Genomic DNA, 55,398 nt, shown 5'->3' with positions numbered 1-55,398 from the left:
AGGACTGGTTCTCGATCTGCTTGATCGGGGCGCCCATTTCGCGAATGTTCGTCAGGCTCAGAGCCACGCCGCCGCCGCGCTTTGAGAGCTGCAGCGCGGAATTGATAGAACGGCCGATCGATTCCATGTTGTCTTCGACGCGCAGCAGGAAGCACGAAACGAGCTCGCCGCGCTGCTTCTTGCCGGCATTGAGGAAAGTCGGGGTCGCAGGCTGGAAACGGCCGGCAATGATCTCGTCGACAAGCTGCTTGGCGAGCACTTCATCGCCGCGCGCCAGCGCCAGAGACACCATGCAGACGCGATCTTCGTAGCGCTCGAGATAGCGCTTACCGTCAAAGGTCTTCAGCGTATAGGAGGTGTAATATTTGAACGCGCCGAGGAAGGTCGGGAAGCGGAACTTCTTGTCATAGGCGTAATCATAGAGATCGCGCACGAAGTTGAAGGAATACTGATCGAGCACGTCCTGCTCGTAATAGCCTTCCTCGACGAGATAGCTGATCTTCTCGCGCAGATTATGGAAGAAGACAGTGTTCTGGTTGACGTGCTGCAAGAAGTACTGGTGCGCAGCCTGCTTGTCCTTGTCGAACTGGATATTGCCATTGTCATCATAAAGATTGAGCATGGCATTCAGCGCGTGGAAATCCAGCGACTGATCCTGGCTTTGGCCCTTGACGGCGGGGCGTTCTTCGGTGCGGTCTAGTGTGAGCGTGTCCAAAACCGTTCGAGTCCTTGCTTGACGTTTTCAACGTCCTCCGGCGTTCCGAGCAACTCGAACCGATAGAGGAGTGGCACTGCACATTTCTGGCTGACGATATTGCCTGCCGCGCCATAGGAAGTGCCGAAATTTGTATTCCCGGCCGCGATGACGCCTCGAATGAGGCTGCGATTGGCCGGATTATTGAGAAATTTTATAACCGGCTTGGGCACTGCGCCCTTGCCGTCGTTGCCGCCATAAGTGGGCACCACGAGCACGAATGGCTCATCCACTTGAGGCGGCTCGCTGCCGGCATCTACCGGCAGCCTCACACTGTGCATCCCCAGCTTCTCGACGAAGCGATGGGTGTTTTCCGAAGTGCTGGAATAATAGACGATATTGCCCATGATCCTGCAGTCCGGCTCCGTTGGCGCGAGCAGGGCCCGCGCGCTTAAAAAATTAGGAAAGGCTACCGATCATGTCGGGACGGAAACCGGCCCAGTGCTGATCACCAGCTACTACCACTGGTACCTGACGATAGCCCATTTCTTCGACGCGCGCGTAAGCTGCAGCGTCTTCGGAGATATCCACCACCGTGTAGTCGATGCCCTTTCGGTCGAGCGCGCGCGTGGTCGCGGTGCACTGGACGCAGGCAGGCTTGGAATAAACGGTAATGGTCATCGGATCCTCACGGAAGTGGGCTAAAAATGGAGTAGTTCAACGCTGTAAATCGCTACAAACGTCTGCCGACCGACTGCTGAAAATAACCAGCTTTCGAGGGGCTCGGGTTCGTTTGGCTCTTTCGAATCGTGACGCGCCCTGAACGCTATATGTAGTATCCCGTCTAATTCTTACTGCAAGGTATATGGTTTGTGTCAGGTCTGTCATCAACGCTTGACAGGCCATTTGTGATCCTGCGGCGAATGAAATTCGTCCAAAAAATGTCCGGATTTCGGGGCGTTTCCGACCTTTCCAGATTCGCCCTTGGTGATGCATGGCTGATGTACCAAAAAGCGATCACTTTTTTCAGCCAACGGAATCCCAGGGGACAGTCTTTCCAAGCAGTGGGATTCTCCCTTTCCCTATATGGACATAGCCGGCATGGCCGCCTTATCCCCGTCAAACACACAGAACTCCACCGGGATTTTCCGCGCCTCGGCGCGTACCGGCCCATTTCCGTGACCTACTAGATGTAGTGTCCGTGCTGCCCGGTAAAATTCAGCCTTTTTGCAAACCATTCCTACTTGCAACTTTTGCGGATGCGATCCATTGTCTGGTAATGCAAATCATTCGCAACAAGGCTTGCTCAATGTTAATCGGTACGCGGCGCCAGACCCTTCGCACGATGATCGCCGCAGGTCTTGCGGTTACCCTGCCGGCTTTTCCCGTTTTTGCGCAGGATAAGTTCAAGGCCGTGACGAGTTTCACCGTCATCGCTGACATTGCGCAGAACGTTGCTGGCGATGCCGCGGTTGTTGAATCGATCACGCGACCAGGCGCCGAGATCCATAATTACCAGCCCACCCCCGGCGATATTCAGCGCGCTCAGGGCGCCGATCTCGTCTTTTACAACGGGCTCAATCTTGAAACCTGGTTTCAGCGCTTCTTTGCCAATCTGCGCGATGTGCCCAGCGTCACCGTGTCTGAAGGCGTCGAGCCTATCGGCATTGCCGAGGGGCCTTATGAGGGAAAGCCCAACCCCCATGCCTGGATGTCGCCCAGCGCTGCGCTGATCTATGTCGACAATATCCGCGACGCTTTTGTCGAACACGATCCGGCAAATGCTGAGACCTACAAGGCCAATGCCGAGGCCTATAAGGCGCGGATCACCGAGACGATCGCACCAATCCAGACCGAGCTCTCCGGCGTGCCCGAAGCGCGTCGCTGGCTCGTGACCAGTGAAGGCGCGTTCTCTTATCTCGCGCGGGATTTTGGCCTCAAGGAACTCTATCTCTGGCCGATCAATGCCGACCAACAGGGCACGCCGCAGCAGGTGCGCCATGTCATCGACATCATGCGCGAAAACGCCATTCCAGTGATCTTTTCGGAAAGCACCATTTCGCCGGCTCCGGCCGAGCAGGTGGCGCGGGAAACCGGCGCCAAATATGGCGGGGTCCTCTACGTCGACTCGCTCAGCGAGCCCGATGGGCCCGTGCCGACCTATCTCGATCTTCTCCGCGTCACCTCTGAAACCATCGCCAAAGGATTGGCGGAATGAACGCTCCCGCACGCTTCGATACCAATGGCATTGCCGTTCGGAATGCCACGGTCACCTATCGCAACGGCCACACAGCGCTGCGCGATGCCAGCTTCGAAATCCCGACCGGCACCATCGCGGCGCTTGTCGGCATCAACGGCTCGGGCAAGTCGACGCTCTTTAAATCCATCATGGGCTTTGTCCGCCTCGCACGCGGCGAAATTTCGGTGCTCGGCATGCCGGTGGCTGATGCCCTGCGAAAAAATCTCGTCGCCTATGTTCCGCAATCGGAAGAAGTCGACTGGAATTTTCCGGTGCTGGTCGAAGATGTCGTGATGATGGGGCGCTATGGCCATATGGGCATGTTGCGCATCCCCAAGAAAGCCGACCATGACGCGGTCGATGCTGCGCTCCGCCGCGTCAATATGAGCGAATTCCGCAAGCGCCAGATCGGCGAATTGTCGGGTGGGCAAAAGAAGCGCGTTTTCCTCGCCCGGGCTTTGGCGCAGGATGGCCGCGTCATTCTCCTCGATGAGCCTTTTACCGGCGTCGATGTCAAAACCGAGGACCAGATCATCACTCTCCTGCGCGAATTGCGCGACGAGGGCAGGGTGATGCTGGTTTCGACCCATAATCTCGGCTCTGTCCCGGAATTCTGCGATCGGACGATCCTGATCAAGGGCACGGTGCTGGCCTATGGCCTGACCGAAGAGACGTTCACTCAGGATAATCTTGAGCAGGCTTTTGGCGGCGTGCTCCGGCATTTCGTCATCAATCATCCTTCCGGCAATGAACACACGGGCGTTCGCGTCTTCACCGACGACGAGCGGCCGCTCCTGTTCGAGGGGGGGCGAGCCCGGCGGCATTCACCCGGCGAGGCGGAGCGCAGCTAAATGGAGGTGCTCCTCGAACCCTTCGCCTATGGCTATATGACCAATGCAATGTGGGTCTCGGCGCTGGTCGGGGCCGTCTGTGCCTTCCTTTCCTGCTATCTCATGCTCAAAGGCTGGTCGCTGATCGGCGACGCGTTGAGCCACTCCATCGTCCCCGGTGTCGCCGGTGCCTATATGCTCGGACTGCCTTTCGCGATCGGCGCTTTTTTCTCTGGTGGCTTGGCCGCTGCGGCCATGCTGTTTCTCAATCAGCGAACCAAGCTCAAGGAAGACGCCATCATCGGCCTCATCTTCTCGGCCTTCTTTGGGCTAGGGCTTTTTATGGTCTCGATCTCGCCGGTGCCGGTCAACATCCAGACCATCGTCCTCGGCAATATCCTTGCCATCACGCCCGAAGACACGCTGCAACTCGCGATCATCGGCTTCGTCTCGCTGGCCATTTTGCTCGCCAAGTGGAAGGACCTGATGGTGGTTTTCTTTGACGAAAATCATGCGCGGTCCATCGGCCTCAAGCCGACACTGCTTCGTGCCGTGTTCTTCGTGCTGCTTTCGGCCTCGACCGTTGCGGCCATGCAGACCGTCGGCGCTTTCCTCGTCATCTGCCTCGTCGTCACGCCGGGCGCGACGGCCTATCTGCTGACGGACCGCTTCCCGCGTCTGCTCGTCATCGCTGTCCTCATCGGCACCGTCACCTCGTTCGTCGGCGCCTATGTCAGCTTTTTTCTCGATGGCGCGACGGGCGGCATCATCGTCGTCATGCAAACGGCGATCTTCCTCCTCGCCTTCTTCTTTGCCCCCAAGCACGGCATGCTCGCCGCGCGCCGCCGGGCGGCCGCTGCCTTGGAGACCGTCGAATGAGCACTCTTGATCTCCTGCTGCTGCCGTTTCAGTTCGACTTCATGGTTAATGCGCTCATCATCTCGGCGCTCGTCGCCGTGCCGATGGCGCTCTTGTCCTGCTTTCTCGTGCTGAAGGGCTGGTCTCTGATGGGCGACGCCATTTCGCATGCCGTTTTTCCCGGCGTCGTCATCGCCTATATCGTCGGCATTCCGCTCGCCATCGGCGCATTTGTCGCCGGCATGTTCTCGGCCATCGCCACAGGCTTCCTCAAGGACAATAGCCGCATCAAGCAGGATACGGTGATGGGTGTCGTCTTTTCCGGCATGTTCGGCCTGGGACTGGTGCTCTACGTCAAAATCCAGTCTGACGTGCATCTCGACCATATTCTGTTCGGCGACATGCTGGGCGTCGGCGCCAATGACATCATCCAGGCTCTCGTCATCGCGGTTCTCACCGCCGGCATTATCGGTATCAAGTGGAAGGATTTTTTGCTCCACGCCTTCGATCCGGCACAGGCTCGGGCAGTTGGGTTGCGGGTCAATCTCCTCCATTATGGTCTTCTCGCCATGATCTCGCTGACCATTGTAGGGGCGCTACAGGCAGTGGGGATTATTCTATCGATCGCCATGCTGATCGCGCCGGGCGCGATCGCCTTCCTCCTGACCCGCCGCTTTGCCACCATGCTGATGCTCGCCACCGCCATTGCACTGGTGGGCTCGTTGCTTGGCGTCTACCTGTCCTTCTTCATCGACAGCGCCCCGGCGCCCACCATCGTACTGCTCCTGACCGTGGCTTTCCTCGGCGCCTTTGCCTATTCGACGGTCAGGACCGCGCGGATCGAAAGCCGGGAAATGGTACAGCCCTAGTCGATCGCTTCGATCCCCATCCGCCGTGCCCGCTCGACCCCGTCTTTCATTTTCTGCAGTTGCTCCGGCGGATGGCCAACCCAGCCCTCGACTTCTCCGAGGATCCGCAGCGGCTGCTGGCTCCGGAAGGATTTCGTCGGATTGCCGGGGAATTTCTTGTCGGTGAGATTGGGGTCATCGATGAAATCGCCCGTGGGTTCGACGATATAGATGCGCTGGCGGCTTTCGCCTTCGGCCAATTCCGCGCCCCAGATGGCGGCTTCCAGTGTGGCGGCGAAGTAGATCCACGAAGCGCGATTGCGCTTGCCGAAATTGGAATTGAAGCCGGCGGTGAGCAGGTCGTCGGTTTTGAGGTCGGCGCGCGTGCCGTGATAGTAGATCATTCAACGCTCCTCTGAATGGGGAGCGTTGTTATAGTGGATGGTGGCGGGCTTGAAGCAAGAGCCTTGCGCCCCACATATTAGAGGTGCGGGGGATGGTCGGCATGAAACCGGCATTTGCCGTGATCGGCCAGAATATCGATGACCTTGCATGTCTCGACCCGGCCATGCGAGCACCCCTCAACCATTCTTTCCAGTTCGTGCTGCAGCGCCGTTAGGCTTGCGATCTTCTGCTTGACGTCGACGAGATGCTTGCTGGCGATCTGGTCTGCCTCTTCGCAGGAGACGTTCGGCTGGTCCTGTAGCGACAGAAGTGTGCGAATCTCGTCGATCTCGAAGCCGAGTTCGCGCGAATGGCGGATGAAAGTCAGGCGTTCGAGATCCGTCGCGTCATAGCTCCGGCGATTGCCCTCCGTGCGCGGAGGGGAGGGCAGGAGGCCGATCTGCTCATAGTAGCGGATGGTTGGCACCTTGACGCCGCTCGCGCTGGAGACGTTTCCGATTGTGATGCCTTGGCTCATTTTCCGCTTGCTCCTCTAGTCACTAGAGGATGTACGCCGGTTTCAATGATTTGCAAGGAGCCGGCGAAATGAGCGCAGAGGAAACCACCACACGCTTCCGTGTCGAGGGCATGGATTGCGCCAGTTGTGCCAGCAAGATCGACACCGCCGTGCGCCGCCTGCCGGGTGTGGATGATGTCTCCGTCTCCGTTGTCGCAGGCACCATGACGATTGGGCATAAGGGCGCTGATCTCGATCAGGTGCAGAAGAAAGTCAGCGATCTTGGCTATCGCGTTTCGCCACTGATACCCGGCCGTCAGGCTCCGCAGCCAACCCATGACCACGCGCACGATCACGACCATGATCATGACCACAGCGAAAAAGCCCCTGATGCCTTGGCCGGCATGCACGGTCACGACCATGGCGCCGAGACCAGTCCTTGGTGGCAAACCGGCAAGGCGCGGTTGACGCTGTTCAGCGCCGTGGCGGTCGTTGCTGCCTTCGCGCTCGAAATTTTTATGCCGGGGTGGCACACGCCGCTTTTCATTCTTGCCATGCTGGTCGGCCTGATCCCGATCGCCCGCCGGGCCTTCCAAGGTGCTATCAATGGCAGCCCGTTTTCCATCGAAACGCTGATGACGGTCGCTGCCGTCGGCGCGGTTTTTATCGATGCAGCGGAAGAAGCGGCGATTGTCGTTCTGCTTTTCCTCGTCGGCGAATTGCTCGAAGGCATTGCGACCGGCCGGGCGCGCGCCAGTATAAAGGCCTTGGCCGATCTCGTGCCGCGCCGCGCGCAGCGCGAGGTGGATGGCCGCGTCAGCGAGGTCGATGCGGCAGAGCTGGCAATGGGTGACATTGTTCTCGTGCGTCCCGGCGATCGTATTCCGGCCGACGGCGTCGTGCTGTCGGGCGAAGGTTCGGTAGACGAGGCGCCTGTCACCGGAGAGAGCGTGCCGAAGAACAAAGGCCCGGACGATTCCGTCTTTGCTGGCACCGTCAACCAGGATGGCGCCTTGCGCATCAAGGTCACCGCGGCGGCGGCAGACAATACCATTGCTCGCATCGTGTCGCTGGTCGAAGAAGCCCAGGAATCCAAGGCCCCGACGGAGCGGTTCATCGATCGCTTCTCCCGGTATTATACGCCGGGCGTGCTGCTCGCCGGTGCGCTGATTGCCGTTCTGCCGCCGCTTGTCACCGGCGCATCCTGGGATGAGTGGATCTATAAGGGCCTCGCCATTCTCCTCATCGGTTGCCCCTGTGCGCTGGTGATCTCCACCCCCGCTGCGATTGCCGCAGCGCTGTCGGCCGGCGCGCGGCAGGGCCTGCTCATGAAGGGCGGCGTGGTGCTCGAACAATTGGGCAAGATCAACATGGTCGCGCTCGACAAGACCGGTACACTGACCGAAGGCCGGCCGCAGGTGACGGATGTCTTGGCGGTGGGCCGTTCCGAGCCTGAGCTTCTGCGCCTTGCCGCAGCGCTGGAAGTCGGCTCCAGCCATCCATTGGCGACAGCGATCCTTGCCAAGGCAAAGGCTGACGGTGTCGAGCCGATCGCCGCCAGCAATGCAAGTGCGCAGGGCGGCAAGGGTGTGATCGGCACGCTCGATGGCGTGGAGGTCTTCCTCGGTTCACCCAAGGCGGCGGCCGATCGGGCGTCGCTACCCGACGATTTCCTCACGCGGATCGGCCAGCTCAATGATGAGGGCAAGACGGTTTCCGTCCTTGTTGCGCGCGGCGCGTTGGCCGGTCTCATCGCCATGCGGGACGAACCCCGCGATGACGCACGGGCGGGGCTTGCTGCGCTCAAGACGCTGGGCGCCGATGTGGTCATGCTGACAGGGGACAATGCGCGTACCGCTCGGGCTGTCGGAGCTGATCTTGGGATCGATGTTAAGGCCGAACTGCTGCCCGAGGATAAGCAACGTATCGTTTCGGGTCTTAAGGCCGAAGGGAAGATCGTTGCCAAGGTGGGCGATGGCATCAACGACGCGCCGGCGCTTGCTGCTGCCGATATCGGCATTGCCATGGGCGGCGGGACGGATGTTGCGCTCGAAACGGCCGATGCGGCGGTGCTGCATGGCCGCGTGATCGACGTCGCCAACCTGATCCGGATTTCGCGGGCGACAATGGCCAATATCGGCCAGAATATCACCATCGCGCTGGGGCTGAAGGCGGTCTTTCTAATGACGACGATTATCGGCGTTACCGGGTTGTGGCCGGCGATCCTGGCCGATACCGGGGCGACGCTGCTGGTGACGGCCAATGCGTTGCGGCTCTTGGCTTGGAAGGGGGAGCGGGTTTAGGTCTGATTAGGGCTTAGAAATGGTGGCGCACGACACCCCCTCCCAACCTCCCCCATCGAGGGGGAGGTGCTGCGCTGGTGAGTTTGGCTTAGACCGTGCCAGGCACTGGATGCGATACCTCCCCCTTGATGGGGGAGGTTAGGAGGGGGTGACCTCTACCGGGTTTGCGGCCCGATAACTTACCTTGCCCTCACCCGCGGGCGCCTCGACCAGCGCATAGCCATTCGGCCCCAGCGTCAGGGCCTTACCATCGAACACCGCATTGTGGCTCACCGCCTCGAGCTCAACCGCTGTACCAGCCATGGTGATGACCCGCTCTTCGGCCGAGAGATTGAACACGCAGATGATGTCCTTGTTGCCGGCCGAGCGGCGATAGGCAAGGACGGGTTCGTCGGTCTCGAAAAACTCGATCGAGCCGGTGAGGAGCGCCGGCTGGCCTTTGCGCCAGGCAATGATCTCGCGATAAAATTGCAGCGTCGAATTGGGATCGGCATTCTGTGTTTCGACACTGAGCGCTGCGGCGGCGTGTTTGACGGGCAGCCAGGGTGTGCCGGTCGTGAAGCCGGCATGGTTCATGGCGTGCTGCCAGGGCATCGGCGTGCGGCAACCATCGCGGCCCTTGTCCTCGGGCCAGAAGCGGATGCCGCGTGGATCGGTCAGCTCCTCATAGAGAATGTCGGCTTCCTGGAGGCCAAGCTCTTCGCCCTGATAGAGGCCGACCGAGCCCTTGAGTGTCATGATCAGCGCCACCGCCTGGCGCGACAGGTCAGCCGGCGAGACGCTATGTGGCGCCCAGCGGGTCATGTGGCGAATGACGTCGTGGTTGGAAAAGCTCCAGCAGGGCCAGCCGGTGCTGTTATCGGCAAAGAAGGCCTCGATCTTCGAGCGGAAATGGGCGGCGCTGAATTTCACACCGAGGAAATCGAAGGAATAGCACATGTGCAGCAGGTCGCTGCCGGACGTATATTGGCGCATCAATTCGAGACCGCGCTCGTCGTCGCCCACCTCGCCGACCGTGGTCGCATTGGGATAGTCATTAAGCAGATCGCGCACGCGCTTGAGCCAGGCGACGTTTTCCGGCTGGCTCTTGGAATATTGGTGGCTCTGCATGTCATAGGGGTTTACCGCCGGCTTGCCATTGAGCGATTTGAGCGGCGGGTTCGAGCGCAATTGCGCATCGTGGAAATAGTAATTGACCGTGTCGAGACGGAAGCCATCGAGGCCGCGATCGAGCCAGAAGCGCATGACGTCGAGCACGGCGTCTTGAACCTTGGGATTGTGGTAGTTGAGGTCTGGCTGGGAGGTGAGGAAGTTGTGCAGGTAATATTGCTTGCGCGCCGTATGCCATTCCCAGGCCGAGCCACCGAAGACCGAGAGCCAGTTGTTGGGCGGGGTCCCATCGGGATTGGCATCGGCCCAGACATACCAGTCGGCGCGCGCATTATCCCTTGAGAAGCAGGATTCGCGGAACCACGGGTGCTGGTCCGAAGTGTGGCTGACGACCTGGTCCATGATGACCTTGATGCCAAGGGCATGGGCGCGATCAATCAGGACGTCGAAATCCTGCAAGGAGCCGAACAGGGGATCGACCTGCATATAGTCCGAGACGTCATAGCCCATATCGGCCTGGGGCGAGGAATTGATCGGCGAGAGCCAGATGCAATCGACGCCCAGGCTGGCGATATGGTCGAGCCGGTCGATGATGCCGGGCAAGTCGCCGATGCCGTCGCCATTGCTGTCCTGAAACGAACGCGGATAGACCTGATAGATCACTCCGCCGCGCCACCATTCCGTCATTGTCAAAGCTCCATGTCGGCCCGAGGCCAAATCACCCGAAGGCTAGCGGGTTCGCGTGACGCTGTTAATGGCCGTCTGTGGCAGGATGGTGCAATTGGGGCATGCTTTTTTGCCGGATAGCGCCAAGGCTTCCGGTTTTGCGATGGACGGATCCCGGAGCGGCATTCGCTTCTGAGATTTTCTTAAGAGGTGAAGCGGAAACCGCTCCGGGATGCCCTTTTTCGGACAGGAGTCACAGCGCCTTTTTGATCGCTCGTCGCAAGGCGGCCAATCCCGAACGGGCGCTGGAGACGATCCAGTGCCAAGGCCCCCTCGCTACTGTCGTCTGCAGACCGTCCGTGCGAGGTTGGGTGGCAAGAGCATAAAGCCGTTCGAGGACGCGGGGATAAAGTGAATAAACCAGAGGTCGGACCCATGATCATCACCACCGGATTGCTGATCGACCATGCGGAGACGATGAGCCCGCTTGTCGATCTCTATGAGAGCGAATGGTCTGATTGGTACAATCCGCGCGGCGCTTCGGCGCGGGCGGATCTGACCGAGCGGCTGGAGCGCAATCGCCTTCCCCTGGGGATCGTCGCCTTTGCGGACGGGCAATTGGCCGGCACATGTGCGCTGACTGTCATGTCTGGCGGGTTGACCGAACGCTCGCCCTGGCTCGGGGGCCTCCTCGTCGAGCCGGCCTTGCGGCGGTATGGCGTCGGATTGGCTTTGCTGGACCGCGCCAAGGTCGAGGCCAAGCGGCTCGGTTTTTCGCGGCTGCATGCGCTGACGGCGGAAGCGCGGCAACTGTTCGAGCGGGCCGGGTGGCGGCTCGCCGAGAATGTCGAGGTCGGCGGCAAGCTGCATGGGATTTATGTCGCCGTTCTCTAACGGATTACCGCGCGGCGAGAATGATCGGGTCCATATCGACGAGGCGTAGCGCTGTGACCATGTCGGCCGTGCCCTCCTTGTATTTGCGGAAATGCGGCGTCTCGATATGGGCTTCATAGGCCGCGCGCGAAGCATAGACTTCGAGGATGCGGATGCTGTGCGGCGCGGTTTTGTCCGCGACCGCATGGAGCATGAGCACGCCCGGCTCGCGCTCGACCGAGGCGGCGATTTCCTCGGTCAGAAACGCGAGATAAGCATCGAGCTGCGCGGGATCGACCTCGATCTCGGCGACGCGCACCATCCTTTCGTCTGCCATCAGACGACTGCCGAAATCAGTGGTTCGCCGGCAAAGTGCCGTTCGAGATTGGCGACGAGAAGCGCGCCCATGGCGTCGCGGGTTTGGTTTGTGGCGCTGCCCTGATGGGGCGAGAGCACGACGTTTTCGAGACCAAGCAGGGCCTCGGGCACCTTTGGCTCATCGACGAAGACATCGAGCGCCGCGCCGCCGAGGCCGCCATTTTGCAGCAGTTCGACCATGGCCGGCTCATCGATCAGCGTGCCGCGGGCGACATTGACCAGCATGCCTTTCGGCCCGAGCGCTTCGAGGACCTTTCGCGAGACGATGCCATCGGTGCTTTTGCCGCCGGGGGCGATGACCACGAGCCAATCGCTGTCGCGGGCCATGTCTTCGAGATTGTCATAATAGATGTGCGGCACGCCGGGCTGCTGCTTGCGGCCATAATAGACGACGCGCATCTTCATGGCCTGGGCGCGGTTGGCGATTTCCTTGCCGATGCGGCCGAGGCCGAGAATGCCGACGGTCTTCCCGGTCAGTTCGGAAAAAAGGCCGAAGCTGCCGGAGGGCCATTTGCCCTGGCGAACGAACTGGTCGCTGTGCGGAATGCGGCGCGCCAGCGAGATCATGAGGCCAATGGTCAATTCGGCGACGGCGTCGTTGAGCACGTCGGGCGTATTGGTGACGCGGATATTCTTGGCCTTGGCGGTGGCGGTGTCGATGTTGTCATAACCGACGCCGAAGCTGGCGATGATTTCGAGATTGGGCAATTGCTCCATCAGCGGTTTCTGCACGCCGGACCCGGCATGGGCACGAATGCGGGCGCCGTTTTCCTTGAGCCAGGCGTCCTTGTCGGACACCTCATGAAGCTTGTGGACGGTGTAGCGCTCGGCCAGCGCCTTCTCGCAAGAGGCAAGCAATGGGCCGGTCTGCAGAATCTCGATGGTCATGAAAAATATCCTCTCGTCATATGAGACTAGCGGCTCAGCCGCGAGAGGCAAGGCAGGTGGGCGATAAATCAGCCGCGCGCATCAGAGCATCTTGCCCTCCATTTGCGCAAGCCAGTCCTGCATTAAAAAGCGGCATGTGCACCAGATGACTGTCTGGACGGCAGGCGACAATCGTGTAGCAATGGTTGGCGCGATGGGAACGCCGTATCAAACTTGCGAAGTATAATGGGCGAAACGACGCCGTTCGACGAAATGTACAATCCGGACGGCACCGTCCGCGAACCTTATCGAGCCCTCAGCGAATGGCTCGCCGAACAGCCCGACAGGGGCTTGGCGCTGATGCAGACGGATGCGGAAGCGATCTTCCGCAAGCTCGGCATCACCTTTGCCGTCTATGGCTCCGAGGAGGGGACCGAGAAGGTCATTCCTTTCGATGTCATCCCGCGCATCATCGCCGCCAATGAATGGCGCAAGCTCAGCAAGGGCATCGAGCAGCGCGTCAAGGCGCTCAATGCCTTTCTCTATGACGTCTATCACCGCCAGGAGATTTTAAAGGCCGGGCGCATCCCGGAAAAGCTGATCCTCAACAACGCAGCTTTCTGTCCGCAGATGATGGGGCTGGAGCCCGCGCGCGGGGTTTATGCCCACATTATCGGCGTCGATATCGTTCGCGTCGGTGTCGACGAATTCTACGTGCTTGAGGACAATCTGCGCACGCCATCGGGCGTCTCCTATATGCTCGAAGACCGCGAAGCCATGATGCTCCTGGCGCCGGACCTGTTCCAGCGCTCCAAGGTCGCCCCAGTCGAGAACTATCCCGAAAACCTGCGCCGGACGCTGCAGAGCGTTGCGCCGGAAGGGGCCGGTAGCAATCCGGTGATCGCCGTCCTTACGCCCGGCATCTACAATTCCGCCTATTTCGAGCATTCGTTCCTCGCCGACCAGATGGGGGCGGCGCTCTGCGAAGGGCACGATATCTTCGTCGATGGCGGCAAAGTCTATATGCGGACGACCACCGGCCCCGAACGCGTCGACGTCATCTATCGCCGCATCGACGACGATTATCTCGATCCGCTGACCTTCAAGCCCGATTCCATGCTGGGCGTGCCGGGTGTGTTCGACGCCTATCGCGCGGGCAATGTGACGCTGGTCAATGCGCCGGGCACCGGGATCGCCGACGATAAGGCCGTCTATACCTATGTGCCCGAAATCATCGAATTCTATCTCGGGGAAAAGGCGCTGCTCAATAACGTGCCAACCTATAATTGCACCGATGCTGACCAGCGCGCCTGGGTGCTCGACAATATCGGCGATCTCGTCGTCAAGGAGGTCCACGGCTCGGGCGGCTATGGGATGATGGTGGGACCGACCTCCACCAAGGCCCAGCACGCCGAATTCAAAAAGAAAATCCTCGCGCGGCCGGATAATTACATCGTGCAGCCAACCCTGGCTCTCTCCACTTGCCCCACGCATATCAGCGGCGATGTGGCCCCACGCCACGTCGATTTGCGGCCCTATGTGCTCGTGGGCGACGAGGTGCGGATCACGCCCGGTGGCCTGACGCGTGTGGCGCTCAAGAAAGGGTCCCTCGTGGTCAATTCCTCCCAGGGCGGGGGCACCAAGGACACCTGGGTTTTGGAAGACTGACGCCATGACCATGCTTGGACGCACCGCCCAAAATCTCTTCTGGATGTCGCGCTATGTCGAGCGCGCCGAAAACATGGCCCGCCTCCTCGAAGTGGGTTACCGCATGTCGCTGACGAGCCGCCGCGAAGGGGGAGCCAGCGAACATCTGGTGTCCATGCTGCAAGCCGCTGAGATGGACGAGGCCTTTGCCGCGCAGCACGAGGTGGCCGATGTCGACACCGTCGCCCATTTCATGATGTTCGACCCCGCCAATCCTTCATCGGTCTATTCGTGCCTACAAGCCGCCCGCACCAATGCGCGCTCGGTGCGCACGGCGCTGACGACAGACATGTGGGAAAGCATGAACGGCGCCTGGCTCGAATTTTCGCAGATCAAGCCGCGTGACGTGCGCGGCGCCAAGCTTCTCGGGCTTTTGCAATGGGTGCGCCAGCGCAGCCACGAATTCCGCGGCGCCCTGCTCGGCACCATCCTCCGCGATGATGGCTTCGCCTTCCTCCAGGCCGGCAATTTCGTCGAGCGCGCCGACAATACGGCCCGCATTCTCGATATGAAATATTATGTGCTGCTGCCGCGTTCGAGCCTGGTCGGAGGCGAGATCGACATCCAGCAATGGACGCTGATCCTCCGCGCTGCTTCGGCTCATCGCGCCTATGGTCACGTCTATCATGACCGCTACAAGGCCCATAACATCGCCGATTTCCTGATCCTCAGGCCGGAAATGCCGAGATCCCTGGTCTATTGCGCCCGTTTCGTGCAGCAGAACCTCGATTTGCTTGCCAAGCTCTATGGGCGGCGCGAGGCGTGCCAGGATGCGATCGACGATCTCCTCTCGATGGTCGAGGATTCAAGCATGGACAAGATCTTTGCCCATGGCCTCCACGAATTTCTCGATGAGTTCATCGCCCGGAACAATCGTGTCACCGACACGCTCTCGGCCAGCTACAACTTCTATTGAGGCCAAGTCATGCGCCTTGCCATTGACCATAGGCTGACCCTCACCGCGCCCACGGGGCCGTTCCAATCGGTTTTTCACCTGCTGCTGACGCCACCCGGCGGACCAACACAGAGCGTCGAACGCTGGGACATCGATATGGCGGGCTTTGAAACTGCCGGCCGCTTTGTCGATGGCTTTGGCAATGTCGCTCATCTCGTCAATCAGCCCCGGTCCGAAGACGAGGTCACGATCCATGTCCGCGGCACGGTCTCGACGCGAGACACGCATGGCGTGATCGGGCGCCCGGCGGGCGAACCCGTGCCAGCGCTCTATCGACGGCTGACGACGGCGACCAAGGCGCCGCCAGCGCTCGTCGCGAAATTTCGTGGAACCAAGGAAAGCCGTGTCGACGTGCTTCACAGTCTGATGGCGCGCGTCGGTGACATGCTCGGCCTTCCGGATGAGACCCCGGCGCAGACGCAGATGCAGGCCGATGGCGGGCAGTCCCAGTCACAGACCACCGAGCAAAAGACTTTGCCTGCCGCGGCAGACTACGCGCACCTTTTTATCGGCGCTGCGCGTGCTCTCGATATTCCAGCGCGTTTTGTCACCGGCTATCGCCTCAACGAGACGAACGAGCCGGCAGTGCTCCACGCCTGGGCCGAGGCCTTCGACGATCGTCTGGGGTGGATTGGTTTTGATCCGCAGCGGCAGATGTGCCCCACGGACGCCTATGTCAGGCTGACCGTGGGACTGGACGCGGAAACGGCAACCGTGTTGCGCACCGTTCCCGCGGCTGAACCGGCGCAACAGCTCACCGTCTCAAGGGCTGAGTAAGTCCGGCTAAAATTAGTAGACGCGCTGATAGCTGCCGGGCTGGAAGAACTGCATCTCTTCGCCGACGCCGCTTTCCTTTTTCACAAAGGCGCGGATGCAACCGTTCCAACGCTCGACGCGGGTAGCATCGACGCCCAATTGGCGAAGCTGCATGAGGTCGAAATTGTTGAGATCGTCCTCGTCGAAATCGTCGCCGATCGTAAAGCCCTGCGCGACTTCGATGCCCCGGGTGCTATCGATGCAGAAGGGCGCAGCATAGGCCCCTGCGGTCATCAGGGCAGTAAAGCCGAAGGCAATGGCAATTGGGCGCATCATGGTAATCTCCGTTGGACTATGAAATGCCGGTCAATTGTGGCGCTGCTGTGCCAGTGCGCGCTCATGGCGTCGAATAAACACGACGACCACAGGAATGGCGACGCTCAGCATTAACAGACGAATAACGTGGTGGGCAGCGATGAAGGCCGTATCATAGCCGAGCGCAATGCCAAGGGCGCCCATGCCTTCGATCGCTCCGGGCGATAGCCCCAACCAAAGTTGGCCGAACGGCATATCGACAAGCTGGGACACGATGAATGCAACCAGGGTCACGATCCCGACGGTCATGGCGGTGGCGATCACGCCGCCTTTCGCCGCGGCCAGGAACTCGCTGCGGGTGATGCCGACAAAGCGTGAGCCGATCATTGCCCCGGTCAGCACGAAGGTGAGAACGACGAGAGGCAGAGGAATGGCGTCGGTATAAAGTCCGCCAAGCTTGGCTGCGGTGGCTGCCGCCATGGCGCCGAGCACCATGCCCGCGGGCACTTTGAGCCGCATGAACACTAGGCCCACGGCAGCGCAGCCCAGCGCCAACAGGCCTAGTTGCAAGGGGCCGAGGAAAGCCGTTGCTTGCTTGATCTCGAAATGATCGATCGGCAGAAACGTCGCCCCGATCGGCACGGCGATGGTCAGCATCAGGATGCGGATGACCTGGATGATCACGATCTGTCGCGCATCGCCGACGCCTGTTGCGGCTATCCCCATCACGAAAGACAGATGGCCGGGGAAGGAGCTGAGATAGGCCGTTCCTGGATCGAGCTTGAAAAAGCGCGTCAGCATCCAGCCCGTCGTTGCGATGATGACAGCGAGCTCCAGCGCGAGGGCCGCAAGACTAATGGGCCAACTGGCGAGGAGAGACAGACTGTCCGGCGAAACCGTTGCGCCCATCGACATGCCGATGAGAATGAAGATGACATTGCGAAGCCCATCGGGGAGGCGAACCGGCAATCCCGCCATTGCAGCAATGGTGACGGCGAGCGCCGAACCCATCAACCAGCCCGCCGGCAAGCCGACCGCGCTTGCCAATCCGCCACCTGCCGCTGCAAGGACGAGGGTCAGAAGAAAGGATAGAAAACCGCGGAGGGTGAGGTGGGGCATCAGCATGGCGGCAGGAAAGGGAGTGCGCTCCCTAAACCCTTCGCACGCGAATGTCACGGCTGGGGCGCCGGCCAGTCCATACAAATTGCAGACAATTGCAACGATCGGTGACAGCGACCGTTAAATCTCTAAGCGTCTTATGAAGTGGTAGCCCAAACTTCCAATTTCGGAAGGACCATATGATGTCGCAGCGCAGTGCAGGAATTGAAGGTAATTTAGGACATGCAAATGTCCCGCGCCTCTGGATTATCCTTGGCTTCGGCATCGCAAGCTGGCTGCTTGTCATCGCCCTTGTCGCTGCCGCAACGACCGCTTTCCAGGCCGTCGCCAGTGTTCTCGGCTGACTGGTCCTTTTAGTGGGCCGTTGAACTCAGCAGCTCGGACGCTACGGTTTTCACCAAAATCTTCGCATCAAGCCAGAGCGAGAAATTCTGCACATAAGCGAAGTCGTGGCCAACGCGCTGTAGCGCCTTGGAGCGATCAACCGTTGGGCCTCGCAGGCCTTGGCACTGCGCCCAGCCGGTCAGACCTGGACGGACGTGGTGGCGGAAGCCATAGTGAGGGACCAGGTCCTCGTAGGCCATGCCGCCAGCGAGCATCCCAGCGACGTGCGGACGCGGCCCGACAAGCGACATGTCACCACGCAGGACATTGATCAGCTGCGGCAGCTCGTCAATGCTGGTCTTTCGGATCAGGGCGCCAATTGGGGTAACGCGCTTGTCGTCCGCAACCGTCTGCGAGATTCCCGAGACATCGCACCGATCCGCATACATGGAGCGGAACTTCATGATCTGAAAAACGCGGCCATCAAGACCGACGCGGGACTGACGGAAAAAGACCGGACCCTTGTCGGTATTCTTGATCAGCAGCGCCACGATGATCAGAAGGGGGGCCAGGAACAGAAGACCTGCGCCAGCACCCGCAATGTCCACCAAGCGCTTAACAATGAGCGAAACGCTGCGCGAAAAGCTCGATGCAGGCGCTGCGGGAGCGCTATCGACCCACTGCACCGGAAGCCCATTTTGCGTACGCGTCAGTTCACGCGGAACCGACGGGCTCCAATTCAACTCAACTGCACTCTCGCGTTGCGTCACGACACTTGAAGAGATGTCGTCGCGCAAGGCCATTGCTTCGCGATCTACCAAGTTGGCTGTCCCGTCCATCTTAGCCCCCAGCGTTATACGCTACTTAACTCTTTACTAACTATCACAGAGATCGCACGGAATGTCTCGTGCGTTCAAGACATGGCTGCCATCAAGATTAACGCGGCGCGATACTTGCCGCTTGATTATGGCAATTTTCGTAAAATTTGAAGTGATTTTGAGAGAAGGCAGCAAAAGCGAACCTGCAAATTGTTCCCATCGGATCAGTCCAAGGATGGGCAAAATGAAGAAGGTCGTATTTGCAGCTATCGTCAGCGCGGTAGCTATGTTCGGTTCAGTCGATATGGCCTTTGCCAATCGCCCGACCCAAATTGTGGTGCAGGAGCGTGTGAGTTCTCGCGGGCCGGAGAGTTTCCAGGTATTTTGTGCAATCAATCCACGTGAGTGTCAGCCCGGCGGCGATGCCAAGATCGCGCTTGATGACGATGTGATGCGTCTGCTCACCCGTGTCAATTCGCGCGTCAATCGCGCTATTCGCCCCCGCCTCGACAGTCCTCTCGCCCAGGTGTGGCGCGTCAATCCCAGCGTTGGCGATTGCAAAAGCTATGTGGTCAGCAAGCGCCACGAGTTGATCCGTGCCGGCCTTTCGCCGAGCGCACTACGCATCGCTTACGTTAAGACACGCGATGGACAAAGCCACGCCGTGTTGGTCGTCAAAACTCACAATGGTGATTTAACGCTTGATAATCTCACAGGCGAAATCAGGCTTTTCCGTCAAACGGGCTACCGCCTGGTCGGCATGTCCGGTTCCGATCCGCGCCGCTGGGGTTAATTGCAAATCTGATATAAGTGTCGGTGATTCGAGGGGGATAGACGGGTCTATGACACGTGCGTGGGGGCTTTGGCTTTCGTTAATCGTCGCGGTGGCACTTTTTGCAGGCTCTGCCACCGCAGCATACAGAGAAATTGTTCCCTACTTTGCTGGTGGTGACAACGCCCGGGAAAAACTGGATTTTCTCGCCACCGGCGCTCCTGATCCAGGTCTGTCGCTTCAAGCGCAGCGTCTTATACTAGACGACTGCGTCGCAACGCTCCTCCCACTTGTCGGCACTGCGCTAAATGATGAGACCGCAAAGGTCCGCGTCAGTTGCCAGTCTTTGGCTGGAGGATTGTTGCGCGATGCGCCGCTCTTTTCATACGCTTGGTTCGGGCTTGCTGTAACGCAAGCATTTGACGGGGCAAGCGCGGACTTCCAGCACTCCCTGGCGCAATCACAATTGACCACGGCAAACCAGTGGGCGATGGCCTCGCTGCGGCTAGCACTTGCTTATCCGTTCTGGAGCACGCTACCGCCCGAGCTGCAGAGCCAGCTTGGAGCGGATATCGTCGTGCTCGCCCATTCCGGACCTGGGCGTGAATGGCTGGCGCAACGTTATGCAGGCAATCCAGATTTTCGAGAAGACATCACGGCCAATCTCGAAAAGGCGCCGCCCAACCTGCAACGTGCCTTTGTCCGTGCAGTTTCTTCTCAGGGCACAGGCTCATGACCAGACTCAATAATTTTGCAGGGTCGCTGGTGGTCCTCGTCGTGGTTTTGTCGCCAATACCCTTTGGCAGCAATCGGCCGTTCTTTTGGGCGATCTGGGGGCTAGTCGTCGCCGCGGCGGCATTTGTTTATTTCGTTGCCGCTGCGCGGAATGGCGAGGGCTTGCGCATACCGCTGAGCAAGATCGGCTGGTCGGTAGGCCTATGGGCCCTTTTGCTTCTGTGGCTGGTCGTGCAGGTTGTGCCCTTCGGGGCTATCCTGTCTCCGTTCTCCATAGCCTTGTCTGGAGGAACAATTACCTCGGAGACAATCAGTACGGCGCCAGGCGCGACATGGCTCATGTTGATCAGAATAGCGACGTACGGGCTTTTCTTCGTGCTGGCCCTTCAAGCTGGCGCAAAAGAAAACCGCTCCGTCTTGATGATCAAGATTCTATTTTGGGGCATTGTTGCCCATGCCGGGTTTTCGTTGATCCAGTTGACCCAGTTCGGTGATACAATTCTAGGCTTACCCAAAATTGCTTATATGGGTGTCGCAACCGGGACCTTTATTAACCGAAACTCGTTCGCGACCTTCCTTGCAATTGGGCTCAGTGTAGGAATTTCGCTGCTGCCAGGCATCATCAGTGCCAAGAGGGCCCGGAATGAGACAGTGATGGACAAGATTTTCCGGCTTTTCTTTCACGTTGCTGGACTATTCGTCATTATGGTGGCCCTGCTTGCGACCCAGTCAAGGATGGGGCTGTTCGCCGGGTTACTAGGAGCTTTCGTCGTCTTGCTGCTGGTTCTCAAGCAGAACCGTCACTGGAAGTTGCTTATTCCGGCAGTCGTAGCGATTGCTGTTGCGGCGTCCCTTTTGATCGTTTGGACCTTCGGACAGGGCGTAATTGAGCGCGGGCTTGACATCGAGGGTTCCAGCGAAGGGCGCATGAATCTCTATGTTCAAGTATGGGATGTCATCATGACGCGGCCATGGACGGGATATGGTGGGGGTGCATTCTCGCTCTTTTTTCCGGCGTTCTTTGGCCCGCCACTCAACCTCGTTGGCTTTTGGGACAAGGCACACAATACTTATCTCGCGCTCTTCTCCGAACTCGGCATTCCCGCGGGCTCTTTGCTGATCATCGCAAGTGCCATTCTCTTTGGCAGGATCTTGTGGTCGCAGCTCTTAGGCACAACGCTTAATCCGGCTAGACTTGCTGCCATAGGGGCGATGCTTACTTGTGCGGTACACTCGCTGGTCGATTTCAGTCTCGAAATCCAGGCCAATACTTTTTTGTTTGTTGCGATCGTCGCCTTAGGGCTAGCGGCAACGGTCAGATCGCGAGTGCCGGGCCAAATTTAGCAAGGGCATCAATTGTTGGGCGGAGCGTTGTGGCTGCAGTCTTGTCGCAAAACTTACTTCAATGCGAATATCATATGCCGCAGCCCTCTTTGCTCGCTGAACTTCCCATAGACAGGGCACTTATCCGCACCATAACTCCAAGTCGAAATAAAAAGGCCCCGCACTGCGGGGCCTTTTTATTACTTTGGGCCTAATCAGGTCGGGCTTACTGGAGTGCCAGTGCCACCACCAGGAGTGGTCGTACCACCACCGGCCGGAGGAGGTGACGTCTGCTCGGAGCCGCCGCTGGAATCGGGCGTTGCTGTTCCGGCTGCTGGGGCCGGTGCGCCGCCAGCCGGCGCGCCGCCTGCAGGACCAACGGCACCAATTGCGGTGAGATCAGCCTGCGTAAACGTCATGCCGTTGGCCTGGGCCGCAGCAACAACCGCAGCGGTATCCACCGAGATGCCAGCAGCGGCTGCCGCCGTGGTAATACGCTGAATGCTGGCAGGGGTGCCGCCTGCGGCAGCAACGTCAGCAGCAACATCGACAACGATAGTGCTCAGAAGTGCAGCGTTCGGACCGAGTGCGGCTGCAAGGTTCTGGGCAGCAACAGCAGCGGCTGCAGCAGCGTCAGGAGCAGTGCTCAGAGCGGCAGCTTCAAGTGCTGCGATAGCAGCGTTGACCGCAGCCGCATTTGGCAGCGCGTCGATTTGAGTCTGAACGGCAGCCGAGATAGCAAATGCCGAGGTGACCGGAGCGGCGACCAGAGCAGTGGAGACAAGCAAAACCCGTACAAGATTTCGCATCATGGGATGACCCTCGTGTTAATTCTTTATTTAGCAAACACGACGGACGTCCTGACTGTCAAGTGTCCGGCGAGTGAAGACGCTTTGCGCGCCATGCATAACTGGCTGTGTAGTTAATTCCGGTAAAGCTGGCAATTCTATGTCCAAGTAATTTTCATAAAATTTGAAGTGCTTCCAACAGAGGACAGCAAATCGGTTCGTTCAAGTTGCATCCATCGGATCAGTCCAAGGATGGGCAATATGAAGAATATGGTTTTTGCAGCCGCGGTCAGCGCCGTCGCCTTATTTGGCACAGCTGAAACAGCTTTTGCGAACAGGCAGACAAATATCGTTATACAGGAGCGTGTTAGCGCTCGTGGTCCAGAGAGTTTCCAGGTGTTCTGCGTCATTAATCCGCGCGAATGCCAGCCTGGAGGCACGGAGAAAATTGCGCTCGATGACGATGTGATGCGTCTCCTCACCCGCGTCAATGCGCGCGTCAACCGCGCCATCCGTCCCCGTCTCGACAGTCCTTTCGCACAGGTCTGGCGCGTCAATCCAAGTGTGGGGGATTGCAAGAGCTACGTTGTCAGCAAGCGCCATGAGCTCATCCGGGCTGGCGTATCGCCAAGCGCCTTGCGTGTTGCCTATGTCAAAACGCGGGATGGTCAGGGCCATGCGGTGCTGGTCGTCAAAACCCACAATGGCGATCTGACGCTCGACAATTTGACTGGCGAAATCCGGCTGTTCCGGGAGACAGGCTATCGAGTGGTCGGCATGTCCGGTGCAGACCCGCGCCGCTGGGGTTGATCACAAGTCATCATAAACCTGCATGGCGCCCATGACTTGGGCGCTGTGACGTTATTCATATGGCCGAAAAGTGGTTGCGCGGCGCTGACTTCATAGAGATAACACATCCACGAAAATCGGCGGGTGCTCCATGGACGAACAGGAAATTGATCTCAGGGCGATCTTGGGGGTGCTGCGGCGCCATATAAGGCTGATCGTTCTAGTGGTCGTTACGGTCCTCGTGATCACCGGCGGCGTGGTTTACTCGCTCAAGCCTGAATATACTGCAACGACGCTTGTTTATGTCGATACGGCGCGCAAGGATCTCTTGGATCCTGAAGCGCTTGCCTCCGGCTCGAGCGCTGCAGACAATGCCCGGGTCGATAGTGAAGTTGAAATCGTCCGGTCGATCCCGACGCTTTTGCGCGTGATCCAGGACGCCAATCTGCTCAACGATCCTGAATTCATGCCCAAGCTCGGGCTGCGGCAGGAGCTGATGGCGTTCCTTCGCCTTGCCGAGCCGACGCTGCCGACAGGCGAAGAAGCGCTCAATAACCTTGTCGAGCGTCTCCGCGGTGCGATTTCGGTGCAGCGCCGGGGCCTTACCTATCTCATATCGATCAATGCGGAAGCGGCGTCTCCGGCAACGGCGGCGCGTATCGCCAATGCGACAGCCGATGCCTATATCGCGCTGCAGATTCAATCGAAGACGCAGTCGGTGCTCAATTCTCTCGACGTGCTTGAGCCGCGCATTTCCGAAGCGACCTCACGGCTTGCGCAGAGCGAAGGCGCCTTCGATACGTTCGTCGAAGACAACGTCGCCCGTCTTTCGGCCGGCGACAGCAGCAATATCGAGGCGCTCCGCCAGCAGCTTGCCCAGGCGACCAGTGAACGCCAGCGGCTTGGCAGCATCGTCGATACGGCGAACCAAAGCCTCCAGCAGCTCAACTACGAGCAGCTTGCCAGCTCGCTACAGTCCGAAGCCGTCGCCGGTCTTGAACAGCAGCGCACGGAGCTTTTGAACCGCATCAATTCGCTCGAGCCCAATTCCACCGATGCAGTCGATTTGCGCGGCAGCCTCGCCCAGGTCGAACAGCGTCTGCAGACGACGGCGCAGCAGGAAATCCAGGGGCTGCAACAGCAGGTTTCGACCTTCCAGGATGAAGCCTCGGGTCTTCGCGATCAGGTGCGACAGCGGTTCCTCGGCAGCGATCTGCCGCCAGATGTGCTCACCAGCATTTATGAACTACAGCAGAACTCGACCCTGGCGCGGACCAATTACGAACGTCTCGTCGCGCGTGTTAACGACCTGCGGGCCCAGGCCGACCTGCAGGTGGCGGATAGCCGCGTCGTGGCGCAGGCAACGCCCCCCAATGCGCCCTCCTTCCCTAATTCGCGCCTGATCCTCGTTCTTGCCGGTCTCGCCGCGGTGGGTCTGGGCGTCGGTCTAGCCTTCGTCGTCGACAATTTTGTCGGTGGTTTCACATCGACGGATCAGCTTGAGACAGTCACTCGCCGTGAAGTCATCACCGGCATTCCGCTGCAGCGCCCCAATAAGCGTGATGATGGCCATATTGCCAGCGCCGCCGATCTCGTCGTGACCTCGCCGCTGTCGCATTATTCGGAAAGCTTGCGCCGCGTGCGCCTGCGCCTTGATCAATTGCTCGCGGCGCCGCGCGCCGATGGCCGACAGCGCCGGGGCAAGGTCATCCTCGTGACGTCCTCGCTGCCGGTGGAGGGCAAGACGACGACGGCACTCGCTCTTGCGCGCACCTATGGTGTAGCCGGCCAGCGGGTCCTGATCATCGATGCCGATCTGCGCAAGCCATCGCTCCACAAGCAGCTCAATGTGGAATCGACATCGGGGCTGCATGAATATCTCGCGGGCGAAATCTCGCCCGAAGAGAGCAAGTCGATCATCAATCGCGATCCGCAGTCCGGCATTTCGGTGGTGCTCAGCGCAAACCAGAGCAATCTGCCGACGGAACACCTGCTGACCAGCAAGACTTTCGTGCAACTCATCGAGGCAGCGACGCAGGCCTTCGATATCGTCGTCATCGATACCCCGCCTGCTGGCGTCGTCGTCGACGGCGTCTATCTCATGCAGTTTGCCGACGTGATCCTCTTCCTAACGCGCTATGCCAGCACGACGCAGCGCGAAGTATTGAACGCGCTCAAGACGATCGATCGGTCCAAGGTGGAAGATACGCCGCTGGTTCTGGCGATGACCCAAGAGCCGGGAAATGCCCGGTCCTACAATTACAAATATTCGTCCTATTACGCGGATTGATGCAAAAGGCCGGGCTTGTCCCGGCCTTTTCTTTATGTCGCGGGTTTTGGCGCGGTCGTCGACATGAAGCTGACCGCGCCGGACTTCAGAATCTTAACCGCCGTCAGTGGGCCGCCGGCATAGGCGCCGGTGTCGATGCCAATCCGGCCCTCGGCAACGGAAGGAGCGTCCATCGGCGTATGTCCGTGTACAACTGTCGCCGGCAGGCCGTGCGGCTGGCTGAGGAAGGGTTCACGGATCCATATCAGATCTTCGTCCCGCTGCTGCTCCAGTGCTACTTTCGGCCTTATGCCGGCATGGACGAAAGTAAAGGCACCCGCTGTCACCATGATCGGCCGGCTCTTGAGGAAGTCGAGGTGATCTACCGGGATGAAACTCTGCATCACCTGGCCACGCGTCCTGACGCTCATGGAGCGGAACGCATCGCCATCGATCCCGTAGGATGTCAGGGTTTCGCGGCCGCCCCACTCAAGCCAATCGCCCATGGACTTGGGTTGTTCGACGGCCTTTTGAAACATGACCTCATGATTGCCCTGGAGGCAGATCCGTTTGAAGCCTTCGGGCGCGCGGCGGATCAGATGGTTGAGCGTCTGGGCTGAGGCAGGGCCGCGATCGATATAGTCGCCGAGCGTGATGATCAGCTTCTCGCCGTCTATCGACGCTGCATCTTCTGCAATGAACGCCTCAAGCGCCTTGAGTTTATCAAGACAGCCGTGAATGTCCCCGATCGCGTAGATTACGGCGGGCTGGGTCTCGAGGTGAATGCGCGGCGCCGTTTCGGCTGGGGGGCGCTTGCCAAAAATGTTGAACATGGCCCTTTGGGTCCGAGTGTGTCGCACGACCGTATCGGCGCGCCTAACGCCTTCGCTAGCACCTTTTGAGTGATTTTGAACGGGATATTCGGACCATCCGGCCGCCAATGTTTTGATCGGCGCTATATTGTCAAATCCGAATAAATGCCGTTCTATTGCGAGGGTGGCAGGGGGATATTCTGTTTACTTTTCGCAACAATGTCGAAAATCTCATCGGTGTGCTGCATCGGCAATTTCGCATTGTGGCGCTTTGCTTTCTTGTACTCTTCACAGTTCCCGTAGTCGCCGCGCTCGCCCTGCGCCCCAGTTTTACCGCGACTGCCCTCGTCGTCATCGAGCCAGCCCCCTCGGATTTGCTCGAGCCGGGTGGCCTCGGACCAGCAACCGGGCCCAATACAGCTCTGGTCGATGGTGCTGTCGAACTGATGCGATCCGAGCCCGTGTTGACGCGGGCTCTCGCGCTGGTGGCGCCTGTCGACCCCAGTGCCTTCTCGTCCTCGCTCGATTTTCGCACCAAGGTCCTGGCGTTTTTTGGCAATGCTCGCGCGGAAGGTCCGTCAGTGGATCGTCTGGAAGCTCAGGTTCTCAAGCTGGCGCGGTCGGCGGTCACGGTCAATCGCCGCGGCCTGACGCCGGTCATCGCGATTTCTGCCCGTTCTGCCTCGCCGTCTTTTGCCGCCCGTCTGGCCAATGCGATGGCGCAGGCGCACATGGAGGTGCAGTGGGAAGCCAAGGCGGAGAGGCTCGATCGGGCAAAGGGGCTCGTCGATGTGCAATTATCGACGGCAGAAGCGCGGCTGATCGAAGCTGAGGCAGACCCGGACCTTGCGCCGCAACTTGCAACTCTGCGCAGTCAGCGCGACGCGCTCCAGCATCGTGCGCTGGAACTGACGATGCAGGCCGCTCTGCAATTGCCCGATGCGCGTCTCGCCGCACCGGCATCAATCCCCGTCGAGGCGAGTTTTCCCGATGTGCGGAATACTAGCCTCATCGCGGCTCTGTTCGCCGCCGTTATTGCGATCGGTATTGGTTTCACCGCCGATGGCTGGGCGAGCGGCGTTCGCTCGACGACAGAACTGGCCACACTTGTTGGCGCGCCGCTGGCCATCGCCATGCCCCGGCTACGGACCCGTCGCTCCGACGGTACGAGCCATGCCGATCAAGTGGTGACCGCGCCACTCTCACCATTTTCTGAGGCCATGCGCAGCCTGCAGATGCATCTGACCCGTTCGCTCGACAGGCAGCCAAGCCGCGTGATTGCCGTGATGTCGGCGGGTGAGGGAGAGGGTAAGACGACGACCGCGCTCGGCGTGGCGCGGGCGTTTGTTGCAGCGGGGCAAAACGTGCTGCTCCTCGATGCCGATGTGCGCTCGGCCGCCCTGCGGCAACATCTCGATGTGCCATCCTCGCGCGGGTTCGAGGCGGTGTTGTCCGGAGTGCTCGGCCTCGCCGATGTGCCGTCCCTCGTGCAGCGTGATCCGCTGTCGGCGCTCAGCGTGCTGATCAATAGCGGACCAAGCACATTGCCGGCCGAGGCGATCTTTGGCACCGGGACTTTGGAAAAACTCCTCCAAAGCGCGCGGTCGAGCTTCGATGTGACGGTGATCGACATGCCTTCGTTCCGCTGGCCGGCGGATAGCTCGCACATCCTCCGCCATGCCGATGCTGTTGTACTTGTCGCGGGCTGGGGCAGGGCGGAGCGCCGAGCGTTGGAAGATATGCTGATTTCGATCAGGGCCAGCCAGGGCGGACGGCACATTCCCGTGCACCCGGTATTGTCAATGCAGCCGCAGACGCTCAAATGGTCGCTGTCCCTTACCCAGTTGAGCTATGCGTCGCGCTAAGCGATCGGCCCGTAGTAATCCGCATACCAATCAACGAATGCCTTGACCCCGATATCCAGCGTCGTCTCGGGCTTATAGCCCGTCAGCGCCGCCAGAAGCGCGGGCGCCGCGTGGGTGTGTTCGACGTCCCCCGGTTGCACCGGCAACATGGTCTTCCGTGCCGTCTTGCCCAAGACTGTTTCGATCGTCTCGATAAAGGACATCAACCCAACCGGCTGCCCGCCACCGATATTGACCGAGCGCCAGGGCGCGACGGGCGAAACCGAGTCCGCACCATCGATCACGTCCACCGCCTCGCCCTTCTGCGGCGTGACGACCATCAGCCGGGTGATCGCTTCGACGAGATCATCGATATAGGTATAGTCGCGCAGCATCTTTCCCTGGCCATAGACGTCGATCGCCTCGTCGCGCGAAATGGCCGAGACGAATTTGAACAGCGCCATATCCGGACGGCCCCAAGGGCCATAGACGGTGAAGAACCGGAAGCAGGTGGTCGGAAGGCCGAACAGATGCGCATAGGAATGCGTCATCGCCTCGCCGGCTTTTTTGGTCGCCGCATAGAACGACATCGGAAAATCGGCCCGATCGGTTTCGGCGAACGGCACCGTTTCATTGCCGCCATAAATCGACGAGGTCGAGGCAAACATCAGGTGGCCGACGCCGGTCTTGCGCAGCACTTCGAGGAGATTGAACGTGCCGGTTATATTGGCGCTGACATAGGTTTCGGGCGCTTCGAGGCTGTAGCGCACACCGGCTTGCGCGGCGAGATGGACGACGATATCGGGTCTGAAATCCGTGATCGCCGTTTCGAGCGCGGCATAGTCTTCGAGCATGGCTTCGACGAACGAGAAGCTGTTGGACTTTTGCAGGATGGCGAGGCGCGCCGCCTTGAGCGTCACATCATAATACTGCGTCATGCCGTCGAGGCCGAAGACGGTGTGACCGTCGGCCAGGAGTCGCTTTGCCAGATGAAATCCGATGAAGCCGGCCGTGCCGGTGATGAAGATCTTCATTTATCCCCGCCGCTTTATCTTTCCGAGCCTTAGGCGAAAAGCCTGAAGAGCCCGTTAGCTCAGTGCCCCGCCGCCCGCTTCGATAGGCACTTTGCTCCCGCTGATCCGCGCCAGTCCTAGACTGTCGCATTCCTTTCAGCGGAGCCGATCATGGCCGATATTTTCTCCTCACACAGCCTAGACCTCGCCGCGCCGGCAACCGGCGCCTTCGCCATCACGCCGAGCGATGCCACGATTTTCGATCAACCGACGCGCGCGGTCTATGTCGGTGCAGCCGGCACGCTCGCCGTCGAAATGCTCTCGGGCGGGTCAGTCTTCTTCGAAGGTCTCCCGGCCGGCGCTATTCTGCCGGTGCGCGTGCGTCGCGTCCTTGCTGCCAGCACCGCCAGCTTTCTTGTCGGGCTTTACTGATGGTTGGGACCAATGGGCTTGGCCTCGCCCTCAAGTCGCGGTCTGGCGCCCGAGCGGCGTCTGGCCCCTGGCTCGATGCTGATTTCGTCGTGGGGCAATATGGTTTTGCCGGTCGTTCCTTTTCCGATCCGGCGCAGTTCCGCCTCGCCGCAGGCGGCACGGTCGCGCCGACGGGGCATCTGTTTCTGGGGCCCAATGTTGCCCCTGATGCGCAGGAACTGTTGGCTGATGGCAATTTCTCGGCCGGGACCGCGACTGACTGGACCGGTGTTGGCGGGTCTGTCGCTATCGCCTCTGGCGCCCTCCGCGTTACGGGTGCCGGTGGCAGCGGCTCGGGTGCCTTTCGCACCATTGCCGGGCTGATCAATTCATCGGGCCGGGCCTATCGCCTGACCGGATCGGTCTGGCGCGGCACGGCGTCGAGCGTCACTCTTGGCTTTGGCGCGGGCGGCGGCGGCACCGCCAATTATGCGCAAACCGCCAATCTCACCAACACGGTCCCCGAAGCGGCTGCGCTTTATTGTGGCGGATTCAGCGTGGGGACCGCATCGATAGCGGTACGCCATCAGGTCAATCCAGCCACCGGCACCTATTTTGCCGATGATCTCTCGCTCAAGGAGGCCTTGCCCTATGCCGGCTTCCGGCCGGGCAATCTCTGCGGCATCATCGGAGCCACGACACCAGCCAGCGGCGGCACGGGAGGCATTGTCCTTCAGGCAGATGACAATGCCGAATTCAACGCCAACTGGTTCGAGCGCAATTTCATCCGCATCATCTGGGATGCGAGCCTCCATTTGCGGCTCATCGTCTCCTTTGGCGGCACGGGGAGCCAGGTCGAACAGGCCAATATCGATCTTGGCGCCGTCCCGGCCGGTTCGTCTTTCGCCGTGGCCTTCTCGGCGCGCGATGGCGAATATCGCGCTGCCTTTATCGGGCAACCGGCGCAAAAGGCCCTCGCCGGGACGTTTCCGGGGCTTGCCGCAATCCGGCTTGGGCGCGGCCGTTCGGCGGTCACTGGCCTTTGGACGGGCAGCATCAGCCGCATCAGGCTCTATCCCTATGCCTTGAACGAGGAGGCCTTCGCCGCTTTCTCGTCGGGCGAAGGCATTGCGGCTTGGGGCGATAGCCTGACGGCGGGTGCCGGCGCGACCGGTGGCAGCACGGGCGCAGCGACCTATCCTGCCATCGCCCAGACACTGTTCAGTCCGCCCCGGATCGTTCATCGGCAGGGGCAGGGCGGGCAAACCTCGACGCAGATCGCCGCCCGAATGAATGCTGTGCCGATCCTCGTTACCGTTGCGGGTGGCGCCATCCCGGCATCGGGGCCAGTCGCCGTGACCGACAAATCCGTCAACGTGCTCTACAATTCGGGCGCCTATACCGGCGCGCAGCGGGGCTGGCTTGCCGGTGTCGATGGGGTGATGACCACGGACGCCAGTGGCAATTGGACATTCACGCGCAGCCAAGCCGGCATGGCCGTTGCTGCGCCCGCGTCGTCTCGCTTCACTTGCGCCTGGGGTCTTTATCTCAAACCCTTTGAAGCCTGGCTTTGGCTTGGTCGGAATGGCGCACAATCGGGCCGTACGGTCGCCCAGGATATCGATGCGGCGGTCAAGTCTCTCGGCCACAATCGCTATCTTGTCGGCGGTATTCTGCCGAGCGCCGCGGATAGTGCGCCGGCTTTAACGGCACAGGCCAGTCTCAACGGGCAACTGGCGAGCCTTTATGGCGTGCGGTTCGTCAATCTTCTGGCGGCCCTCGTCGCCGGGGCCAATGGCTCGCCGGAAGACAGCGCCGATGTGGCGGCGGGCTATGTTCCGCGTTCCCTGCGCTCAGACCATCTCCATCTCAACGATGGAGGTTATGCGCGTGTCGCTGCGGCCTTTCATGGGGCGCATCAGGCCATGGGTTGGTGATTGCTCCGGCGCGGCGGCGAAGCGGTTGCGCCGGATTTCCTGCATAGATGGTCCAGCTTTCGAGGTCCGAAAAGGCGACGGATGCTGCGCCGAGAACCGCGCCCTGACCAATGGTCACGCCCGGGCCCACCGTGGCCCGGGCAGCAATCCAGGCGTCGGCATCGATCTCGATCGGCCGGGCGATGATCGAAAAATCCGGACAGTCGACATCGTGGGTCGCCGCAATCAAATGCACATGCTGCGAGACGATTGCCCGGTGACCAATGCGGATAGGCGCCTGGCAATAGAGCACCGTATTCCAGCCGACGACCGCCTCGTCCTCAATCACCAGATTGGGTGGGTACCAGATTTTGGCACTGCCATGGATCCGCACATCGCGACCGACGCGAGCCCCGAAGAGCCGCAAGACGAGACACCGCCAGCGATGGAGCGGGGTGGGCGTCCATGCTGCAAGCAGCGTCCAACTGACCAGCCAGAGCAAACGGAACAACCGATGGTGCAGGGGATAGGAAACCTTCGCGAGCCCGGTCATGACGATGATCCCGCGAGTACCCGCACATATTGGTCGAGCATCGACCGGGCGATATTGGGCCACTGAAATTTCTGCGTGGCCGCTTTCGCACTTGCTTCGCGTTGCTGTGCCTCGTCCGCACTCATAGTTTCCATCTGCCGCACCAGCGCATGAAAATTGCTGAAATCCTCATTCATTTTGAGGCCTCGCCCTTCCGCGACGAGGTCCGGCAGGTGGCAGGCTTCGGTCAGCACTGGAATGGCGCCGTGGGCTGCGGCTTCTAGCGCCGCCATCGGGAGGCCTTCGCTGAGCGAGGGCAGAATGAAGAACCGCGCGGAACTCAGCGCCTCGCTTTTCCACTCGCCATAGAGGCCACCGACAAAGCCGACCTTCTTCGTTTTCGCGCAGGCCGCAGCCACCAGCCTTTCCTCGTCCGGCGTGCCCCAGCCCGCGATCGTGAGCGGAAGTTTTTTGGCATGCCGATCCCAGGCGTCGATCAGTTTTAGGACCTGCTTTTTTTCGTGGAGCCGTCCCAGATAGAGCGCGCCGCTGCGCTCTTTCCCACCCTTGGGCGATGTGGCGTCGATGCCGTTCGGGAGGATGAATGTCCGCTCTCGGAGGCTGGGCATAAAGCCGGCAGCAGCGGTCGCTTCATGGTCTGTCAGCGCATGAACATGCGCGCGGCCTAAGCTGGGCCGCTCCCAGAGCGCGGCATGAGGCCGTTTGATCCAGGGCCGGCGTTTGAGGATCCAGGGGTCGAGCATGCCACGTGGCGATATCACCACCTGCGTTTCCTTGGGCGCGAGCCGACCGTAGATCGTGCTCGCCGACCAGAGCCCATGGACGTGAAGGATGTGGGGCTTGAGCCGCGCGATTTCCGACACAACGGCGGGCGCAAATCCATATCGCGCCCGACCAAGCGGAAAAGTCACAAGCGGCAACCGGCCCCAGACGCTACGCTCCTCCTCGAACTGCGCCTCGCGACCACCCATCACCGTAACATCGGCTCCAAGATCCGCCATGGCGGCAGCAAGGCCGGAAACGGAATGATAAAGCCCACCGGCGGAGCGCCCGAGGCGCGTCGAGAAATGCAGAATTTTCATGATGCTCTCACCTCCCCAAGTAAGCGTGTGGACTGTCGGGATGCTGCCCAGAACAGAAGCGCCGCGCCATAGCCGAGCGTTTCGAAGGCAACAAAGCCAATGACTGCGTTGGATGCTGCCGCCAGCGCCAAACCCAATGCCCCGAGGACCATCACCGTGCCGAGGCTCCGGAACGCTATTTCGTGGCGACCGGATAATTGCAGTGCGTAGACGCCCGTCGCCGAAAGTTTCTCGATAACCTGCCAACCGAGCAAAGCGAGGATAAGCGGCGCGGCGACATCGAGCTGCCATGCAGCAAGTACCGTCGCGACGCTGCCGATCAGTGCAATCCCGGCTTGACCAAAAAGGCTTAGCCGCATGTTTGGTCCCGCGGTTTTGAGTTCCAACCTGCGCAGGTAGAGCAACAGAATCCCCGCGGCGTTGAAGACCTGCTTGGCATAAATGGCGAGCGCCGCGACGGGTCCAGAGAACAGTGCACCAAGCGCGAAGAGCACCGCGCGCCCATAAATCTGTCCTAATCCCTGCGCGACCATCAGTGCGAGAAGGTCCATCAGCGCCGGGCGTATGTCGGCGAACCGTTTTGATTTCTCGAGAGGCGCACCTTTTGTTCGCCGATGCACCAGGGCATAGAGCGCCGTGCCGAAAAGTGCGGAAAGCCCAGCTACCGTCGGATCGATTTCGCCACGCACCAGCACAACCGCTGCAAGCGTGATCATCCAACCATTTTGGGCCAACATGCCCCAATGTTGCCAATTCCGTCGGTCGAGGTCGTGGTCGAGCGGCCGCAGACGCAGCAGCAGGCAGATGAGAATGGCGACGAACAGAAACTGCAGTTCCGGCAGGAATACAAAGACGATCGGCAGCGCCGCAAGAAAGGCCAACAAAAGAGCCAGCCGATAGAAGCGATAGGCTGTGCGGATGGTTGCATTGTTGTGCCGGAGCCGCATCACGGCCGGGGCAAGGCCCGATTGGCCATCGAAGACGAAGAACAAGAGACCTAGAAGCCCGCTAAACTGCGCGAGCCCGAGCACTGTTTCGGTTTTGCCCTCAGCAATCAACAGGGTCTGGGCTGCGAAGAGACTGAGGGCCGGGGCGGCGGCGATGCCCAGCCCAAACACTTGCCACGCCCCTCTCATCGCAGGCTCCTTTGGACGCGGGCTGGCGTTCCAAACGCGAGGGCATGGGGCGGGATGTCTGAATTGACAAGGCTATGAGCTCCGATCACGGCCCCATCACCGATTTTGACGCCCGGCAGGATCGTCACCAGCCGCCCGATCCAGACATCGGCGCCGATGCTGACGGGACGACAATCGAAACCACTCGTCAGAACTGGAGTGTCGGCGCTGATCCGATGGTCGCTGTCCCGGATACTGCAATAATCACCGATGCGCGTTCCCGCGCCAATGCGAAGCGATCGCCGTGCCGAGAGAATGGTCCCCTGGTTGATCGAGCAATCAGGTCCGATGTCGATCTCGCCGCCCTCGGCAACGGCAAGGCTGATATTGCCGCCGAGATAGACGCGATCGCCGATGCCGATTGTGCCGGTGACGCCTGGGCAGCGGATCGGTCCAGCAAAGATCACCGACTTTCCAAAGCGCACCCAGGACAGATAGAGGCGTCGATACCAGAGGCTGCGCAGCATCCCGGCAACGCGATCGATGCCCTTTGTGAGCCTGTGACGCATGTCCCGCTTCATCGCTGAAGCCGTGCAGGATTGAGTTTTGCGGATTGGAAGACCGCCAGCACGCCGCTGCCAAAAAGGATGACGGCGAGCCTGAAAATCCCGGTATCGAAACCGCCCCGCAGGACGAAAATCGCAAGGAGCGGAATAAGCGCCGTAACCAGTGCCTGACTGAGAGGCGTCAACCCGCGCAGTGCTGCATAGGCATTGTCGAGGAGCGCCAAGACGGCGCCGAACAACAGCCCGATCACGCACACAAAGAGATGGCCACCGGCCGCAAAGGCTTCGCCGGCAAGGCCGGGGGTCAAACCGCCAAGGAGATCGCGCGCCTCCATCAGCCGCAATTCCCGGCTCAACTGCATCGGTTTTTCGGGGAACAGCGCGCGCGGCAGCACCTGCTGGATCACATCCCAATATTGCCCGGGATTGAACCTGATCTCGGCCGCATAACGGGCGGAAAGCGCATAGCCCTCAAGCAGCGACATTTGCGACAGCGTCATCGGCAGGCTGGCGAAAAAGTCTGTTTCCTCGCCCTGGAGTGTCAGGCGGAAACTCAATGTCTGCACGGCGAGGATCGCCACGACGACACCAGGCACGATCAAGCGGCGTAGCCTGATCCGGCCATGTGCGAGATAGATCAGCGCAAAGCTCAGGCCGCTGATCGCGAGTTGGGTTCGTCCACCGAGAAGCCAGAACACGGCCAGGATCAGGACCATCGAGAACCATGGCGATGGCCCGCCATTGCTGAGCTGGCGCAGGCATAGAAGGCTCGTTGTCAACGCGCCGAGACAGGCGAAGGCATAGGTGACTGAAAAGAGCGGGGTCTCGACCGGCAGCCGCAAGAATCCGGCCTGCGCAAAGCCGATCGGTCCGCCGGGTGCGAGGCCAATCGAGATCACAAGGCCGATCAGCACGGCGATGTGCCACGGCAGGGGATCAAAGGTCCACCCACGTGAAATGGTGCCTGCGTCTTCAAGCGGCCGCGCGACTAGCCAGTAGCCGAGCAGCCAAGCCATGCTGGCGAGAAAGGTCATCAACACGACCTCGCCCCGATAGGCCACCATCGTCGCCGAGGCGTGCCGCGGATCGAAAAATACCAGCGGCAATCCGTGTGACACGAGAATAGCGGCGCTTAGTAACAAAAGGGCAGGGCGCTGGTGCCGCACGCCGAATGCCATCGCCGGGAGCGCGATAGTGACCAGAAAAAGCGCTACGGCGAGCGTCATGGCCGCTGCCCCAATATGGCAGGCGCTGCTGCCTTTTCGGCCTGTTCGATGTCGCCGACAAAATTGGCTAGTAGAACCTGCCGGCTCCAGCGCGCTTCGGCCCTGGCGCGTGCAGCGCTGCCCAATTGCCGCGCGAGCACCGGATTATCGCAGAGGTCCGCAATGGCCTGAGCAAAGGCCACTGCATCTTGCGGTGGCGTGGCTATGCCGCAGCCCGAGACCTCCTGAAATAGCGCCGAATGTGGGCTCGCCGTCGCCACCACGGGACGTCCGGAAGCCAGCATATTGGGCAGCTTGCTCGGCAGTACCAGATCCTGCGCGCAGGCGATTTGCGGCAGTAGGTGGATGGTGGCGAGAGCGAGCAGATCGCCAAGCTTTTCGATCGGCTGCAGGTCGTGGAAGCGGATATTGCGCAGACCTGATGCTGATGCTTCGAGCGCCGCACGGTCCGGGCCATTGCCACAGATCACGAAGGTCAGATCGTCTCGGTGAGATAACTGCCTCGCCGCCGCCAGGATGAGATCAAGCCCATGCTTGCGCCCGAGTGCCCCGGAATAGAGTGCCACATGCTCCGTGCCGATACCCCAAAGCGCGCGATAGGGCGATGGCTCGTCCTGCGGCACGATCCGGTCGACGCCGGCCCAGTTGCGATGCTCGGCAATCCGGTTTACCGGTACGCCTTTGTCCTCAAGGCGCCGACACATCGCTGGGGAAATGGTGCTGACGTGATCGAAGGCGCAGAGAATGCCCCTCTCGATCTGACGCAGTATTTTCCCCAAAAACCAACCGCGCCCGATAAGCCCCGTCGCTTCCGCCGCCTCGAGCTCAAAATCCTGGACGTGAAGCCAGGCGGTGGCGCCGCTCAGGCGCGCGGCAACAAGACCCACGGGGGCTGCCATCAAACCCGGCGCAATGGCAATAACGCGATCGGGCCGCCAGAGCAGTGCGGCCCACAGCATTGGGAAGAATGCCGCGAGAGCAAAGGTGAAATGATGGAGAAGGCGCATCGCGCCAGTGGGGTGCCGCGGAATAAAATGCGGCACGCGCAGCACGTCGAGCCGTCCCCGCCGCTCCAAATTCCAAAAACCGTGCCCCGGCCGAGCGCGCCATTCGGGATAATATGGCTGACCCGCAACAACCCTGACTTGATGTCCAGCCCGCACCAGGGCCTCTGCCAGGCCGGTGGTATAGGGTCCAATACCGATTATCTCGGGCGCGTAATTGAGGCCCAGCACCAATATCTTCATGGTGCACCGCCGCTATCTGCTAACGGGCCTCTGTCCGGCAACAGACCGATATTGAAAACACGCGAAGCTACACTGGTGCCATTGACGCTCAACACCGGCCTACCCCTCATTGGATGGACGGCTCTGAGTGTTTTACTGATCCCTCATCGGGTCAATGCGGATTCATTGCGAGGATATAGGTCAATTTACGTATATTTAACGATATTGAGCCCGATTGATCTGATTTATAGTTCTGGCGCGCAGCGTCTATTCTGAAACCCAAAGCAAAACGGCGGCACCTGTTGATGCCGCCGCTTGTTTACAGTCTAGACTGCATTTCGATCAGAATTCGTCCCAGTCCGTCGAGACCGCAGCATTGCCGTGGCTTAGGTACTGGGCCTGCGCGGGTTTGGCCTTTGCTGCCGGGCGGCGGACGGGCGCCACGTCGACAGGTGCCGAGCGCTCGGAGACGCGGAAGACTTCGACGATCGTGTCGAGTTCGTTGGCGCGGGCCTCGGTTTGCTCGATGGCCGCGTTGGTTTCTTCGACCAGAGCGGCATTGTGCTGGGTCATCTCGTCCATCTGGCGCACGGCCACATTGACCTCGTCGATGGCCTGGGCCTGCTGCGCGCTTTCGCGGGCAATTTCGGCCATCATGGCGCTGTTGGCGCGCATAGCCTCCAGCATGGAGCTCAGCTTGTGGGCCGCGTCGGACACGAGGCGCGCACCGCCATCGACTTCCCGCGCGCTTTCCTCGATCAGCGCCTTGACGTCCGACGAGGCTTCGGCAGCCGATTGTGCCAGGCGGCGCACTTCGACGGCGACGACCGCAAAGCCCTTGCCCGCTTCGCCGGCACGTGCCGCTTCCACCGAGGCGTTGAGCGCGAGAAGGTTGGTCTGGAAGGCGATATCGTCGATCATGCCGATGATGTTCGAGATCTTTTCCGAGGCAGTGGTGATCCGGCCCATAGCGGCCGTCGCCTCGTCCATCACCTGGCCACTTTGCACGGCCGATTGCGTGACAGCCTCGGCAGTGGAGCTACCGCGCTGCGCGCGCTTGGCGTTCTCGGTCACGGCCTGAGCAAGCTGCTCCATGGTAGCCGAAGTTTCTTCGATCGTTGCTGCCTGACGCGTGGTGCGCTCGGAGAGATCGTTGGCGCCGGCCAGGATCTCGCCGGTTGCAACTTTCACGCCGCGCGACGTGGTGCGAAGGCGCGTCACCACATCGGTCAGCGTATCGGCAACGCGGTTCATGTCTGTCTGCAGTTCAAGGAAAGAACCCTGGTGCGAACCGGTCATGCGCTGGGTCAGGTCGGTATCGGCAAGCGCGCCGAGGACCGAGCCGGCGTCCGCAAGGCCAGTGCGCACGCTCGACACCATGGCATTGAAGTTCTGCGACAGGCGCGTGATGTCCTGATCGGCAAAGTTGGTGGTGATCGCGCGGCTGAAATCGCCGGCCATCGCGGCTTCGACCACATCGTCGAATTCGGCCTGGAAGACTTCCATGGTCTTGGTGCGCGCGGCGGCCTTCAATGCGGCGGCTTGTTCCTGTGCCGTCATCGAGGCCATCTTGATGCCGTTGTCCTTGAAGACCTGCACAGCCTGCGCCATTTCGCCGATTTCGTCGGCGCGGGTGGCGCCGGGCACTTCGGTCTCGAAGTCGCCTTCCGAGAGAGCCCGCATTGCGGTGGTCAGGCGGGTAACTGGTCGGCCAAGCTGGGATGTGCCGATGTAGACGGCCGCGCCGGTGCCGGCGATGATCCCGAGACCGGCAACCGCCAGCAAGAGGGTGCGCATCGTGCCTTCAAAGCCAACTAGATCCTGCTGGATGGCTTGGTAGTCTGCAAGGTCGGTGGCGACGATCGCGTCGATATCGGCCTGGAAGGCCTTGCGATTGGCGCGGTTTTCGTCGGTATTGCCCTGAGCGTTGGCCTGGGCTGGGTCGACATCGCGGCCAAGGCGCGCCGTCTCGGCGCGGAAGGTGCGGAAGGTCGCCGCCTTATCGGCCATGGCGGTGAACGCAGCCTCATCTCCAACTTCGACCAGAGGGCGCCAAAGATCGAGAACGCGGTCCATTTCGTCGAGCTGGGTCAGGATACCTTCGGCGAACTGGCCGGCTTTTTCGGTATTGGCTGCCGCGTAGACACCGCGGGCTTCCATGACCACGGCCGTCACGCGCCGATTGAGCGACTCGCCATAGAGCGCGCGCTTGGAGGCGTGATCGAGGCGTTCGATCTGGTGGTCATATTCGGCCACGACATATAGGCCAATGCCGGTGATCAGGGCAGCGACAACGCCCATGATGCCGACGATAGTCAAAACCTTGCCGCGGATGCGCATGCGACAATACCTTTTCAGTGCGCCGTGGGGTTACGGCTTGGTTAAAAGCCGCCCATCTGCCGAACACCTATTCTGGGTTCTTGTCGCCGAATTGCGGTCTACTTCCGCACTATAGTAGTTTTCCTCTTAATGTATGGTGAAGCACTTATGAATCGGCCATATCTCAATAAAAACAAGGCCTTACCTTAAAGTCGAAGTGCTGCTTTCAAGTCTGCTACAAATTTTGCCGAGGTTGTTCGGCGATTTAAGCTCGCAAATCCTAGTTTTGCTGCCAATTCGTTGTCGGTCTTGGCCGGTGCTGAGCAAGAGCCATGAATGGCCGCAAAAGGGGCGTTATCCAGAAGGCTGCGGACGTTAGCGGCGCTGATACCCGCGCCGGGCATGATGGCAATGCGCCCGGCAGCTACTTGGTGCGATCGCACGAGATCTTGGATGCCTTCGAGTGCCGTGTGAGCGCGGCCCGAGGTCAGAATGGTATCGAAATCGAGGGTAATCGCCTGCTCAATCGCCTCTTCCAAATCGGGCACCAGATCGAAGGCGCGATGGAGCGTTTTCTTCATACCCTTGCTCCGTTCCGAGAGTTGCGTCAGCGTCTCGATATCGAGGCGCCCATCTGCAAGGCTTGCGCCCAACACGACGCCTTCGATCCCTGTTTCCCGGATCGCATCGATCTCAACCAGCATTTGCGCCAATTCATCGCGGTCAAAAACGAAGTCGCCAGCGCGTGGCCTGATCATGGCACGCGCCGAAATTCCGGCGCGCGCAGCCAAAGTTACCAAGCCCGTGCTCGGGGTCAAACCGCCGAGTTCCAGGGCCGAGCATAGCTCCACCCGGTCGGCCCCATTGGTTCGTGCCACGCCCAGTCCTTCGGCGATGTCGATGCACACTTCGAGAATAGTCATGCACCAGCTCCCACCCCAAGCGCTGCGGCGCCAACCAGGCCCGCATCTGCTGTTAGTTCCGCCGGAACGATCAGCGGCCGATCGAGATGCCGGAGAATGCGTGGCCGCACTGCAGCGTCGATGCGCGCGATCAGTTCGCGACTATTGCCGAGCCCACCGCCCACCGGCACGATGTCTGGCCCGATGATATTGACCACCAGCGCCAGCGGCTGCGCGAGGAGGGCGATGAAAAGATCGATGGTCTGAGACGCTGCACTATCGCCGGCCGACCACGCGTCCACGATGCTGGTGCTCGGCAGCTCCGTGCCATGAAGATGCCGATGCAGCCTCTCCATGCCTCGCGCGCCGCCGACGGTGTCGAGGCAGCCCGAAAGGCCGCAGCCACAGGCAAAGTGCGGCAAATCGTAGGGCGCGACATCAACCTTGGTCGCAACGATCGTCCCATGCCCCCATTCGCCGCCGAGCCCGCCTGCGCCGGGATGCAGCTTTTGGTCAACGACGATGCCGCCGCCAACGCCGGTCCCGAGAATTGCGCCGAATGCGACGCGATGTCCGCGACCGGCGCCCGATGTCGCCTCGGCAAGCACAAAGCAATCCGCGTCATTGGCGACGGTCACTGGCCGGTCGAGCCGCTTAGCCAGTTCGTCGGACAGCACTTTCCCGTCGATACAGGGAATGTTGGCGCAGGTAACCAGACCTGTCTGCGGATCGACCACGCCGGTGATGGAAATGGCAATCGGCGATCCCGCCGGCGCGCCGCCTTTGGCTACGAAACCAGCGATGACAGCAACGAAGGCCTCGAAATCCTGCGTTGGCGTCGGCTGGCGGCCGAGATGGATCAGCGCATCAGGGGTCGTCGCGGTTGCGGCTTTGATCGTCGTGCCGCCAATATCGAAACAGGTGATCATGGATGGTCTTGGGAGAAAAGGTGCGCCGACACTAGCCTCTGCCTGTGCGGGGCGCCAGACGATGCCATAGCCGCAGCCCACGAAACTGGTTATGCATCGGCCTCAATTTTCTGGAGCCGCGGTTTGAACAAGGTCGGAATCATCGGGGGCGGACCTGCGGGACTTATGGCGGCGGAAATTCTGGCAACAGCCGGACATTCGGTTACCGTCTTCGAGGCTATGCCTACAGTCGGGCGCAAATTCCTGATGGCTGGCAAATCCGGGCTCAATATCACCCATGCCGAAAGCCATTCCGCTTTGCTCGACCGGTACGGTGCTGCCCGTCCAATGCTCGAAAACGCACTCAATAGATTCACCGGCGAGGACGTCCGGACTTGGTGCGCTGGCCTTGGCGTCGAAACCTTTGTCGGTTCCTCCGGCCGCGTCTTTCCCAAAGCCATGAAAGCCTCGCCGCTGCTCCGCGCCTGGCTCGCGCGGCTGCAAGATCTTGGCGTCACCATCCGCTCGCAATGCCGCTGGACTGGATTCGACGGCAACAGCCTTACCTTCGAAACCCGCACGGGCGAAGAACGCCACCAATTCGATGCCGTTCTCCTCGCCCTCGGCGGGGCGTCATGGCCGCGTCTTGGCTCCGATGCTGCTTGGGTCGCCCCCCTTCGCATGCAAGGGGTTGAGATCACACCCTTCCTTCCCGCCAATTGCGGGTTTGAGGTCGCCTGGAGCTCCTTCTTTATCGAGCGCTTCGCCGGCCAGCCGTTGAAATCGGTGACCGCCACCAGCGCCGCCGGCACCATCCCGGGCGAGTTCGTCGTCAACCGCTGGGGCATCGAGGGCAGTCTGGTCTACGCCCATGCCGCGACCCTCCGCGATGAAATCATCGCCAAGGGCACAGCTGTCCTCACGGTCGATCTCATGCCGGGCCGCTCGACTGAGCGCCTCGCCGCCGATCTCGCGCGTCATCCCAATAAATTGAGCTTTGCCAACCGCATCCGCAAAGGCGCGGGGCTCGATCCAGTGAAGGCCGCGCACCTCCGCGAGTGTTTTCCAAACGCCAGCGCGCTCGACCCCATTGCGCTCGCTGCAGCCATAAAAGCCGTTCCGATTACCCTCGAGCGCACCCGCCCAATTGCCGAAGCCATTTCCTCGGCCGGGGGCGTTGCCTTTAGCGCCTTGGACGAAAACTTCATGCTCAAGGCGCTCCCCGGCACGTTCGTCGCCGGCGAGATGATCGATTGGGAAGCGCCCACCGGCGGCTATCTTCTCACCGCGTGCCTCGCCACCGGCCGTGCCGCCGCCGAGGGCATGATCGCCTTTCTCAACGCTCAGCGATAACCCGCCGCCTGCAATTCGAAGAGCTCCGCATAGCGCCCGCCCAAAGCCAGCAACTCTTCATGCGTGCCGGCCTCGAGAATAGCGCCGTGCTCCAAAACCAGAATGCGATCGGCCATGCGTACGGTCGAAAACCGGTGCGAGATGATCACCGCCGTCTTGCCGCTCGCCAGCCCCTTGAAGCGCGAAAACACTTCCGCCTCGGCCTTGGCGTCAAGTGCTGCCGTCGGCTCGTCGAGAATGATCAGCTCGCTGTCGCGCATATAGGAGCGCGCAATGGCGACCTTCTGCCATTCCCCGCCCGAGAGATCGCGACCCTGCTTGAACAGCCGACCCAATTGCTGCTCATACCCCTTGGGCAGCTTGGCGATGACGGCATCGGCAAGGCTCTGTTCCGCCGCCTCGTCGATGCGGCCCTGATCGTCCTTATCCTCGATCCGCCCCACGCCGATATTGTCGCGCGCGGTAAAACTATAGCGGATGAAGTCCTGGAAGATGACGCCGAGATGGGCGTGGATATCGCGTGGCGCCATATCCTTGAGATCGACACCATCGATGGTGATGCGCCCCTCGCTCGGGTCGTAAAGCCGCGCAAGCAGCTTCACGATCGTCGTCTTGCCCGCGCCATTCTCGCCGACCAGCGCTAGAGTCTCCCCCGCCTTCAGCGTGAAGGACAGATTGCGGACGACCCAATTCTCAGCCTCGGGATAGCGAAAGCCGACATTTTCAAAGCGCACGCCATCCCGGATCGGCACCGGAAACGGTTTTGGGCTAGCCGGCGCCAAGACAGTCGGCTCGATCTCGAAGAAGGAAAAGAGATCGTCGAGAAACATCGACTGGCCCGCAATGGCGGTAAAACCGAGCAGGATTTTTTGGAACAGCCCATTGAGCCGCAGGAACGAGCCCGACAAAAAGGCCAGATCGCCGATGGTGAACTCGCCGGCAATGGTGCGCCAGACGATAAAGGCATAGGCGGCGTAATAGGCGAGGGTGGCGATCGCGCCGAACAGCGCGCCCCAGCCATTGCGCAAAATGGCGATGCGCCGGTTTTCGATGAAGATGTCATGCGCGAGCTTGCGGAACCGCTCGATCAAAAACTCACCGAGCCCAAAAAGCTTGATTTCCTTGGCCGTCTCGGCGCTGGCCCCAATATAGCGGATATATTCGAGTTCGCGCCGCTCCGGCGTCCGCCAGCGGCTGACCATATAGGCCATGGTGTTGAACCGCGTTTCGCCCCAGATCGAAGGCACGAAACTTAGGGGCAGCAAAAGGATCAGCCACGGCGCATAAACGAAGAGGCCCGCAGCCAGTGTCACGACGGTGATCATGTCCTGCGCCTGGCCGAAAAGTTGGCTCAGCAGCGCGTTGCGCCCCGCCGCCTGCCGCCGCGCCCGCTCCAGCCGGTCCTGATATTCCGCGCTCTCGAAATGCATGAGGTCGAGCTTGGCGGCATGCCCCATCAGCTCGACACTGACCTGGTTGGAATGAAGTTCGGAGAGGATGGAATCGACGAGCCCGATGCCGCGCGCAATGACATCATTGCCGAGCACCAGCGCCATTTCGAGGAGCAGCAGCAAGAGGATCGGGTTCAAGAGCCCCGCATTCCACCAATCGGTCCAGTCCGGCCCGGGCGGCGTCAGCGCGGAAAGCCGCACAACCTCGTCGACGATCAGCTTGGCGGCATAGAGCACCGCGATGGGCTGCAGTGCTGCGACGAGCCTGAGGCCAATGCTGGCAGCCGTCATCGTCCGGCTGGTGCGCCAGATCTGTGCGACGAGCCGCCCCAGATGCCGCAGATTGTCGAGTCGTTGCCTGAAAGTCGGAGATTGTTCGGGAATGGGCGGTGGTCGGCGCCCTGGAAGATCGGTCATGACAGTATTCTAGTTGGGCGCCGCAGATTAGGCGAGTAGGCAACCGCGCTCCCCGACAAACGTTCCCTCGGAACGCATGGAGGAGGAACCAATGCTCAAGGACAAAGACAGCGCCGCCATCGTTGCGGTCAAGGATCTAGACCGCGCCCGCCGCTTTTATCGCGATGTGCTCGAACTCGAATTGACGAGCGATGGCGATCAGGTGCTGCAGTTCAAGACAGGCAAGACAGCACTCGTCGTCTATGTCTCGGACTTTGCCGGCACCAATCAGGCCAATGCTGTCGTCTGGGGCGTCGGCGACGAAATCGAGGCGATCACCCGGCGCCTCGCCGAAAAGGGCGTCACCTTCGAGCGCTATGACGGCATGGACTATGCCGACGGCATCCACCGCGCCGGCGATTTCGCCATGGTCTGGTTCAAGGACCCCGACGGCAATATTTTGCATCTCAACAGCATGTAGCGCTCAGCGCAGATTGCGCAAAAACCCTGCGAGATCGCCAGTCACGTGGTGCACATGTGGGCCGGTCGTCTGGCCCAGCTCCCAGGCTTCCACCTGGTCATGCGCAAACTCGGCGCCCGGCACCACCTGTACCGTCGCCATTCCGATCTCGTGCGGCACGACCAGGTTCTTTTCGAGATCGTCGAACATGATCGCCTTGGTCGGGTCGATCCCATAGCGGCCGAGGAACCCGTCATAGGCCTGCTTATGCGGCTTGGGCACGAAGGTCATGGCGCGGATATCGTGCACGTCTTCGAACAAGTCAGGCCCGCCAAGACGCCCCAACACCGAGCGCGCGTGGTTTGTGTCGCCATTGGTCAGGATGAATTTCCGGCCAGGCAGGGCGCGGATCGCGTCGATCAGCGCCGGATGCGCGATGACGGGCGAATAATCGATGGCATGGACCGTGTTGAGGAAATGCTCGGGGTCGATCTTGTGTCCGTGCATCAGCCCGTTGAGCGTCGTCCCAAAGTCCCGATAGTAGCTTTTCTGCAGGGATCGCGCTTCCTCGAAGTCGAGGCGGGTCACGTCCATCACATAGCGGGTAATCAGGACGTCGATCTGGGCAAAGAGATTGCACTCACGCGGATAAAGCGTGTTGTCGAGGTCGAAGACCCAATCGGTGATGTGGTTGAGGTTTGGTGCGGCAGGGCTGTTCATGGCGCCAAGCTAGCACAAAATGATGAAAGCTTCATCAGGGGTGCGAGCCTCCCGTAGGAGGCTCGCGAAGTTTTGCGCTTATTCGGCGGCAGCCTGATTAGCCGTGATGGCAAGGCCGAGAGCCGAGATCAAACTGGCCGGGTTGGCTGCAGCAGCGCTCAGAACCAACAGCGTGGTCGGGGTCGCTGGCTTGACGGCAACCTCGATGCTCTTGGGGTCATCGAGGAAGGTGTTGACCTGCGGCACGACCATGTCGGTCAGCTCGGGAACACCGGCCTGGCCGACAAGCTGCGGCACCATGGCCTTGAGGCTTTCGACGAACGCGGCGCGATCGGCACCGGACTGGCTGGCAAAGAGGTCGAGCAGTTTTGGTGCAAGACCGGCATCGTCATAACGCAGGCTCGAGCTCGTCAGCGTTACGGCCTGGAGCAGTTCCATGCCCACCATCATCTGCTGGGCCTGCTGCTCTTCCGGCGTCGCGCCCGGCTTTGCCGTTTCCATGGCATTGATCTTTTCGAACACGGCAGGGGTCAGGCCCGACATGTCCATCTTGAAATTGATGGCGCCGACATCGGCGAAATCCAGCAAGAACTGGTCGATGATCATGTGGCCATCAGCCAGGCCCCAGGTCATCTTTTCGCTGATATTGCCGTTGATTTCGGTCAGGCCAAGCGCCTGGATCACCGGGCCTGCCTGCGGGTCTTCCTCGGCCATGGAGGTCAGGTCGGCCCAGATGCCGGTGATGTCGAAGGTCGAGGCAATATCGGTGACGGCGTCGGCATCGTCATAGGTGAATTCGTTCGTCGCCTCGATCGAGTCGATCGAGAGGAAATCGGCGCCATCGCGCGTGATCTTGAGAGGACCGGTCGAAACACTGCCCACCGAAGCGAGGAGGGCGGTCATGTTCACCTCGTCTTCGGGCGGCAGATAAATGTCCGTCGCCGAAATGTCGGTCAGGGTCAGGTGGCCCGTCGGTTCTTCGGCAAAGTCGGTGTCGATATCGGGAACGGTCAGCGCCTCGGCAGTAAAGCCGCCATCATCGGCGTCGGCAACGCCGGTGAAGGTCAGTTCGGTATCGATGGTGAGCGGGTCGCCTTCCATGCCGGCCACGGCAACGGTGGCACCATCGACGGTGATGGTGGTGCCATCCAGGGTGGCGGTGCCAAACGTAATGTCATAGCCCCCGACCTTGTAGACTGCTGCAAGGCGGTCGACGAACGTCTGCGCGTCGAGCGCCATTGCTGGCTGCATCAGCGCGAGGGTCGCCAAGCCGGATGCAAGCATCAGGCCCTGGATCTTCGTGGTCTTCATCATGGTCTGCGTCATCCTTGATGTTAATGAGGTTGCGGAATTACTCGAACGCCCGCCTGTCCCCCGGTTGAATTGCCCCTCGAAGACTGACTGCAGTCGATAAGCGGCAGAATTGCGTCCGTTCTTATGGCACTGGTTTATTTCGCCACAATGTCGAACTCTGCTTAGCCAATTCGGTTCAATTTGCTTCAAGAAAGAGCCGATAGGCGGAATTTTCCGTTTCGTCCCAATAGGGAAAGCCGATGGCGTCGATATGGGCATAGAAGTCCTGGCGCGTTTCGGGCGGCACCTGCACGCCCACCAGAACGCGGGCATAGTCGGCGCCGTGATTGCGATAATGGAACAGCGAAATGTTCCAGGCGTCGTTCAGCCCTTCGAGGAATTTGAGCAGAGCGCCCGGCCGCTCCGGAAACTGGAAGCGGAAGACCATTTCATCGTCGAGGTCATGCACTCGCCCGCCCACCATGTGCCGCACATGCAGTTTTGCCACTTCATTGTCGGTCATATCGGTCACCGAGAGACCATTTGACGAGAGGAGGTCGATGATCTCGCGCTTCTCGGTGTCGCCCTGGGTGAGTTTTACGCCGACAAAGATATGGGCGCCGACGCCGTGGGCGTAGCGATAGTTGAATTCGGTGATGGCTCGCCGCCCGAGCAGGCGAATGAACGCGCGATAACTGCCCGGTATTTCGGGGATGGTCACGGCCAAGAGCGCTTCGGCCCGCTCGCCGATTTCGGCGCGTTCCGCCACATAACGCAGCCGATCGAAATTGACATTGGCGCCCGAGTTGATGGCGATGAGGCTGCCCTCGGGCGCCGCGCCATCCTCGACATGCCGCCGCAATCCCGCCAGTGCCAGGGCGCCAGCGGGTTCGGCAATGGCGCGCATATCGTCAAAGATATCCTTGATCGCCGCGCAGATTTCGTCGGCTGTCACCGTCACGATGTCGTCCAGCAGGTCCCGGCAGAGACGGAACGTCTCGTCCCCGACCTGCCGCACCGCGACGCCATCGGCAAAGAGCCCGACCTGATCTAGCGGGACGGGGTATCCCGCGGCGATCGCCGCCTTCATGCTCGCGGCTTCTTCCGGCTCGACGCCGATCACCTTGATCTCGGGCCGCAAAAACTTGACGAAAGTTGCGATCCCCGCCGCAAGGCCGCCCCCGCCGACCGGCACATAGATGGCGCCGATTTCGCCCGGATGCTGGCGCAGCAATTCCATGCCCACCGTACCTTGACCGGCAATGACATCCGGATCGTCAAACGGATGGACGAAGACGTAGCCATGCCGCTCGGCCAGGCCTGAGGCATGGGCCCGCGCCGCGTCGAACCCGTCGCCGAACAGCACGACCTCGCCGCCCAACCGCTTGACGGCATTGATCTTGATCTCGGGCGTCGTCGTCGGCATGACGATGATCGAGCGCACCCCGAGCCGCGTCGCCGACAGCGCCACGCCTTGCGCATGATTGCCGGCCGAAGCGCAGATCACGCCACGCGCCCGTTCCTCGGCCGTCAACTGGCTCATGCGATTGTGCGCGCCGCGGATCTTGAACGAAAAGACCGGCTGCAAATCCTCGCGTTTGAGGAGGATATCCTGACCCAGCCGCTGCGAGAGAAGGCGCATCGGATCGAGCGGGGTCTGTTCGGCAACTTCATAGACCGCCGAGGTCAGGATCTTGCGGACATAGTCGGTCATTGCGGGCTCCCGGAATTGGCCGTGATGGACGCCTGCTGACAGAAAATGTCAATCGCCTCACCCACACACCCATGCGCGGCAGGCATGACACATTGTCTCAATCAAATGATTGATTGATGTTTGCGGTAGAGCTAATGATCCGCGCCAGAAATTTCTGAAAGCCTCTCGATGTCCTCCTCGTCCCCATCCATGACCCGGCGCGAAAGCGGCGACGATCGGCGGATCGCCATCGCCCAGGCCGCACGCGCTCTGATCATCAAAAAAGGGCTCGAGGGTCTCCGCACCCGTGACATTGCCGAGCGGGTGGGCATCAATATTGCGACGCTTCACTACCATGTACCGACCAAGGAAGCCCTGGTCACGCTCGTTGCCGCATCGCTTCGCGAGGATTTCAAGGCCTCGGCCCAGCGCCATCCGCGCGCCGATCTGCCTGGCCTCCAACAGCTCCGCATCGAATTCGTCGAGTTCGCCGAAATCGTCGCGGACTCCCCCGAACTGATTGCCGTCCTCAGCGAACTGATCGATCGCGCCCGCCGCGACCCCTCGATCGCCGAAATCATCTTGCCCATGCAAAGTTTCTGGACGGGCCAATACGCCGAAATTTTTCGGACTGGCGTGAGCGACGGCTCGTTCCGGCCCGATCTCGACCCGGAAGCTGCTGCCGTGATCACGACGGCCGCCTTGTCCGATTGCTGGCGTCCGCATCGGCGCGCCCAGCTCCCTGCTGTCACTGCCGAACTCGAACGCGCTTTTTCATTCCCTTCGTCACAAGGATAAATCCATGTCCTCTCCCCATGCTCAAGCCGGCGCTGCGACGCCGCCCGATCCGCGCCGCTGGGTGGCGCTCTTCGTGCTGCTCATCGCCAATTTCATGAACCTCATCGATGTCACCATCGTCAATGTCGCGCTCCCCTCGATGCGCACCGGGCTCGGTGCCTCGGATACGCAGATCGAATGGGTTATCGCGGCCTATATTCTCGCCTTCGCCCTCGGGCTTTTGCCCTTCGGTCGCCTCGGCGACATTCTGGGGCGCACGACGCTGTTCCTCTGGGGCGTTGCCGGCTTCACCGCCGCTTCCGCTCTTTGCGGCCTCGCGCCCAATATCGAGTTCCTGATCGTGGCGCGCATCATTCAGGGCCTTGCCGGCGCCATGATGACCCCGCAGGTCCTCGCCATCGCAACCGTCACCTTCCCACCCAATGAACGCGGCCAGGCCTTTTCGCTCTTTGGTCTTTCCGCGGGCCTTGCTTCGGTCTGCGGTCCGATCCTCGGTGGCGTCCTGATCTCGGCCAATCTCTTCGGCCTCTCCTGGCAGCCGATTTTCCTCGTCAATATCCCGATAGGTATCGCCGCCGTCGTCGCGGGCTGGTTCCTGATCCCGCGCCTGCCGGGACATCCGTCGCTCAAGAACGACTATGTCGGCATTGCCCTCTTCGGTCTTGGCATCATGGCGGTGGTCTTCCCGATCGTCGAAGGTCGCGCCTATGGCTGGCCAGCCTGGTGCTTTGCCATGATCGTTGCCGGCCTCGCGCTCATCGTGGCCTTTGTTTTCTGGACGCGCCACCGCGCCGCCGCCGGCCAGTCGCAGCTTCTCAACTTCGACCTGATCACCAATCGCCAGTTCATGTTCGGCGCCTTGGTCGTCACCATCTTCGCTTCGGGTATTCCCGGTATGTTCATGGTGATTTCGCTGCTCCTGCAGGGCGGGTTCAATTTCACCCCGCTTGAATCAGGCCTCACCAATACCCCGTTCTCGGTTGGCGTCCTGATTGCCTCGCTCATCGCTGGCCGTTTTGGCGCCCACTATCTCCGCAGCCGTCTCGCCGCGGCCGGTGCGCTCCTTAGCTTCGGCATTGGCTGGTTGCATTTCTACATTGCGGGCGTCGGCGACACGATCGACCATTGGGCCTTCCTGCCGCCACTCCTCATCGCCGGTATCGGCCTCGGCCTTGGGTTCTCGTCGCTCTTCCAGCTCGTTCTGGCCAATGTGCCCCAGCGCGATGCCGGTGCCGGCTCAGGCGCGCTCCAGGCGTTCCAGCAGGTGGGTGGCGCGCTCGGCGTCGCCATCATCGGTGAAATCTTCTTCACCCACCTCGGCAATTCCATGGCGACGGGCTCTGCACCCCACGCGGCCTTCGCGGATTCGACCGCCATGGCGCTCTGGTATCAGGTGATCAGCTTTGGCCTCGTGCTCTTGCTGGCCTTTGCCTTCAAGCGTCCAGCGGCCCGGGCGCCGGGCGGCGCACCGCAGCAGCATGTCGCGATCGAAGTTTGATCTCTCGGGGGACGGCGGTGCGCTGCCGTCCCTCAGCTCGCCTTGAACAGCAGTTCCCAGGTCTGGAATAGCGCGAGGCAAACGACCAAAGTGCCGACCATCAGCATCAAGCGCTTGGGCGGCAGGATGCGGACGATAAAGCCTGCCAAAGGCGCGGCGATCACGCCGCCGACCACCAGCCCCGCCACTGACCAGAAATACTGATCGATCCCCTCGGCCTCGCTCCAGTGCCCGGTGAGAAGGGCGGTGATAAAGGCGATCGAAACCGCCGTCGTCACGAAGAATTCGACCGTGTTGACTGTGCCAACGACAAAGCGCGGCGCGCCGCCCGAACCGATCAGGCTCGAGGTCACGATCGGCCCCCAGCCGCCACCACCGGCAGCATCGACAAAGCCACCGGCCACACCAAGCGGCATGACGATCTTGGTCTGCGGTTCGCGATAGGCGCCCCGCACGCGCAGGGCGCGATAGAGAATGAACACACCAAGCAGCCCGAGATAGGCGGTCACGTATGGCCGCAGCACCGCACCGTCGATCGCGGTCAGCACATAGGTGCCGAGCACGCCGCCGACGATCCCCGCCGGCGCGAGCCGCCAGAACAGCTTCCAATTGACGTTTCGATTGCGCACATGGCTCGTCGCCGAAGCGGCCGTCGTGAACATTTCGGCGGCATGGACGCTGGCCGAGGCTGCAGCCGGCGGTACACCGAAGGAAAGGAGCATGGTCGAACTGACGACGCCATAGGCCATGCCAAGCGCACCGTCGACGATCTGGGCCAGAAAGCCCACCACGGCAAAAATGAAAAACTCCGAACCCAAAAGCATCCCCCAGCTTTATTTGGTTCTCGAAACAAGGCTCATGCGGATTCCGTTCCGGTGGAGGCGGGGCGGTGAAACTCACCGCTACCCAGATCAGCCCCGATCATTTGACATATCTGCGATTGTCACCCCGGCGAAGGCCGGGGCCCATCTCGAGATCTCAGGATGGATCCCGGATCAAGCCCGGGATGACAACCGGTGGTCGTGGCAGATCCGAAGAAGGACTTACCTTACGATCAGCGTACCCGCACCGAACTCGGTAAAAAGCTCCACCAGCACCACATGCGGCTGCTTGCCGTTGAGAATGACAACACCCTCAACGCCTGAATCGAGCGCCTCAAGGCAGGTCTCGACCTTCGGAATCATCCCGCCCGAAATCGTCCCGTCGGCGATCAGCTTCTTCGCGTCGCTCACCGTCAGTTCGGGGATCAGCTTGCCGTCCTTGTCAAGCACGCCCGGCACGTCGGTCAGGAACAGAAGGCGCTTGGCGCCGAGCGAACCGGCAATGGCGCCGGCAAAGGTATCGGCATTGATATTATAGGTGTTGCCATCGCGGCCGGGCGCGACCGGGGCGATCACCGGGATCATTTCCGAGCGGGCGAGCAGATCGAGGAGGGTCCGGTCGACTTCGACCGGTTCGCCGACAAAGCCGAGATCAAGCACGCGCTCGATGTTGGAGCCGGGATCTTTCACCTTCTTTTCGGCCTTACGGGCAAAGACCATATTGCCGTCCTTGCCGCAAAGCCCGATGGCCCATTCGCCTTCGGCATTGATCAGCGCGACGATTTCCTTGTTGATCGAACCGGCGAGCACCATTTCGACGATTTCCATCGTCCGTGCGTCGGTGACGCGAAGGCCGCCTTCGAACTTGGATTCGATGCCGAGGTTTTTGAGCATCGAGGCGATCTGCGGACCACCACCATGCACGACGATCGGATTGACCTTGGATTGCTTCAAAAGCGCAATGTCGCGCGCAAAAGCCTGGCCAAGCTGGGCGTCGCCCATAGCGTGGCCACCATATTTCACCACGACGGTCTTGCCCTCGTAGCGCTGCATATAGGGCAGGGCTTGCGCGAGGATGCCGGCATCGTGGCTGAAGCGATCGGTCGTGTTCTGGTCGGTCATGGGTCGACTGTTTCCTCGGGAAAGACCTGCGGACGGGCAAGGGTCTAGTGCATTTTGTCGTCCGTTTAAATCATTGGACGCGACAAAATCGTGGCCGATGATCCATTTCCTCCACAATTGCGTTGTCCGTGCTGCGAGTGCGTGGAAAGATGCTCGCATGGAGGAGCCGGAACGACATTCCGGACATTTGCCGATGCAAGCTGAAGCCCGCGACATTGCGGACCTGATCTCTCGTTGTGCCTTGCGCGACCGTGTCGCTTTTCGCTCACTTTACGACCGAACAAGCGCGAAACTTTTCGGCGTAGTTCTGCGTATTTTAAAAGACAGAGCCGAAACCGAGGAAGCGATCCAGGAAGTCTACGTCAAGATCTGGCAAAAAGCCGATCGATATGTCTCAAGCAATACCAGCCCCATTAGCTGGCTCTGCGCCGTCGCCCGCAATCACGCCTTGGATATCATCCGGGCGCGGCGTCCGATCAGTGAAGACATAGACGTTGCCCTTGATATCCCCGATCTCAGTCCTGACCCTGAACGGCAGGCGGAAGCAGCCGAAGATGGCGCGCGTATCGAGGTTTGCCTCGCAACGCTCGATCCCGATCGTGCCGATGCGGTGCGTGGGGCCTATCTTGACGGCTTCAGTTATGAGGAATTGGCAGTCCGCCATTCCGTGCCGGTCAACACGATGAGAACATGGCTGCGCCGCAGCCTCATAAAGTTACGAGAGTGCCTGACGACATGACCGAGCAAGATTTTACAGAAGAGGACCAGGGCCGCGCCGCGATCGCCGAATACGTCCTCGGCTTGCTTGGCCCCAAGGCGCATGCCGAGATGACGCGTAGGATCGAGCAGGATGCAGCCCTCCGGCGCGAACGCGATTTCTGGGTCCAGCGCTTTGCCTATCTCGACAATCAGGTCGAGCCTGTCGGCCCACCGGCCCATATCTTCTCCGATCTCGAAACGAGACTTTTCGGCGCTCAAAAGCGCGCTTCCCTGTGGGATAGCCTTGCCCTCTGGCGGTCCGTCGCAGCCGGCGCTCTGGCCGTCGCCGCAATCGCCGTCGGGTTCAGCACGCTCCAGCCCCGCCCCGATTCCGGCCAGCTCGCCAATCAGCTCGTCGCCGCGCTCCAGGCCGAAGGCAGCGATGTCGAATTCGTCGCCCTCTATGACGGCACGGGCGCTGTTCGCCTCACTTCGCTCTCCGGTCACTCCGTACCGGGCAGCGATTATGAACTCTGGGCCATCCAGGGCGGCCACGACCCCATTTCGATGGGTCTCGTCCCAATCGACGCCCGCACGACCGTCGAACTCACCGACGCCGTCCGCTCCGGCTGGGGCGAAGGCTCGGTCCTTGCCATAACCCTAGAACCCGCCGGCGGCGCTCCCAACGGCGTCCCCACCGGCCCAATCGTCGCGCAAGGCGCCGTCACAAAGATCTAGCCGAGCGCATTTGCGCGCTCGTTGGCCTAGCTCTCCCGACGGTCGTCATTGCCCGGCTTGTCCGGGCAATCCATCTTTTTACCATCTGGACCACCCGGACAAGCCGGGTGGTGGCGGCTGCTCATTTTTCCATTTTACTGGCCGATGCACGAGGCAACTGTGCCTTGTTCCAACGCGCGCACTCAGCCGCGTTTCTGAACAACCCCAAGTCCCCCACATCATTCCCACGAAAGCGGGAATCTCCCTTCCCGAAACCCGGATTCCCGCTTTCGCGTTAGTAACGCCGCGGTGGGGTGACAGGGTTTAAACGGCCCCGAGTGCGTAGTCTCCACTCGGGACAACCTGAACAACTCCATCCCTGAAACCTTCATACTCACCGCCTTTCCCTCGGGCTTGACCCGAGCAACTGTGTTGTTGGTTCAGGTTTTGAAGGGCGTTTGGTCTCTCAGAACGGCATTGGCGATGACGATGATTTTTCGGGCAATAGCGACGAGGGCGAGCTTTTTGGGTTTGCCGGCGGCGGTGAGGGTTCGGAAGAACTGACCAAGCAGGCCAGTGCTGCGGCATGCGGTGAGGGCCGCCATGTAGAGAGCAACCCGCACACGAGGACGTCCGCCACGGATGCTGCGCTTGCCGCGGAACAGGCCGCTGTCATTGTTGAAGGGGGCCAGACCTGCCAGCGCAGCGATGGTCTTGGGCGAGCGATGGCCGGCCTCCGGCAGGAAGGCCAGCAGCGTGGTGGCGGTGACCAGGCCGATGCCAGGGATGGACCGCAGGAGGCGCTGGGCCTGTGCTAGATGTCGGTCAGGATTTCGGGTTCCGCCATCTCCTGTTGGCGGGTCAGTTCGCCCCGGCGCATGTCAACCAATTGATCCCGGCGCCGCGCCAACTCGCCTAAAAGYCGGCGCCTCTCGTCGGCGGCGGCCTGGGGATGTGGCCGYAAAGCCTGCGCCATCCGGGCCAACATCTGCGCATCGACCTTATCGGTCTTGGCCAACTGCCCGGTGGCCCGGGCAAAGGCCCGCGCSTGTGCCGGATTAACCCGACAGAATGCTATTCCGGCYTGCTCCAGAGCGCGGCGCAGCTTGCCATCATAGCGGCCCGTCGCTTCGAACAGCACCAGCTCGGGCCGGCTCAGCCCGGCCAACCAGTCCGCAAGAGCCGCCTCGGTATTGGCGATAGAAAGCTCCCGAGGCGTCTCAGGCCTTCTCACTCATGACGAGAGG

General features: G+C 60.7%; 54 protein-coding genes and 1 pseudogene (1 of these 55 only partly in view). 24 read left to right on the top strand and 31 right to left on the bottom strand.

Annotated features, from left to right (window positions below; all coding sequences use genetic code 11):
- The 3 genes in view from nrdE to nrdH are tightly spaced (at most 52 nt apart) and all read right to left on the bottom strand, a layout consistent with a single transcriptional unit that may run on beyond the window.
- A protein-coding gene (gene nrdE / locus ASG47_RS11245; RefSeq protein WP_061909036.1) for a class 1b ribonucleoside-diphosphate reductase subunit alpha crosses the window boundary here: on the bottom strand, positions 1-715 show its 5' portion. Its footprint begins 1,460 nt before the window's first position; 715 of the gene's 2,175 nt are visible here — the first part of the coding sequence; it begins with the start codon at positions 713-715; its stop codon lies beyond the left edge, outside the window.
- Complete coding sequence (nrdI, locus tag ASG47_RS11240) at positions 697-1,101, bottom strand: class Ib ribonucleoside-diphosphate reductase assembly flavoprotein NrdI (protein ID WP_061909034.1); 405 nt, start codon at positions 1,099-1,101, stop codon at positions 697-699. The genes nrdE and nrdI overlap by 19 nt, the downstream gene beginning before the upstream one ends.
- 52 nt (positions 1,102-1,153) lie before the next feature.
- Positions 1,154-1,375 (bottom strand): glutaredoxin-like protein NrdH, encoded by a 222-nt coding sequence (gene nrdH, locus ASG47_RS11235; protein WP_061909032.1) that lies wholly within the window; start codon positions 1,373-1,375, stop codon positions 1,154-1,156.
- Between the two features lie 664 nt (positions 1,376-2,039).
- Between nrdH and ASG47_RS11230 the strand changes: the two genes are divergently transcribed.
- The 4 genes from ASG47_RS11230 to ASG47_RS11215 are packed head-to-tail and all read left to right on the top strand — an operon-like array spanning position 2,040 to position 5,490.
- Positions 2,040-2,912 (top strand): metal ABC transporter substrate-binding protein, encoded by an 873-nt coding sequence (locus ASG47_RS11230; RefSeq protein ID WP_156464099.1) that lies wholly within the window; start codon positions 2,040-2,042, stop codon positions 2,910-2,912.
- Positions 2,909-3,784 carry a manganese/iron ABC transporter ATP-binding protein gene (locus tag ASG47_RS11225; protein WP_061909030.1) on the top strand — a complete coding sequence of 292 codons (876 nt, stop codon included), beginning with the start codon at positions 2,909-2,911 and terminating at the stop codon, positions 3,782-3,784. Before ASG47_RS11230 ends, ASG47_RS11225 begins: the two co-directional genes overlap by 4 nt.
- Positions 3,785-4,642 carry a metal ABC transporter permease gene (locus ASG47_RS11220; protein WP_061909028.1) on the top strand — a complete coding sequence of 286 codons (858 nt, stop codon included), beginning with the start codon at positions 3,785-3,787 and terminating at the stop codon, positions 4,640-4,642.
- Positions 4,639-5,490, top strand: a complete 852-nt coding sequence (locus ASG47_RS11215) for a metal ABC transporter permease (protein ID WP_061909026.1) — start codon at positions 4,639-4,641, stop codon at positions 5,488-5,490. The genes ASG47_RS11220 and ASG47_RS11215 overlap by 4 nt, the downstream gene beginning before the upstream one ends.
- Here the strand turns inward: ASG47_RS11215 and arr are convergent.
- Positions 5,487-5,873, bottom strand: a complete 387-nt coding sequence (arr, locus tag ASG47_RS11210) for an NAD(+)--rifampin ADP-ribosyltransferase (protein ID WP_061909024.1) — start codon at positions 5,871-5,873, stop codon at positions 5,487-5,489. The two genes, ASG47_RS11215 and arr, sit on opposite strands and share 4 nt — an antisense overlap.
- Positions 5,874-5,950: 77 nt before the next feature.
- A complete protein-coding gene (locus ASG47_RS11205) occupies positions 5,951-6,391 on the bottom strand; it encodes a MerR family transcriptional regulator (protein ID WP_061909021.1) in 441 nt (146 codons plus the stop codon).
- 68 nt (positions 6,392-6,459) lie between these two features.
- On the opposite strand from ASG47_RS11205, the gene ASG47_RS11200 reads away from it, so the two are divergent.
- On the top strand, positions 6,460-8,673 hold the full coding sequence (locus ASG47_RS11200) for a heavy metal translocating P-type ATPase (protein ID WP_061909019.1): 2,214 nt from the start codon (positions 6,460-6,462) through the stop codon (positions 8,671-8,673).
- A gap of 138 nt (positions 8,674-8,811) precedes the next feature.
- Here ASG47_RS11200 and ASG47_RS11195 read toward each other — a convergent pair whose 3' ends face one another.
- Positions 8,812-10,470, bottom strand: coding sequence for an alpha-glucosidase family protein (locus ASG47_RS11195; protein ID WP_061909016.1), 1,659 nt, complete (start codon positions 10,468-10,470; stop codon positions 8,812-8,814).
- A gap of 414 nt (positions 10,471-10,884) precedes the next feature.
- Here ASG47_RS11195 and ASG47_RS11190 point away from each other — a divergent pair, with 414 nt between their 5' ends.
- A complete protein-coding gene (locus tag ASG47_RS11190) occupies positions 10,885-11,343 on the top strand; it encodes a GNAT family N-acetyltransferase (protein WP_061909014.1) in 459 nt (152 codons plus the stop codon).
- 4 nt (positions 11,344-11,347) lie between these two features.
- Here the strand turns inward: ASG47_RS11190 and ASG47_RS11185 are convergent, their stop codons facing one another.
- Positions 11,348-11,659, bottom strand: a complete 312-nt coding sequence (locus ASG47_RS11185; protein WP_061909012.1) for a putative quinol monooxygenase — start codon at positions 11,657-11,659, stop codon at positions 11,348-11,350.
- Positions 11,659-12,588 (bottom strand): 2-hydroxyacid dehydrogenase, encoded by a 930-nt coding sequence (locus ASG47_RS11180; RefSeq protein WP_061909010.1) that lies wholly within the window; start codon positions 12,586-12,588, stop codon positions 11,659-11,661. Before ASG47_RS11180 ends, ASG47_RS11185 begins: the two co-directional genes overlap by 1 nt.
- A gap of 225 nt (positions 12,589-12,813) precedes the next feature.
- On the opposite strand from ASG47_RS11180, the gene ASG47_RS11175 reads away from it, so the two are divergent.
- Genes ASG47_RS11175 through ASG47_RS11165 form a run of 3 tightly spaced genes read left to right on the top strand, consistent with a single transcriptional unit; the run spans position 12,814 to position 16,006 of the window.
- The gene (locus tag ASG47_RS11175) at positions 12,814-14,235 is read left to right on the top strand and encodes a circularly permuted type 2 ATP-grasp protein (protein ID WP_061909008.1); all 1,422 of its coding nucleotides are present in this window, start codon (positions 12,814-12,816) and stop codon (positions 14,233-14,235) included.
- A gap of 4 nt (positions 14,236-14,239) precedes the next feature.
- On the top strand, positions 14,240-15,190 hold the full coding sequence (locus tag ASG47_RS11170) for an alpha-E domain-containing protein (RefSeq protein ID WP_244487086.1): 951 nt from the start codon (positions 14,240-14,242) through the stop codon (positions 15,188-15,190).
- A 9-nt stretch (positions 15,191-15,199) separates the two neighbouring features.
- Complete coding sequence (locus ASG47_RS11165) at positions 15,200-16,006, top strand: transglutaminase family protein (RefSeq protein WP_061909006.1); 807 nt, start codon at positions 15,200-15,202, stop codon at positions 16,004-16,006.
- A gap of 12 nt (positions 16,007-16,018) precedes the next feature.
- Here the strand turns inward: ASG47_RS11165 and ASG47_RS11160 are convergent, their stop codons facing one another.
- Together ASG47_RS11160 and ASG47_RS11155 are read right to left on the bottom strand one after the other, a co-directional pair.
- The gene (locus tag ASG47_RS11160) at positions 16,019-16,321 is read right to left on the bottom strand and encodes a hypothetical protein (RefSeq protein ID WP_061909004.1); all 303 of its coding nucleotides are present in this window, start codon (positions 16,319-16,321) and stop codon (positions 16,019-16,021) included.
- 30 nt (positions 16,322-16,351) lie between these two features.
- Positions 16,352-17,419 (bottom strand): AbrB family transcriptional regulator, encoded by a 1,068-nt coding sequence (locus ASG47_RS11155; protein WP_162243253.1) that lies wholly within the window; start codon positions 17,417-17,419, stop codon positions 16,352-16,354.
- A gap of 182 nt (positions 17,420-17,601) precedes the next feature.
- Here ASG47_RS11155 and ASG47_RS20670 point away from each other — a divergent pair, with 182 nt between their 5' ends.
- Positions 17,602-17,763 (top strand): hypothetical protein, encoded by a 162-nt coding sequence (locus ASG47_RS20670; RefSeq protein ID WP_156464075.1) that lies wholly within the window; start codon positions 17,602-17,604, stop codon positions 17,761-17,763.
- A 9-nt stretch (positions 17,764-17,772) separates the two neighbouring features.
- Here the strand turns inward: ASG47_RS20670 and ASG47_RS11150 are convergent, their stop codons facing one another.
- Complete coding sequence (locus ASG47_RS11150) at positions 17,773-18,582, bottom strand: sugar transferase (RefSeq protein ID WP_244487085.1); 810 nt, start codon at positions 18,580-18,582, stop codon at positions 17,773-17,775.
- Positions 18,583-18,805: 223 nt separating this feature from the next.
- Between ASG47_RS11150 and ASG47_RS20280 the strand changes: the two genes are divergently transcribed.
- The 3 genes from ASG47_RS20280 to ASG47_RS11135 are packed head-to-tail and all read left to right on the top strand — an operon-like array spanning position 18,806 to position 21,412.
- Complete coding sequence (locus ASG47_RS20280) at positions 18,806-19,354, top strand: transglutaminase-like cysteine peptidase (protein WP_162243252.1); 549 nt, start codon at positions 18,806-18,808, stop codon at positions 19,352-19,354.
- Positions 19,355-19,403: 49 nt separating this feature from the next.
- Complete coding sequence (locus ASG47_RS20865) at positions 19,404-20,069, top strand: hypothetical protein (RefSeq protein WP_162243251.1); 666 nt, start codon at positions 19,404-19,406, stop codon at positions 20,067-20,069.
- Complete coding sequence (locus tag ASG47_RS11135; RefSeq protein ID WP_061908998.1) at positions 20,066-21,412, top strand: O-antigen ligase family protein; 1,347 nt, start codon at positions 20,066-20,068, stop codon at positions 21,410-21,412. The genes ASG47_RS20865 and ASG47_RS11135 overlap by 4 nt, the downstream gene beginning before the upstream one ends.
- A gap of 194 nt (positions 21,413-21,606) precedes the next feature.
- Here the strand turns inward: ASG47_RS11135 and ASG47_RS11130 are convergent, their stop codons facing one another.
- Positions 21,607-22,203, bottom strand: coding sequence for a hypothetical protein (locus ASG47_RS11130; protein WP_061908996.1), 597 nt, complete (start codon positions 22,201-22,203; stop codon positions 21,607-21,609).
- A gap of 237 nt (positions 22,204-22,440) precedes the next feature.
- On the opposite strand from ASG47_RS11130, the gene ASG47_RS11125 reads away from it, so the two are divergent.
- Both ASG47_RS11125 and ASG47_RS11120 read left to right on the top strand, forming a co-directional pair.
- Positions 22,441-22,989 carry a transglutaminase-like cysteine peptidase gene (locus tag ASG47_RS11125; protein WP_162243250.1) on the top strand — a complete coding sequence of 183 codons (549 nt, stop codon included), beginning with the start codon at positions 22,441-22,443 and terminating at the stop codon, positions 22,987-22,989.
- 130 nt (positions 22,990-23,119) lie between these two features.
- The gene (locus ASG47_RS11120; protein ID WP_061908992.1) at positions 23,120-25,258 is read left to right on the top strand and encodes a GumC family protein; all 2,139 of its coding nucleotides are present in this window, start codon (positions 23,120-23,122) and stop codon (positions 25,256-25,258) included.
- Between the two features lie 32 nt (positions 25,259-25,290).
- Here the strand turns inward: ASG47_RS11120 and ASG47_RS11115 are convergent, their stop codons facing one another.
- Complete coding sequence (locus ASG47_RS11115; RefSeq protein WP_061908990.1) at positions 25,291-26,070, bottom strand: metallophosphoesterase family protein; 780 nt, start codon at positions 26,068-26,070, stop codon at positions 25,291-25,293.
- Between the two features lie 155 nt (positions 26,071-26,225).
- Between ASG47_RS11115 and ASG47_RS11110 the strand changes: the two genes are divergently transcribed.
- On the top strand, positions 26,226-27,914 hold the full coding sequence (locus tag ASG47_RS11110; RefSeq protein WP_061908987.1) for a tyrosine-protein kinase domain-containing protein: 1,689 nt from the start codon (positions 26,226-26,228) through the stop codon (positions 27,912-27,914).
- Here ASG47_RS11110 and ASG47_RS11105 read toward each other — a convergent pair.
- Positions 27,911-28,927, bottom strand: a complete 1,017-nt coding sequence (locus ASG47_RS11105; protein WP_061908985.1) for an NAD-dependent epimerase/dehydratase family protein — start codon at positions 28,925-28,927, stop codon at positions 27,911-27,913. The two genes, ASG47_RS11110 and ASG47_RS11105, sit on opposite strands and share 4 nt — an antisense overlap.
- Positions 28,928-29,077: 150 nt before the next feature.
- Between ASG47_RS11105 and ASG47_RS11100 the strand changes: the two genes are divergently transcribed.
- Both ASG47_RS11100 and ASG47_RS11095 read left to right on the top strand, forming a co-directional pair.
- Positions 29,078-29,338, top strand: a complete 261-nt coding sequence (locus ASG47_RS11100; protein ID WP_061908983.1) for a spike base protein, RCAP_Rcc01079 family — start codon at positions 29,078-29,080, stop codon at positions 29,336-29,338.
- Positions 29,338-31,254, top strand: a complete 1,917-nt coding sequence (locus ASG47_RS11095; protein WP_061908981.1) for a hypothetical protein — start codon at positions 29,338-29,340, stop codon at positions 31,252-31,254. Before ASG47_RS11100 ends, ASG47_RS11095 begins: the two co-directional genes overlap by 1 nt.
- On the opposite strand, the gene ASG47_RS11090 is transcribed toward ASG47_RS11095, so the two are convergent.
- The 9 genes and pseudogenes from ASG47_RS11090 to ASG47_RS11050 form a co-directional block, all read right to left on the bottom strand.
- Positions 31,187-31,786 carry a putative colanic acid biosynthesis acetyltransferase gene (locus tag ASG47_RS11090; RefSeq protein ID WP_082511696.1) on the bottom strand — a complete coding sequence of 200 codons (600 nt, stop codon included), beginning with the start codon at positions 31,784-31,786 and terminating at the stop codon, positions 31,187-31,189. The genes ASG47_RS11095 and ASG47_RS11090 overlap by 68 nt on opposite strands.
- Positions 31,783-32,868 carry a glycosyltransferase gene (locus tag ASG47_RS11085; protein WP_061908979.1) on the bottom strand — a complete coding sequence of 362 codons (1,086 nt, stop codon included), beginning with the start codon at positions 32,866-32,868 and terminating at the stop codon, positions 31,783-31,785. Before ASG47_RS11085 ends, ASG47_RS11090 begins: the two co-directional genes overlap by 4 nt.
- Positions 32,865-34,004 (bottom strand): hypothetical protein, encoded by a 1,140-nt coding sequence (locus ASG47_RS20860; protein WP_162243249.1) that lies wholly within the window; start codon positions 34,002-34,004, stop codon positions 32,865-32,867. The genes ASG47_RS11085 and ASG47_RS20860 overlap by 4 nt, the downstream gene beginning before the upstream one ends.
- A gap of 76 nt (positions 34,005-34,080) precedes the next feature.
- Positions 34,081-34,168, bottom strand: a pseudogene (locus tag ASG47_RS21320) (acetyltransferase); the annotation flags it as partial.
- Between the two features lie 392 nt (positions 34,169-34,560).
- Positions 34,561-35,775 carry a hypothetical protein gene (locus tag ASG47_RS11070; RefSeq protein ID WP_061908973.1) on the bottom strand — a complete coding sequence of 405 codons (1,215 nt, stop codon included), beginning with the start codon at positions 35,773-35,775 and terminating at the stop codon, positions 34,561-34,563.
- The gene (locus tag ASG47_RS11065; RefSeq protein ID WP_061908971.1) at positions 35,772-37,022 is read right to left on the bottom strand and encodes a WcaI family glycosyltransferase; all 1,251 of its coding nucleotides are present in this window, start codon (positions 37,020-37,022) and stop codon (positions 35,772-35,774) included. Before ASG47_RS11065 ends, ASG47_RS11070 begins: the two co-directional genes overlap by 4 nt.
- 321 nt (positions 37,023-37,343) lie before the next feature.
- Positions 37,344-39,341: a methyl-accepting chemotaxis protein gene (locus tag ASG47_RS11060; protein ID WP_061908969.1), complete on the bottom strand. Its 1,998-nt coding sequence runs from the start codon at positions 39,339-39,341 to the stop codon at positions 37,344-37,346.
- 185 nt (positions 39,342-39,526) lie between these two features.
- The gene (locus ASG47_RS11055; RefSeq protein ID WP_061908967.1) at positions 39,527-40,243 is read right to left on the bottom strand and encodes a copper homeostasis protein CutC; all 717 of its coding nucleotides are present in this window, start codon (positions 40,241-40,243) and stop codon (positions 39,527-39,529) included.
- Positions 40,240-41,151 (bottom strand): ROK family protein, encoded by a 912-nt coding sequence (locus tag ASG47_RS11050; RefSeq protein WP_061908965.1) that lies wholly within the window; start codon positions 41,149-41,151, stop codon positions 40,240-40,242. The genes ASG47_RS11055 and ASG47_RS11050 overlap by 4 nt, the downstream gene beginning before the upstream one ends.
- Positions 41,152-41,274: 123 nt before the next feature.
- Here ASG47_RS11050 and ASG47_RS11045 point away from each other — a divergent pair, with 123 nt between their 5' ends.
- A complete protein-coding gene (locus ASG47_RS11045; RefSeq protein WP_274532525.1) occupies positions 41,275-42,483 on the top strand; it encodes a TIGR03862 family flavoprotein in 1,209 nt (402 codons plus the stop codon).
- On the opposite strand, the gene ASG47_RS11040 is transcribed toward ASG47_RS11045, so the two are convergent.
- Complete coding sequence (locus ASG47_RS11040; RefSeq protein ID WP_061908961.1) at positions 42,474-44,351, bottom strand: ABC transporter ATP-binding protein; 1,878 nt, start codon at positions 44,349-44,351, stop codon at positions 42,474-42,476. The genes ASG47_RS11045 and ASG47_RS11040 overlap by 10 nt on opposite strands.
- Positions 44,352-44,442: 91 nt before the next feature.
- Here ASG47_RS11040 and ASG47_RS11035 point away from each other — a divergent pair, with 91 nt between their 5' ends.
- Positions 44,443-44,811, top strand: a complete 369-nt coding sequence (locus ASG47_RS11035) for a VOC family protein (protein WP_061908959.1) — start codon at positions 44,443-44,445, stop codon at positions 44,809-44,811.
- A gap of 3 nt (positions 44,812-44,814) precedes the next feature.
- On the opposite strand, the gene ASG47_RS11030 is transcribed toward ASG47_RS11035, so the two are convergent.
- The 3 genes from ASG47_RS11030 to ilvA form a co-directional block, all read right to left on the bottom strand.
- Positions 44,815-45,510, bottom strand: a complete 696-nt coding sequence (locus ASG47_RS11030) for a pyrimidine 5'-nucleotidase (protein WP_061908957.1) — start codon at positions 45,508-45,510, stop codon at positions 44,815-44,817.
- 78 nt (positions 45,511-45,588) lie between these two features.
- On the bottom strand, positions 45,589-46,824 hold the full coding sequence (locus tag ASG47_RS11025) for a hypothetical protein (protein WP_156464074.1): 1,236 nt from the start codon (positions 46,822-46,824) through the stop codon (positions 45,589-45,591).
- 175 nt (positions 46,825-46,999) lie between these two features.
- Complete coding sequence (gene ilvA, locus ASG47_RS11020) at positions 47,000-48,517, bottom strand: threonine ammonia-lyase, biosynthetic (protein WP_061908953.1); 1,518 nt, start codon at positions 48,515-48,517, stop codon at positions 47,000-47,002.
- A gap of 189 nt (positions 48,518-48,706) precedes the next feature.
- Here ilvA and ASG47_RS11015 point away from each other — a divergent pair, with 189 nt between their 5' ends.
- Positions 48,707-49,294, top strand: coding sequence for a TetR/AcrR family transcriptional regulator (locus ASG47_RS11015; RefSeq protein WP_061908951.1), 588 nt, complete (start codon positions 48,707-48,709; stop codon positions 49,292-49,294).
- A gap of 4 nt (positions 49,295-49,298) precedes the next feature.
- Entirely contained in the window at positions 49,299-50,792 is a 1,494-nt protein-coding gene (locus ASG47_RS11010) for a DHA2 family efflux MFS transporter permease subunit (protein WP_082511692.1), read from the top strand.
- A 32-nt stretch (positions 50,793-50,824) separates the two neighbouring features.
- Here the strand turns inward: ASG47_RS11010 and ASG47_RS11005 are convergent, their stop codons facing one another.
- Together ASG47_RS11005 and argB are read right to left on the bottom strand one after the other, a co-directional pair.
- Positions 50,825-51,616 (bottom strand): sulfite exporter TauE/SafE family protein, encoded by a 792-nt coding sequence (locus tag ASG47_RS11005; protein WP_061908947.1) that lies wholly within the window; start codon positions 51,614-51,616, stop codon positions 50,825-50,827.
- Positions 51,617-51,835: 219 nt separating this feature from the next.
- Positions 51,836-52,735, bottom strand: coding sequence for an acetylglutamate kinase (gene argB, locus ASG47_RS11000; protein ID WP_061908945.1), 900 nt, complete (start codon positions 52,733-52,735; stop codon positions 51,836-51,838).
- A gap of 157 nt (positions 52,736-52,892) precedes the next feature.
- On the opposite strand from argB, the gene ASG47_RS10995 reads away from it, so the two are divergent.
- Together ASG47_RS10995 and ASG47_RS10990 are read left to right on the top strand one after the other, a co-directional pair.
- Positions 52,893-53,474: a sigma-70 family RNA polymerase sigma factor gene (locus ASG47_RS10995; protein ID WP_244483991.1), complete on the top strand. Its 582-nt coding sequence runs from the start codon at positions 52,893-52,895 to the stop codon at positions 53,472-53,474.
- Positions 53,471-54,172 carry an anti-sigma factor domain-containing protein gene (locus ASG47_RS10990; protein WP_061908941.1) on the top strand — a complete coding sequence of 234 codons (702 nt, stop codon included), beginning with the start codon at positions 53,471-53,473 and terminating at the stop codon, positions 54,170-54,172. The genes ASG47_RS10995 and ASG47_RS10990 overlap by 4 nt, the downstream gene beginning before the upstream one ends.
- A 419-nt stretch (positions 54,173-54,591) precedes the next feature.
- On the opposite strand, the gene ASG47_RS21315 is transcribed toward ASG47_RS10990, so the two are convergent.
- Together ASG47_RS21315 and ASG47_RS10980 are read right to left on the bottom strand one after the other, a co-directional pair.
- Positions 54,592-54,894 (bottom strand): transposase, encoded by a 303-nt coding sequence (locus tag ASG47_RS21315; protein WP_413813462.1) that lies wholly within the window; start codon positions 54,892-54,894, stop codon positions 54,592-54,594.
- A gap of 71 nt (positions 54,895-54,965) precedes the next feature.
- The gene (locus ASG47_RS10980; RefSeq protein ID WP_061908939.1) at positions 54,966-55,385 is read right to left on the bottom strand and encodes an IS110 family transposase; all 420 of its coding nucleotides are present in this window, start codon (positions 55,383-55,385) and stop codon (positions 54,966-54,968) included.
- Positions 55,386-55,398: the final 13 nt, after the last annotated feature.

Origin of the sequence: Devosia sp. Leaf420, assembly GCF_001425445.1 — a bacterium.
GTDB lineage: Bacteria > Pseudomonadota > Alphaproteobacteria > Rhizobiales > Devosiaceae > Devosia.
This window is presented reverse-complemented; position numbering and strand designations above follow the sequence as displayed.

What these genes read in the sequence shown, in the direction of transcription:
- ASG47_RS11200 (WP_061909019.1), top strand. Translation starts at nt 6,460, where the DNA reads ATGAGCGCAGAGGAAACCACCACACGCTTCCGTGTCGAGGGCATGGAT.
- ASG47_RS11165 (WP_061909006.1), top strand. Translation starts at nt 15,200, where the DNA reads ATGCGCCTTGCCATTGACCATAGGCTGACCCTCACCGCGCCCACGGGG.
- ASG47_RS11090 (WP_082511696.1), bottom strand. Translation starts at nt 31,786, where the DNA reads ATGACCGGGCTCGCGAAGGTTTCCTATCCCCTGCACCATCGGTTGTTC.
- ASG47_RS11125 (WP_162243250.1), top strand. Translation starts at nt 22,441, where the DNA reads ATGAAGAATATGGTTTTTGCAGCCGCGGTCAGCGCCGTCGCCTTATTT.
- ASG47_RS11130 (WP_061908996.1), bottom strand. Translation starts at nt 22,203, where the DNA reads ATGATGCGAAATCTTGTACGGGTTTTGCTTGTCTCCACTGCTCTGGTC.
- arr (WP_061909024.1), bottom strand. Translation starts at nt 5,873, where the DNA reads ATGATCTACTATCACGGCACGCGCGCCGACCTCAAAACCGACGACCTG.
- ASG47_RS11085 (WP_061908979.1), bottom strand. Translation starts at nt 32,868, where the DNA reads ATGAAAATTCTGCATTTCTCGACGCGCCTCGGGCGCTCCGCCGGTGGG.
- ASG47_RS11135 (WP_061908998.1), top strand. Translation starts at nt 20,066, where the DNA reads ATGACCAGACTCAATAATTTTGCAGGGTCGCTGGTGGTCCTCGTCGTG.
- ASG47_RS11230 (WP_156464099.1), top strand. Translation starts at nt 2,040, where the DNA reads ATGATCGCCGCAGGTCTTGCGGTTACCCTGCCGGCTTTTCCCGTTTTT.
- ASG47_RS11175 (WP_061909008.1), top strand. Translation starts at nt 12,814, where the DNA reads ATGGGCGAAACGACGCCGTTCGACGAAATGTACAATCCGGACGGCACC.
- nrdH (WP_061909032.1), bottom strand. Translation starts at nt 1,375, where the DNA reads ATGACCATTACCGTTTATTCCAAGCCTGCCTGCGTCCAGTGCACCGCG.
- ASG47_RS10995 (WP_244483991.1), top strand. Translation starts at nt 52,893, where the DNA reads ATGGAGGAGCCGGAACGACATTCCGGACATTTGCCGATGCAAGCTGAA.
- ASG47_RS20865 (WP_162243251.1), top strand. Translation starts at nt 19,404, where the DNA reads ATGACACGTGCGTGGGGGCTTTGGCTTTCGTTAATCGTCGCGGTGGCA.
- ASG47_RS11205 (WP_061909021.1), bottom strand. Translation starts at nt 6,391, where the DNA reads ATGAGCCAAGGCATCACAATCGGAAACGTCTCCAGCGCGAGCGGCGTC.
- ASG47_RS11070 (WP_061908973.1), bottom strand. Translation starts at nt 35,775, where the DNA reads ATGACGCTCGCCGTAGCGCTTTTTCTGGTCACTATCGCGCTCCCGGCG.
- ASG47_RS11185 (WP_061909012.1), bottom strand. Translation starts at nt 11,659, where the DNA reads ATGGCAGACGAAAGGATGGTGCGCGTCGCCGAGATCGAGGTCGATCCC.
- ASG47_RS11060 (WP_061908969.1), bottom strand. Translation starts at nt 39,341, where the DNA reads ATGCGCATCCGCGGCAAGGTTTTGACTATCGTCGGCATCATGGGCGTT.
- ilvA (WP_061908953.1), bottom strand. Translation starts at nt 48,517, where the DNA reads ATGACCGACTATGTCCGCAAGATCCTGACCTCGGCGGTCTATGAAGTT.
- ASG47_RS11170 (WP_244487086.1), top strand. Translation starts at nt 14,240, where the DNA reads ATGACCATGCTTGGACGCACCGCCCAAAATCTCTTCTGGATGTCGCGC.
- ASG47_RS11115 (WP_061908990.1), bottom strand. Translation starts at nt 26,070, where the DNA reads ATGTTCAACATTTTTGGCAAGCGCCCCCCAGCCGAAACGGCGCCGCGC.
- argB (WP_061908945.1), bottom strand. Translation starts at nt 52,735, where the DNA reads ATGACCGACCAGAACACGACCGATCGCTTCAGCCACGATGCCGGCATC.
- ASG47_RS11180 (WP_061909010.1), bottom strand. Translation starts at nt 12,588, where the DNA reads ATGACCATCGAGATTCTGCAGACCGGCCCATTGCTTGCCTCTTGCGAG.
- ASG47_RS11150 (WP_244487085.1), bottom strand. Translation starts at nt 18,582, where the DNA reads ATGGACGGGACAGCCAACTTGGTAGATCGCGAAGCAATGGCCTTGCGC.
- ASG47_RS11055 (WP_061908967.1), bottom strand. Translation starts at nt 40,243, where the DNA reads ATGACTATTCTCGAAGTGTGCATCGACATCGCCGAAGGACTGGGCGTG.
- ASG47_RS11015 (WP_061908951.1), top strand. Translation starts at nt 48,707, where the DNA reads ATGACCCGGCGCGAAAGCGGCGACGATCGGCGGATCGCCATCGCCCAG.
- ASG47_RS11100 (WP_061908983.1), top strand. Translation starts at nt 29,078, where the DNA reads ATGGCCGATATTTTCTCCTCACACAGCCTAGACCTCGCCGCGCCGGCA.
- ASG47_RS10990 (WP_061908941.1), top strand. Translation starts at nt 53,471, where the DNA reads ATGACCGAGCAAGATTTTACAGAAGAGGACCAGGGCCGCGCCGCGATC.
- ASG47_RS11155 (WP_162243253.1), bottom strand. Translation starts at nt 17,419, where the DNA reads ATGCCCCACCTCACCCTCCGCGGTTTTCTATCCTTTCTTCTGACCCTC.
- ASG47_RS20670 (WP_156464075.1), top strand. Translation starts at nt 17,602, where the DNA reads ATGTCGCAGCGCAGTGCAGGAATTGAAGGTAATTTAGGACATGCAAAT.
- ASG47_RS11005 (WP_061908947.1), bottom strand. Translation starts at nt 51,616, where the DNA reads ATGCTTTTGGGTTCGGAGTTTTTCATTTTTGCCGTGGTGGGCTTTCTG.
- ASG47_RS20860 (WP_162243249.1), bottom strand. Translation starts at nt 34,004, where the DNA reads ATGAGAGGGGCGTGGCAAGTGTTTGGGCTGGGCATCGCCGCCGCCCCG.
- ASG47_RS11220 (WP_061909028.1), top strand. Translation starts at nt 3,785, where the DNA reads ATGGAGGTGCTCCTCGAACCCTTCGCCTATGGCTATATGACCAATGCA.
- ASG47_RS11065 (WP_061908971.1), bottom strand. Translation starts at nt 37,022, where the DNA reads ATGAAGATATTGGTGCTGGGCCTCAATTACGCGCCCGAGATAATCGGT.
- ASG47_RS20280 (WP_162243252.1), top strand. Translation starts at nt 18,806, where the DNA reads ATGAAGAAGGTCGTATTTGCAGCTATCGTCAGCGCGGTAGCTATGTTC.
- nrdI (WP_061909034.1), bottom strand. Translation starts at nt 1,101, where the DNA reads ATGGGCAATATCGTCTATTATTCCAGCACTTCGGAAAACACCCATCGC.
- ASG47_RS11035 (WP_061908959.1), top strand. Translation starts at nt 44,443, where the DNA reads ATGCTCAAGGACAAAGACAGCGCCGCCATCGTTGCGGTCAAGGATCTA.
- ASG47_RS11190 (WP_061909014.1), top strand. Translation starts at nt 10,885, where the DNA reads ATGATCATCACCACCGGATTGCTGATCGACCATGCGGAGACGATGAGC.
- ASG47_RS11050 (WP_061908965.1), bottom strand. Translation starts at nt 41,151, where the DNA reads ATGATCACCTGTTTCGATATTGGCGGCACGACGATCAAAGCCGCAACC.
- ASG47_RS11040 (WP_061908961.1), bottom strand. Translation starts at nt 44,351, where the DNA reads ATGACCGATCTTCCAGGGCGCCGACCACCGCCCATTCCCGAACAATCT.
- ASG47_RS11030 (WP_061908957.1), bottom strand. Translation starts at nt 45,510, where the DNA reads ATGAACAGCCCTGCCGCACCAAACCTCAACCACATCACCGATTGGGTC.
- ASG47_RS11160 (WP_061909004.1), bottom strand. Translation starts at nt 16,321, where the DNA reads ATGATGCGCCCAATTGCCATTGCCTTCGGCTTTACTGCCCTGATGACC.
- ASG47_RS11225 (WP_061909030.1), top strand. Translation starts at nt 2,909, where the DNA reads ATGAACGCTCCCGCACGCTTCGATACCAATGGCATTGCCGTTCGGAAT.
- ASG47_RS11010 (WP_082511692.1), top strand. Translation starts at nt 49,299, where the DNA reads ATGTCCTCTCCCCATGCTCAAGCCGGCGCTGCGACGCCGCCCGATCCG.
- ASG47_RS11105 (WP_061908985.1), bottom strand. Translation starts at nt 28,927, where the DNA reads ATGAAGATCTTCATCACCGGCACGGCCGGCTTCATCGGATTTCATCTG.
- ASG47_RS11195 (WP_061909016.1), bottom strand. Translation starts at nt 10,470, where the DNA reads ATGACGGAATGGTGGCGCGGCGGAGTGATCTATCAGGTCTATCCGCGT.
- ASG47_RS11095 (WP_061908981.1), top strand. Translation starts at nt 29,338, where the DNA reads ATGGTTGGGACCAATGGGCTTGGCCTCGCCCTCAAGTCGCGGTCTGGC.
- ASG47_RS11120 (WP_061908992.1), top strand. Translation starts at nt 23,120, where the DNA reads ATGGACGAACAGGAAATTGATCTCAGGGCGATCTTGGGGGTGCTGCGG.
- ASG47_RS11215 (WP_061909026.1), top strand. Translation starts at nt 4,639, where the DNA reads ATGAGCACTCTTGATCTCCTGCTGCTGCCGTTTCAGTTCGACTTCATG.
- ASG47_RS11025 (WP_156464074.1), bottom strand. Translation starts at nt 46,824, where the DNA reads ATGATGAAGACCACGAAGATCCAGGGCCTGATGCTTGCATCCGGCTTG.